At 71.3% G+C, this 55,543-nt stretch carries 57 protein-coding genes and 1 riboswitch (1 of these 58 cut by a window edge); of the genes, 26 read left to right on the top strand and 31 right to left on the bottom strand.

What is annotated here, in order from left to right; all coding sequences use genetic code 11:
• Positions 1–556: the 3' portion of an alpha/beta hydrolase gene (locus tag AW271_RS36125; protein WP_062342508.1), read on the top strand. It extends 209 nt beyond the left edge of the window; the window shows 556 of its 765 coding nt (coding positions 210–765); the start codon falls outside the window, past its left edge; it ends in the stop codon at positions 554–556.
• A 12-nt stretch (positions 557–568) separates the two neighbouring features.
• Complete coding sequence (locus AW271_RS36120; protein WP_062342506.1) at positions 569–1,030, top strand: hypothetical protein; 462 nt, start codon at positions 569–571, stop codon at positions 1,028–1,030.
• Between the two features lie 4 nt (positions 1,031–1,034).
• Here the strand turns inward: AW271_RS36120 and AW271_RS36115 are convergent, their stop codons facing one another.
• Positions 1,035–2,171 carry a hypothetical protein gene (locus AW271_RS36115; RefSeq protein ID WP_062342505.1) on the bottom strand — a complete coding sequence of 379 codons (1,137 nt, stop codon included), beginning with the start codon at positions 2,169–2,171 and terminating at the stop codon, positions 1,035–1,037.
• Between the two features lie 370 nt (positions 2,172–2,541).
• On the opposite strand from AW271_RS36115, the gene AW271_RS36110 reads away from it, so the two are divergent.
• Positions 2,542–3,054, top strand: a complete 513-nt coding sequence (locus AW271_RS36110) for a hypothetical protein (RefSeq protein WP_157554996.1) — start codon at positions 2,542–2,544, stop codon at positions 3,052–3,054.
• Positions 3,051–5,237, top strand: coding sequence for a bifunctional polysaccharide deacetylase/glycosyltransferase family 2 protein (locus tag AW271_RS36105; RefSeq protein ID WP_083977744.1), 2,187 nt, complete (start codon positions 3,051–3,053; stop codon positions 5,235–5,237). The genes AW271_RS36110 and AW271_RS36105 overlap by 4 nt, the downstream gene beginning before the upstream one ends.
• Here the strand turns inward: AW271_RS36105 and AW271_RS36100 are convergent.
• The 6 genes from AW271_RS36100 to AW271_RS36075 are packed head-to-tail and all read right to left on the bottom strand — an operon-like array spanning position 5,201 to position 9,584.
• Positions 5,201–5,776, bottom strand: coding sequence for an endonuclease/exonuclease/phosphatase family protein (locus AW271_RS36100; protein ID WP_245653366.1), 576 nt, complete (start codon positions 5,774–5,776; stop codon positions 5,201–5,203). The two genes, AW271_RS36105 and AW271_RS36100, sit on opposite strands and share 37 nt — an antisense overlap.
• A 59-nt stretch (positions 5,777–5,835) precedes the next feature.
• A complete protein-coding gene (locus AW271_RS36095; RefSeq protein WP_062342500.1) occupies positions 5,836–6,780 on the bottom strand; it encodes an ROK family glucokinase in 945 nt (314 codons plus the stop codon).
• Positions 6,781–6,799: 19 nt separating this feature from the next.
• A complete protein-coding gene (locus AW271_RS36090) occupies positions 6,800–7,225 on the bottom strand; it encodes a hypothetical protein (RefSeq protein ID WP_062342494.1) in 426 nt (141 codons plus the stop codon).
• Positions 7,222–8,370, bottom strand: a complete 1,149-nt coding sequence (locus tag AW271_RS36085; RefSeq protein WP_062342491.1) for an ArsA family ATPase — start codon at positions 8,368–8,370, stop codon at positions 7,222–7,224. Before AW271_RS36085 ends, AW271_RS36090 begins: the two co-directional genes overlap by 4 nt.
• The gene (locus AW271_RS36080) at positions 8,367–8,801 is read right to left on the bottom strand and encodes an SRPBCC family protein (RefSeq protein WP_062342489.1); all 435 of its coding nucleotides are present in this window, start codon (positions 8,799–8,801) and stop codon (positions 8,367–8,369) included. The genes AW271_RS36085 and AW271_RS36080 overlap by 4 nt, the downstream gene beginning before the upstream one ends.
• Positions 8,802–8,816: 15 nt before the next feature.
• Positions 8,817–9,584 (bottom strand): metallophosphoesterase family protein, encoded by a 768-nt coding sequence (locus tag AW271_RS36075; RefSeq protein ID WP_083977742.1) that lies wholly within the window; start codon positions 9,582–9,584, stop codon positions 8,817–8,819.
• A gap of 184 nt (positions 9,585–9,768) precedes the next feature.
• Here AW271_RS36075 and AW271_RS36070 point away from each other — a divergent pair, with 184 nt between their 5' ends.
• On the top strand, positions 9,769–11,514 hold the full coding sequence (locus AW271_RS36070) for an AMP-dependent synthetase/ligase (RefSeq protein ID WP_062342587.1): 1,746 nt from the start codon (positions 9,769–9,771) through the stop codon (positions 11,512–11,514).
• Here the strand turns inward: AW271_RS36070 and AW271_RS36065 are convergent.
• From AW271_RS36065 to AW271_RS36040, 6 genes are all read right to left on the bottom strand, one after another.
• Positions 11,505–12,623: a glycosyltransferase family 4 protein gene (locus tag AW271_RS36065; protein ID WP_062342487.1), complete on the bottom strand. Its 1,119-nt coding sequence runs from the start codon at positions 12,621–12,623 to the stop codon at positions 11,505–11,507. The two genes, AW271_RS36070 and AW271_RS36065, sit on opposite strands and share 10 nt — an antisense overlap.
• Complete coding sequence (locus AW271_RS36060) at positions 12,620–13,861, bottom strand: M48 family metallopeptidase (protein WP_062342486.1); 1,242 nt, start codon at positions 13,859–13,861, stop codon at positions 12,620–12,622. The genes AW271_RS36065 and AW271_RS36060 overlap by 4 nt, the downstream gene beginning before the upstream one ends.
• Positions 13,858–14,637 (bottom strand): gluzincin family metallopeptidase, encoded by a 780-nt coding sequence (locus AW271_RS36055; RefSeq protein ID WP_062342484.1) that lies wholly within the window; start codon positions 14,635–14,637, stop codon positions 13,858–13,860. Before AW271_RS36055 ends, AW271_RS36060 begins: the two co-directional genes overlap by 4 nt.
• Before the next feature lie 82 nt (positions 14,638–14,719).
• Positions 14,720–15,277: a C40 family peptidase gene (locus tag AW271_RS36050; RefSeq protein ID WP_083977740.1), complete on the bottom strand. Its 558-nt coding sequence runs from the start codon at positions 15,275–15,277 to the stop codon at positions 14,720–14,722.
• A 64-nt stretch (positions 15,278–15,341) separates the two neighbouring features.
• Positions 15,342–15,502, bottom strand: a riboswitch (cyclic di-AMP (ydaO/yuaA leader).
• 262 nt (positions 15,503–15,764) lie between these two features.
• Positions 15,765–16,706: a C40 family peptidase gene (locus AW271_RS36045; RefSeq protein ID WP_245653365.1), complete on the bottom strand. Its 942-nt coding sequence runs from the start codon at positions 16,704–16,706 to the stop codon at positions 15,765–15,767.
• Positions 16,707–16,843: 137 nt separating this feature from the next.
• Positions 16,844–18,160: an NYN domain-containing protein gene (locus AW271_RS36040; protein WP_062342480.1), complete on the bottom strand. Its 1,317-nt coding sequence runs from the start codon at positions 18,158–18,160 to the stop codon at positions 16,844–16,846.
• Between the two features lie 169 nt (positions 18,161–18,329).
• Between AW271_RS36040 and AW271_RS36035 the strand changes: the two genes are divergently transcribed.
• From AW271_RS36035 to AW271_RS36015, 5 genes are read left to right on the top strand one after another with little or no spacing between them, the layout of a single operon-like run.
• The gene (locus AW271_RS36035; protein ID WP_157554992.1) at positions 18,330–18,539 is read left to right on the top strand and encodes a hypothetical protein; all 210 of its coding nucleotides are present in this window, start codon (positions 18,330–18,332) and stop codon (positions 18,537–18,539) included.
• Positions 18,540–18,567: 28 nt separating this feature from the next.
• Positions 18,568–19,119: a GNAT family N-acetyltransferase gene (locus tag AW271_RS36030; RefSeq protein WP_062342476.1), complete on the top strand. Its 552-nt coding sequence runs from the start codon at positions 18,568–18,570 to the stop codon at positions 19,117–19,119.
• A gap of 28 nt (positions 19,120–19,147) precedes the next feature.
• Positions 19,148–20,878 (top strand): DEDD exonuclease domain-containing protein, encoded by a 1,731-nt coding sequence (locus tag AW271_RS36025; RefSeq protein WP_062342474.1) that lies wholly within the window; start codon positions 19,148–19,150, stop codon positions 20,876–20,878.
• Between the two features lie 27 nt (positions 20,879–20,905).
• Positions 20,906–21,193, top strand: a complete 288-nt coding sequence (locus AW271_RS36020; RefSeq protein WP_030450459.1) for an Lrp/AsnC family transcriptional regulator — start codon at positions 20,906–20,908, stop codon at positions 21,191–21,193.
• 42 nt (positions 21,194–21,235) lie between these two features.
• Entirely contained in the window at positions 21,236–21,982 is a 747-nt protein-coding gene (locus AW271_RS36015) for an SDR family NAD(P)-dependent oxidoreductase (protein ID WP_062342472.1), read from the top strand.
• 191 nt (positions 21,983–22,173) lie between these two features.
• Here the strand turns inward: AW271_RS36015 and AW271_RS36010 are convergent, their stop codons facing one another.
• The 3 genes from AW271_RS36010 to AW271_RS36000 form a co-directional block, all read right to left on the bottom strand.
• Positions 22,174–22,866 (bottom strand): sensor histidine kinase, encoded by a 693-nt coding sequence (locus tag AW271_RS36010; protein ID WP_062342470.1) that lies wholly within the window; start codon positions 22,864–22,866, stop codon positions 22,174–22,176.
• A 71-nt stretch (positions 22,867–22,937) separates the two neighbouring features.
• A complete protein-coding gene (gene trpD, locus AW271_RS36005; RefSeq protein WP_062342468.1) occupies positions 22,938–23,984 on the bottom strand; it encodes an anthranilate phosphoribosyltransferase in 1,047 nt (348 codons plus the stop codon).
• A gap of 24 nt (positions 23,985–24,008) precedes the next feature.
• Complete coding sequence (locus tag AW271_RS36000; protein ID WP_030450462.1) at positions 24,009–24,398, bottom strand: response regulator transcription factor; 390 nt, start codon at positions 24,396–24,398, stop codon at positions 24,009–24,011.
• A 126-nt stretch (positions 24,399–24,524) separates the two neighbouring features.
• On the opposite strand from AW271_RS36000, the gene ctaE reads away from it, so the two are divergent.
• The 4 genes from ctaE to qcrB are packed head-to-tail and all read left to right on the top strand — an operon-like array spanning position 24,525 to position 28,688.
• Positions 24,525–25,145: an aa3-type cytochrome oxidase subunit III gene (ctaE, locus tag AW271_RS35990; protein WP_083977738.1), complete on the top strand. Its 621-nt coding sequence runs from the start codon at positions 24,525–24,527 to the stop codon at positions 25,143–25,145.
• Positions 25,146–25,162: 17 nt separating this feature from the next.
• Positions 25,163–25,975: a cytochrome bc1 complex diheme cytochrome c subunit gene (gene qcrC, locus AW271_RS35985; RefSeq protein WP_157554990.1), complete on the top strand. Its 813-nt coding sequence runs from the start codon at positions 25,163–25,165 to the stop codon at positions 25,973–25,975.
• Entirely contained in the window at positions 25,972–27,048 is a 1,077-nt protein-coding gene (gene qcrA / locus AW271_RS35980) for a cytochrome bc1 complex Rieske iron-sulfur subunit (protein WP_062342460.1), read from the top strand. Before qcrC ends, qcrA begins: the two co-directional genes overlap by 4 nt.
• Entirely contained in the window at positions 27,045–28,688 is a 1,644-nt protein-coding gene (qcrB, locus tag AW271_RS35975) for a cytochrome bc1 complex cytochrome b subunit (protein WP_062342458.1), read from the top strand. Before qcrA ends, qcrB begins: the two co-directional genes overlap by 4 nt.
• 58 nt (positions 28,689–28,746) lie before the next feature.
• Here qcrB and AW271_RS35970 read toward each other — a convergent pair whose 3' ends face one another.
• Together AW271_RS35970 and AW271_RS35965 are read right to left on the bottom strand one after the other, a co-directional pair.
• Positions 28,747–29,490 carry a phospholipase A2 gene (locus AW271_RS35970; protein WP_083977736.1) on the bottom strand — a complete coding sequence of 248 codons (744 nt, stop codon included), beginning with the start codon at positions 29,488–29,490 and terminating at the stop codon, positions 28,747–28,749.
• A 713-nt stretch (positions 29,491–30,203) separates the two neighbouring features.
• Positions 30,204–31,457 carry an FAD-binding oxidoreductase gene (locus AW271_RS35965; protein WP_062342454.1) on the bottom strand — a complete coding sequence of 418 codons (1,254 nt, stop codon included), beginning with the start codon at positions 31,455–31,457 and terminating at the stop codon, positions 30,204–30,206.
• 81 nt (positions 31,458–31,538) lie between these two features.
• On the opposite strand from AW271_RS35965, the gene AW271_RS35960 reads away from it, so the two are divergent.
• Positions 31,539–34,790 (top strand): ATP-binding protein, encoded by a 3,252-nt coding sequence (locus tag AW271_RS35960; protein ID WP_062342451.1) that lies wholly within the window; start codon positions 31,539–31,541, stop codon positions 34,788–34,790.
• Here the strand turns inward: AW271_RS35960 and AW271_RS35955 are convergent.
• From AW271_RS35955 to ctaC, 4 genes are all read right to left on the bottom strand, one after another.
• Positions 34,787–35,851, bottom strand: coding sequence for a L,D-transpeptidase (locus AW271_RS35955; RefSeq protein WP_245653364.1), 1,065 nt, complete (start codon positions 35,849–35,851; stop codon positions 34,787–34,789). The genes AW271_RS35960 and AW271_RS35955 overlap by 4 nt on opposite strands.
• Positions 35,852–36,100: 249 nt before the next feature.
• Positions 36,101–36,496: a cytochrome c oxidase subunit 4 gene (locus AW271_RS35950; RefSeq protein WP_062342447.1), complete on the bottom strand. Its 396-nt coding sequence runs from the start codon at positions 36,494–36,496 to the stop codon at positions 36,101–36,103.
• Positions 36,493–38,166 (bottom strand): aa3-type cytochrome oxidase subunit I, encoded by a 1,674-nt coding sequence (ctaD, locus tag AW271_RS35945; protein ID WP_062342445.1) that lies wholly within the window; start codon positions 38,164–38,166, stop codon positions 36,493–36,495. The genes AW271_RS35950 and ctaD overlap by 4 nt, the downstream gene beginning before the upstream one ends.
• Positions 38,163–38,930, bottom strand: coding sequence for an aa3-type cytochrome oxidase subunit II (gene ctaC, locus AW271_RS35940; RefSeq protein ID WP_231515278.1), 768 nt, complete (start codon positions 38,928–38,930; stop codon positions 38,163–38,165). Before ctaC ends, ctaD begins: the two co-directional genes overlap by 4 nt.
• A gap of 239 nt (positions 38,931–39,169) precedes the next feature.
• Here ctaC and AW271_RS35935 point away from each other — a divergent pair, with 239 nt between their 5' ends.
• Together AW271_RS35935 and AW271_RS35930 are read left to right on the top strand one after the other, a co-directional pair.
• Positions 39,170–40,303, top strand: coding sequence for a cysteine desulfurase family protein (locus AW271_RS35935; RefSeq protein ID WP_062342443.1), 1,134 nt, complete (start codon positions 39,170–39,172; stop codon positions 40,301–40,303).
• A gap of 47 nt (positions 40,304–40,350) precedes the next feature.
• Entirely contained in the window at positions 40,351–40,590 is a 240-nt protein-coding gene (locus AW271_RS35930; protein WP_062342441.1) for a sulfurtransferase TusA family protein, read from the top strand.
• Positions 40,591–40,628: 38 nt separating this feature from the next.
• Here AW271_RS35930 and AW271_RS35925 read toward each other — a convergent pair whose 3' ends face one another.
• Together AW271_RS35925 and AW271_RS35920 are read right to left on the bottom strand one after the other, a co-directional pair.
• Complete coding sequence (locus tag AW271_RS35925) at positions 40,629–41,615, bottom strand: carbohydrate kinase family protein (protein ID WP_062342439.1); 987 nt, start codon at positions 41,613–41,615, stop codon at positions 40,629–40,631.
• Positions 41,616–41,759: 144 nt separating this feature from the next.
• Entirely contained in the window at positions 41,760–42,113 is a 354-nt protein-coding gene (locus tag AW271_RS35920) for a HesB/IscA family protein (RefSeq protein ID WP_030450477.1), read from the bottom strand.
• A 160-nt stretch (positions 42,114–42,273) separates the two neighbouring features.
• On the opposite strand from AW271_RS35920, the gene nadA reads away from it, so the two are divergent.
• Entirely contained in the window at positions 42,274–43,428 is a 1,155-nt protein-coding gene (nadA, locus tag AW271_RS35915; RefSeq protein ID WP_157554988.1) for a quinolinate synthase NadA, read from the top strand.
• Positions 43,429–43,431: 3 nt separating this feature from the next.
• Here nadA and AW271_RS35910 read toward each other — a convergent pair whose 3' ends face one another.
• The 6 genes from AW271_RS35910 to AW271_RS35885 are packed head-to-tail and all read right to left on the bottom strand — an operon-like array spanning position 43,432 to position 47,466.
• On the bottom strand, positions 43,432–44,145 hold the full coding sequence (locus tag AW271_RS35910; protein WP_062342581.1) for an SIMPL domain-containing protein: 714 nt from the start codon (positions 44,143–44,145) through the stop codon (positions 43,432–43,434).
• A 56-nt stretch (positions 44,146–44,201) separates the two neighbouring features.
• Complete coding sequence (locus AW271_RS35905) at positions 44,202–44,939, bottom strand: maleylpyruvate isomerase family mycothiol-dependent enzyme (RefSeq protein ID WP_062342437.1); 738 nt, start codon at positions 44,937–44,939, stop codon at positions 44,202–44,204.
• Between the two features lie 8 nt (positions 44,940–44,947).
• Entirely contained in the window at positions 44,948–45,496 is a 549-nt protein-coding gene (gene pspAB / locus AW271_RS35900; RefSeq protein ID WP_062342435.1) for a PspA-associated protein PspAB, read from the bottom strand.
• Positions 45,496–46,389 carry a zinc metalloprotease HtpX gene (gene htpX / locus AW271_RS35895; RefSeq protein ID WP_062342433.1) on the bottom strand — a complete coding sequence of 298 codons (894 nt, stop codon included), beginning with the start codon at positions 46,387–46,389 and terminating at the stop codon, positions 45,496–45,498. The genes pspAB and htpX overlap by 1 nt, the downstream gene beginning before the upstream one ends.
• Before the next feature lie 4 nt (positions 46,390–46,393).
• Positions 46,394–46,672 carry a PspA-associated protein PspAA gene (gene pspAA, locus AW271_RS35890; protein ID WP_062342430.1) on the bottom strand — a complete coding sequence of 93 codons (279 nt, stop codon included), beginning with the start codon at positions 46,670–46,672 and terminating at the stop codon, positions 46,394–46,396.
• Positions 46,672–47,466, bottom strand: a complete 795-nt coding sequence (locus AW271_RS35885; RefSeq protein ID WP_083949962.1) for a PspA/IM30 family protein — start codon at positions 47,464–47,466, stop codon at positions 46,672–46,674. Before AW271_RS35885 ends, pspAA begins: the two co-directional genes overlap by 1 nt.
• Before the next feature lie 211 nt (positions 47,467–47,677).
• On the opposite strand from AW271_RS35885, the gene AW271_RS35880 reads away from it, so the two are divergent.
• Positions 47,678–48,238, top strand: coding sequence for a DUF3043 domain-containing protein (locus AW271_RS35880; protein WP_245653363.1), 561 nt, complete (start codon positions 47,678–47,680; stop codon positions 48,236–48,238).
• A 30-nt stretch (positions 48,239–48,268) separates the two neighbouring features.
• Positions 48,269–49,273 carry an aldo/keto reductase family protein gene (locus AW271_RS35875; protein WP_062342424.1) on the top strand — a complete coding sequence of 335 codons (1,005 nt, stop codon included), beginning with the start codon at positions 48,269–48,271 and terminating at the stop codon, positions 49,271–49,273.
• A 34-nt stretch (positions 49,274–49,307) separates the two neighbouring features.
• On the opposite strand, the gene AW271_RS39215 is transcribed toward AW271_RS35875, so the two are convergent.
• Positions 49,308–49,517 carry a hypothetical protein gene (locus AW271_RS39215; RefSeq protein ID WP_081898196.1) on the bottom strand — a complete coding sequence of 70 codons (210 nt, stop codon included), beginning with the start codon at positions 49,515–49,517 and terminating at the stop codon, positions 49,308–49,310.
• A gap of 117 nt (positions 49,518–49,634) precedes the next feature.
• Between AW271_RS39215 and AW271_RS35870 the strand changes: the two genes are divergently transcribed.
• The 6 genes from AW271_RS35870 to AW271_RS35845 all read left to right on the top strand — a co-directional run.
• Entirely contained in the window at positions 49,635–50,291 is a 657-nt protein-coding gene (locus AW271_RS35870; RefSeq protein WP_062342422.1) for an SCO2322 family protein, read from the top strand.
• Positions 50,292–50,413: 122 nt separating this feature from the next.
• On the top strand, positions 50,414–51,385 hold the full coding sequence (locus AW271_RS35865) for a bifunctional adenosylcobinamide kinase/adenosylcobinamide-phosphate guanylyltransferase (RefSeq protein ID WP_062342420.1): 972 nt from the start codon (positions 50,414–50,416) through the stop codon (positions 51,383–51,385).
• The gene (locus AW271_RS35860; RefSeq protein WP_062342418.1) at positions 51,382–52,152 is read left to right on the top strand and encodes an adenosylcobinamide-GDP ribazoletransferase; all 771 of its coding nucleotides are present in this window, start codon (positions 51,382–51,384) and stop codon (positions 52,150–52,152) included. Before AW271_RS35865 ends, AW271_RS35860 begins: the two co-directional genes overlap by 4 nt.
• A 37-nt stretch (positions 52,153–52,189) precedes the next feature.
• Positions 52,190–53,716, top strand: a complete 1,527-nt coding sequence (locus AW271_RS35855) for a leucyl aminopeptidase (RefSeq protein WP_083977734.1) — start codon at positions 52,190–52,192, stop codon at positions 53,714–53,716.
• Between the two features lie 67 nt (positions 53,717–53,783).
• Entirely contained in the window at positions 53,784–55,163 is a 1,380-nt protein-coding gene (gene lpdA / locus AW271_RS35850) for a dihydrolipoyl dehydrogenase (protein WP_062342414.1), read from the top strand.
• A 29-nt stretch (positions 55,164–55,192) separates the two neighbouring features.
• On the top strand, positions 55,193–55,543 hold a 351-nt coding region (locus AW271_RS35845), incomplete at its 3' end, for a biotin/lipoyl-containing protein (RefSeq protein ID WP_304608198.1).

The following is a 55,543-nucleotide window of genomic DNA, read 5'->3' as shown; positions in this document are numbered from 1 at the left end:
CGCCGAAATAGACCGGGCCTTCACGGTGCTGAAGTCCAAGTGCGCGGACGTTTTCGTGATGGGCCTGTCGATGGGCGGCTGCATGGGCCTGCGACTGGCCGAGGTGCACGGCCCGGCCGTGCGGGGGCTGGTGCTGGTCAACCCGTCGGTCGTGAACGACAACCCGGCGCTCAACTTCGCGCCGGTCCTCAAGTGGGTGCTGCCCTCGGTGGCGGGGGTGGCCAACGACATCAAGAAGGCGGGGGCGACCGAGCTGGCGTACACGCGGACCCCCGTGAAGGCGGCGGCCACGCTGCCCAAGTTGTGGCGGCTCACCCAGGCCGGACTGTCGAAGATCACGCAACCGGTGCTCGTCTACCGGTCTCCGGAAGATCATGTGGTCAAAGCGGCCAGCGTGGCGTTCCTGCGCGACAGAATGGGAGAGAACCTGGAAATCCGGGAGTGCGCGAACAGCTACCACGTGGCGACGCTCGACAACGACGCCCCGCTCATCTTCTCGGGGAGCCTCGACTTCGTCCGGGCGCACGCCTCGGTACCCTTGACCAAAGACCTGTGACCTGGGATCGATGTGACGCCGCAGAGTGACGAAGACGAGGTCTGGCGTCAAATCGTCGCCTCATTCAACGAGAGCGCCGGAGACGATCCGGCCGACCGGCCATGGCCCGACCGGGAGAACGTCCCGGACGGCGAGGAGCCGGCGCCCAAGCCCACGCCCAAAGAGCTCGACGAGGTCGACGAACCCCGCGACGAGACCGACGGCGAACCGGCCGAAGACGACGACCACGACCACTACGTCCCGCCGCCTCCCCCGCCGCTGCCGAAGGCCGACCTGGTGACCCGGGTGGCCTGGACCGCGCTGTTCGGCGGGCCCGCCTACCTGCTGCTGGCCGCGATGCTGAAGCTCCCGATGGACCCGTGGATCGTCTTCACGGCGGTGGCCTCGTTCATCGGCGGCTTCGTGGCCCTGGTGGTCCGCATGGGCGACGGCCCGCCCAACGACTCGGGCTGGGACGACGGTGCGGTGATCTGAGCCGTCAGCGCACGGTCGAGGCGGCCGCCGGGCCGAAGGTCTCGACCAGGTCGCTGTAGTGGTCGTCGGCGAGCACGTGGCCGACGGCCATCGTCACGTCGTCGGCGCGCACGACCGCCTGGAGCCGCACCGACCGGTCGCCGGTCCCGGCGTCGCCGCGCAGCGGCTTCCACTTCTTGTCGGTGTAGCGGAGCAGGAAGGCCTCGCCGGGGCGTTCGGCGTCGTAGCCCGACGCCCAGTAGCCGCCCTTGCCGTCGCCGGTCACGCCGTAGAGTTCGGCGTCGCCGTCGGGCAGGTTCTCGCGGTGCCACTTCTTGCCGTCCCAGCGCAGGATCAGCGGGAGGGTGGTGCCGTCGTCGGTGAACACGCCGCCGACCGCGACCGCGCGCCTGGCGCTGGTGATGTAGACGTCGCGCAGGTAGCCGCCCTCGACGCCGGGCAGGCTCACCGGCTTCCAGGTCCCGCCCGACAGCCGCATGATCAGCGGCTCGTCGCCGTTGTTGCCGACGGCCCAGCCGTCCTTGCCGCGCAGCGCGACGCCGTGGAGCACGCCGTCGGGGCCTTCGTGCACCTTCCACGCGGGCCCGCTCGTCACCACGAGCACGCGGCCGCCGCGGCTGCCGACGACCACCGCCTTGCCGGGTTCGGCCGCCACCGCGCGCAACCAGTCGCCCGCGCGGACCTGGGGCACCACGACGCGGTCGATGCCGCCGCCCCCGCCCCGGCCGAGGTAGGGCACGCCGTCGTGGCCGTCGCCGACCACCCAGACCTCGGTGTCGGAGACCGCGCTGACCGACCGCAGCGGCCCGGCCCCGGTGGCGTCGCCCCGCGTGGGCACCTCGGTCCAGGAGGCGCCGTTCCAGCGGGTGACGATGCCGCGGTTGCGCCAGACGTCCCAGAGCCCGGTCTGCCCGACGGCCCAGACGGCCGTGCCGGACACCCCGCTGACGTCGGCGAGCGCGGCGTCCCGGCCCAGGCGCGCCGACGACGCCTGCCGCACGACCTCGTCGGGAACGGTCGCGGACCAGGCGGAGGCGGTGGACACGTGCGCGAGCGATGGTGCGAGCGGGAGCTGGCCGGCCAGCAGACCGGCGAGGAACACACACAACGGCACCGCACACCGCATCAAGCGGCGGGGCATGAACAAATCGTACGGGGACGCGCGGCCCCCGCGGGCGATAGGACGGAAATCCCCCGGTCAAGACCACCCCCGATGGCCCTCATCGGTCCATAGATCACCCACCCCAAACCCCCGAACAGTCCAGGGCCGGGAAAGGACTCGGGCAAACGGCGGACGGCGGGCCCGCGGACGCCCCGAATCGCCGGAGCCCTTTATCCGTCATTCGGCACGACGACCACGAAACCCAGTGCAGAAATACTGCCAAAGTAAGACATTTACCACCCGAACGGACCTGGTCAGAGCCTCAGACGGCATATTCGCCGCAACCTGGGCTCCTTTTATCGAATGGGATCGGTCATCCCCGCGTTATCCAGGTCACTACCATTTACTCGTGCTTCCTGATAAATATCCGACAAAAGCCGTCTTTCTTGATCACAGCGGCCGCCGCCGCCGGTTGATGACGATGGTGTCGATCGGGTCGAGCGTCCCGCTCGTGGCACTGCTCGCGATCGTGGTCGGCGGCCTGCTGTCCGACACGCGGCTCTCGGTGCACGGCTGGCCGGGCGAGCGGCGGGGAGGCTCGGCCGACCTGGCCACGTCCGGTCCCGCGATGGAGGCCCGGCCGAGCCGCCTCGCGCGCCCGTCGGCGTCGCCGACGCCCCCGGCGATCCGCCCCGCCGTCGGCGTCGCCCGCCCGGCCTCGCCACCGGCGACCCCGCGGCCCTCACCCAGCCCGGAGCCCACACCCCATCCGGAGCCCTCACCTCATCCGGAGCCATCGAGCAGCCCGGCGCCGAGCGCTTCGGCGCCCGACTTCGCGACCACCCCCGAGGCCGACGCCTCCCCCGGCGTGCCGGCCGACCAGGGCGGCGGCCTGATCGACCTCGACCTGACGATCCGATGACGCCGGCCGGGCCCGGTGGCCGGACCCGGCCGCCGCCCAGGGGCCGCTCCCCGCGCCGGCGCCCCGGGCCGCCGTCGGCGCCGACCGCCACGACCGGCGCGCCGTCCGGGCCCCGGGGGCACTGGTTCCTGTTCGCCGCCGGACTGCTGCTCGTCGCCGCGGCGCTGACGCTCAACGGACACGCCACCGACGTCGTCGGCGAGACGCGGCCGCCGCCGCCCGCCGCCGACCACTCGTCCGCAGAGTCGGCCGCCGTCCGGCGCGGCGGCCCCGTCGTCAACGTGACGGGAGGCCGGCCCACCAGCGTGCGCGTGCCGGGCCGGACCGTCGCGCTGACGTTCGACGACGGCCCCGATCCCGTCTCGACCCCGCGGGTGCTCGACGTGCTGGCCGAACACGGCGCCAAGGCCACGTTCTTCGTGGTCGGCTCGAAGGTGGCGCGCCACCCCGACCTGGCGCGGCGCATCGTCGCCGAGGGCCACGAGCTGGGCAACCACGGCTACTCCCACGCCGACCTGACCCAGGTGCCCGGCTGGCGGCTCCGGCTGGAGTCCTCGCTCACGCAGCGGGCGCTGGCGGGCGCGACGGGCCTGCACACGACCCTGGCCCGCCCGCCCCACTCCGGCCTCGCCTCGGCGACCACGGCCTCCCAGTGGGAGGCCATGAAAGGGCTGGCCGCCGAAGGTCACCTGATCGTCCTGAGCGACCTCGACGCGGAGTCGACGCCGGCGCGGGGCGCGGGCGCGGTCGTCACGATGCGCGAATCGGACGAGACCCTCGGCCGTGCCCTGGAGACGTTGACGGGGCAGGGCTACCGGGCCGTCACGGTGAGCGAGGCGATCGGCATGCCGTCGGCCCACCGGCGGGCCGGCGGGGTCGACCGGTTCTTCGGCGGCGCGCTCAACGTCGCCCAGCGGGCCTCCGAGACCTTCGTCGACGTGCTGGGCTGGGCGCTGGTCGCCGCCGGGGCGCTCACCCTGGGGCGGTTCGGCTTCTTCGTCGTGCTCGCGGCGGTGCACGCCCACCAGACGCGAGGGGGCACCCGGCGGAAACACTCCGTGCGGGTGTGGCCCGGCCCGCCGCCGGTGAGCGTGATCGTGCCGGCCTACAACGAGGCGGCGGGCATCGAGGCGACGGTGCGCTCGCTGGTGGCCACCGGCTATCCCGGCGAGGTCGAGATCATCGTCGTCGACGACGGCTCGACCGACGGCACCGCCGACCTGGCGGCGGGCTTCCCCGGCGTACGGGTGATCCGCCGCCCCAACGGCGGCAAGTCGGCCGCGCTCAACACCGGCCTCGCGCACGCCTCGCACGAACTGCTCATCATGCTCGACGGCGACACCGTCTTCGAACGCGCCACGATCGGCCGCCTCGTCCGGCGGCTGGCCGACCCGGCGGTCGGCGCGGTGAGCGGCAACACCAAGGTGGGCAACCGGCGCGGCGCGATCGGCCGCTGGCAGCACATCGAGTACGTCATCGGCTTCAACCTCGACCGCCGCGCCTTCGAACTGCTCGACTGCATGGCGACCGTGCCCGGGGCCGTGGGGGCGTTCCGCCGGTCGGCGCTGGAGGCGCTGGGCGGGGTCAGCGCCGACACCCTCGCCGAGGACACCGACCTGACGATGGCGCTGTGCCGGGCCGGCTGGCGGGTGGTCTACGAGGAGAACGCGGTGGCCTGGACCGAGGCGCCCGCCTCGCTCGGCCAGTTGTGGAAGCAGCGGTACCGCTGGTGCTACGGCACCCTGCAGGCGATGTGGAAACACCGGCACGCCGTGATCGAGCGTCACCCGTTCGGCCGCCGCTGCCTCGGCTACCTGGCGCTGTTCCACGTGCTGCTGCCCCTGCTGGCGCCCGTCGTCGACCTGCTGGCGGTCTACAGCGTCATCGTGGACGACCCCCTGCCGGTCGTGGCGGCGTGGGCGGGTTTCGTCACGGTGCAGATGGCCATCGGCTGGTACGCCCTGCTGCTCGACGGCGAACGCGCCTCGGCGTTGTGGATCCTGCCGCTCCAGCAGTTCGTCTACCGCCAGCTCATGTACCTGGTGGTCATCCAGTCACTGGTGACGGCCCTGCTGGGGGTGCGGCTGCGCTGGCACGGCGTGCGCCGCGAGGGCACCTTCAACGGCCCGGCCGACCCGCCGGCGGTTCACAACGGGCGCAGGTCGGCCACCACCGGCCGGTGATCCGAGGCCGCGTCCAGGTCGGCCTCGCCGGCGGCCGCGACCCCCCGGGCGACCACCGCCACACCCGGTCCCGTGAAGATCGCGTCGATGCGCTTGCCCGCGAACGTCGCCCCGTCGCCGCCCTCGGCGTAGCGGGACGCGAGGTGCTTCCACGCCGCCGCCCCCGGCAGTTCGTTCAGGTCGCCCGCCAGCACCGGCACCGCGTCGAAGCGGGCGGCCGCCGACTCGACGCGGCGCACGATCTCGACCGCGTGCGCCAGCCGGGCCCCCGCGTGCAGGTCGAGGTGGAAGGAGGCGGCCGCCAGGCGCAGGCCCTCGGCCTCGACCACGGCCACCGCGATCGAGCGGCGTTCGAGGCCCGGGAACCAGCGCAGCCGGCGGTGCTCGGCGTGCAGCACCCGGACGCCCGGCCGGACCAGCACCGCCACCCCCGAGAGCCGGGCGTGGCAGGCGAGGTCGAGCCCGGTCAGCCGGGCTGCGGCGCGCCCGAGGCCGCGTTCCTGTACGCACACCACGTCGGCGGCCAGCGCACGCACCACCCGCGCCAGGGCGGCGCGGGAGTCACGCAGGCCGTGCAGGTTGTAGGTGGCGACCCGGATCAGGGCAGCCGGGCCAGGTCAGCCGCGCCGACCACACCGGCGGAGGCGCCGAGTTCGGCCAGCCGCACCTCGGCGACGGGACGGTGGCCCCGGCCGGTCAGGCGTTCGGCGAACGCCTCCCGGGCCCGGTCGAGCCAGAGGTCGGCGGCGTTGGAGACGCCGCCGCCGAGGATGAAGCAGCCGGGGTCGAGGATGGACGCCAGGTCGGCCAGGCCCTGGCCGATCCAGTCGGCCATGTGGGCGAACGCTTCAAGGGCGACCGGGTCGCCGGCCCGGCCGGCGTCGGTGATCTCGCGGCCCTCGATGCTCTCGGGGGTGCCGCCGGCGAGCTTGAGCATGGTCGCGGCCCGTTCGGGCTCGGCGGCGGCCATCCGCTGCGCGTCGCGGACCAGGGCGTTGCCGCTGGCGTACTGCTCCCAGCAGCCGAGGTTGCCGCAGCCGCACCGCACGCCGCCGGGCACGGTCTGCATGTGGCCGAGCTCGCCGCCCATGCCCCAGCGGCCCCGGTAGACGGAGCCGCCGAGGATGAGGCCGCCGCCGATGCCGGTGCCGACCGTGACGGCGATGAGGTGGCTCTCGCCCCGGCCGGCCCCGAAGCGGAACTCGCCCCACGCCATCGCGTTGGCGTCGTTCTCGACCACGATGGGCAGGCCGGTCATCTCGGTGAGCTTGCGCTGGAGGGGTTCCTCGCGCCAGGCGAGGTTGGGGGCGAACCGGACGACGCTGCGGGTCTCGTCGATGAAGCCGGCGGCGCCGACGCCGACGGCCTCGACCTCGTAGGAGTCGGCCAGTTCCTTGATCGCCTCGGCCACGGTCTCGGCGACCTTGGCGGGGTTGTCGGCCGGAGTCGGTTTCAGGAGACTTTCGACGATCAGGCCGTGGGCGTCGACGACACCCGCCGCGACCTTGGTGCCGCCGATGTCGATGCCGATGGTCAGCGCCATGTCGTCTCTCCCGTCAGGCTCAGCCCAGATCTATGTGCTCTACCTTCGAACCACCCGCCGGGTCAGCCGGCCCGCGCGGAGACGACGGGCGCTGCAGGGAGTCGACCGCCTGCCGGAAGGCCGCGAGCAACTCGCTTCCCGCCGTCATCAGATGGTCACTCACGTCGCCGCCGGCGTCCCGGCGGGCCGCGATCACCCGGCAAACCGGGCAAGCCCGGCAGATGTACTCCTCGTGATCATGCCCTGAAACCGCCTCGCTCCACACATCCTGAGGGGCGGAAGTCGGGCGGGGGCGCTGGGTGGTGCCGGTCACCCCGGAGAAGGCGCCCTTCACGAAGCCCTTGCCGAGCTCCCGGCCGACTCGCTGCTGCAACGCGTCGAGCAGCTTCAACGCCTCGTCGGCGGCCGAGCCGAAGGGGTCGGGACGTTCGTTGCTTTCCGTCATATCTCGAACCGTACCCGGAGGCGGCCGTCGCGGAGCGCCGCCTGCGCGACCTCTCGGCGGGCCAGTGCGGCGGGCAGCGCGATCACCCGGCGGTAGGGGCCGGCGGTGATGATCAGTTCGTCGGCCTTGCGGCCCAGGTCGATGTCGTTCTTGCCGGCCAGCGGCAGCGCGAGCACGACCTCGTCGGCGGTGAAGCTCAGCGGCGGCTCGCCGGTGACCGGGCCGAAGGCGTCGGCGCTGCGGTAGAGCTCCTCGGCGACGGCGGCCAGCGCGTCGACGCCGACCGGTTCCTCGGGCAGGTAGGGCACCGGCAGGATCGGCAGCGGCTCGAACGACGCGCGCACCGTCTCCATCTGGCGGGCCTGCGCCTCGACCCATTTGGCCCGCCACGGGTCGGCTCCCCCGTCGGGGAAGACACGGTTGGCGATGACGGCGTCGACGCGGTATCCGTACAGGGAAAGGGAGGTGAGGGTGCGCCGGGCCTCGGCGACCACCACCGCCTCGGGGGTGAGCACCAGCCTGACCGACGCGTCGTCGCCGGTCAGCAGGGCGCGCACCTCCATCAGGCCCTTGTGCAGCCGCTCGCCCGCGTTGAGCACGCCCTCTTCGGGCGCGCTGACCTTGGCGACGGCGCGGATCACCGGGGCGACGGCGCGCATCACGCGGCGGCCGATCGGCAGCAGCCGGGTCACGTGCCAGTCGAGCGCCTCGGGCAGCGCCAGCAGGCGCAGGGTCTCGGCGGTGGGCGCGCAGTCGACCACGACGACGTCCCAGCGGCCGGTGCGGGCCTGCTCGCGCAGCTCCAGCAGCGCGATGATCTCCTCGGCGCCGGGGAGCACGGTCACCTCTTCGGAGGTGATGGCGTCGAGGCCGAGCTCGCTGAACAAACCGCGCGCGTATTCCTGCAGGTCGCCCCAGTGGCGTTCCATCGCCTTCTGGGTGTCGACCTGCTGCAGGTAGAGACCACGGGCCACCTCGGCCGGCTCGCCCGACGGGGTCGCCGCGAGCGCGTCGGCCAGCGAGTGGGCCGTGTCGGTCGAGACGACGAGGGTCTTGAGCCCGCGCCGGGCGGCCAGGGTCGCGGTGGCCGCGGCCGCCGTCGTCTTGCCGACGCCGCCCTTCCCCGTGAAGAGGAGGGTTCTCATTGCTTTTCGACGCGCTTCTTCAGCCCCTTGAGGGCCGTGTCGATGATGACCTTCTCGGCCTTGCGCTTGATCATGCCGATCATCGGGACCTTCAGATCGACCGCCAGCTCGTAGGTGACCTCGGTCGAGCCGCCCTTGTCGGCGAGGCGGTAGCTGCCGGTCAGGCCGGACACCATCTTCCCGGCCTCGGCGATCCGCCAGCTGACGACCTCGTCGGTCCAGCTGTAGGCGAGCACGTAGTCGTCGCTGATCACGCCCGCGTCGAGGACGAACCGGACGGTCGCCGGCAACCCGTCGTCGCCGGTCGTGAGGACCTGCGCGGACTTCACCTGACCGGCCCACTCGGGGTAGGAGGGGAAGTCGGCGATGACGGCCAGGATTGTCGACCGGCTCGCGCCGATCACGATGCTCGACGTGGTGCGATCAGCCATGCAGCCGACCTTAGCTCACAGGTCCAGGGTGAACGGTGTCCCGCGTCCCCGGAAATGCCCGACATTCAGGCATTCGGTACGCCCTATTCGTGTCCTGGGCGCCAGAGGTTGGTGGACGTGCCCGAAGAGGGCGTAGCGGGGCTGGTGGGTCCGGATGTAGTCGAGAGTGGCCTCGCTGCCCCTCTCGAACCGTTTGGCCACCACGTCGTAGAGCAGGTCGGGGATCGCGGGCGGGATGTGCGTGCACAACACGTCGACCGGGCCGAGGGCGGCGACTTTGGCGGCGTAGACCTCGTCGGGCACCTCGTAGGAGGTGCGGTAGCGCGTCTGCAGCCCGCCGCCGACGAAGCCGAAGGTCAGGCCGCCGATCTCGGCCGTCTCGCCGTCGAGCACGGTCTGCCCGGGGCGGACGTAGTCGGGCCAGAGCGCGGGCACGTCGACGTTGCCGTAGGTCAGGTAGGCGGGCACCGGCATGGCGGCGAACAGGTCGGCGTACTGGGCCCGGACGGCCTTCTCGATGTGCTCGCGGGGGTCGCCGCCGAGTTCGGCCCACAGGACGGCCGAGAAGGCGCGGGCCTCGTCGAAGCGTTTCTCGGTGCGCAGCCGGATGTACTCGTCGGCCCGCTGGTGGCCGAACAGGTCGGGGAAGATGCCCTGGGAGGTGTCGGCGTAGTCGATGAACAGCACCAGGTCCCCGAGGCAGATCAGGGCGTCGGCGCCCACTCCGGCCTTGGCGAGGGCGTCGGCACGGCCGTGGACGTCGCTCACGACGTTGATGCGCATGGGCGACATGATATTCCCGAGCAAGTGCTTGGTTACGAAGTGATGCCGGTGGGCGTTCACCTGGTCACGGGCTGATACCGTGCGAATGACCGGATAACGCCTGTGTGACGGCTCTATCCCAACCTCGTGTCACGCGGTAGCGTCCCGGGAAACCTGACCGAGCCGGGTCCTATGAGGAGTGACCGTGCAGGAGTACACCGTTCCCGTGCTGGTGGACGTTCCCTTGTCGGCCAACTGCACCGACGCGGTGTTCCAGCGGGCCGCCGACACCCCCAACGCCGTCGTGATGAAGGTGCAGGACGGCAGCGAGTGGAAGCCGGTGACCGCCGGCGACTTCCGGCAGAAGGTCGCCGGAGTGGCCAAGGGCCTGATCGCCACCGGCATCGAGCCGGGCGACCGCGTCGCGCTGATGAGCCGCACCCGTTACGAGTGGACGATCGCCGACTACGCCATCTGGGCGGCCGGCGGCGTGGGCGTGCCGATCTACGAGACCAGCTCCCCCGAGCAGGTGCGCTGGATCGTGTCCGACTCGGGCGCGCGGGGCGCGTTCGCCGAGACCGCCGGCCACCAGGAGACCCTCCGCGAGGCCGCCCCCGACCTCCCCCACGTCTGGACCTTCGACGAGGGCGCGATCGAGGCGCTGATCGAGGCCGGCAAGGACGTGCCCGACGACACCCTGGCCGAGCGCCGCGCCTCCCGGGGCGGCCACGACCTGGCCACCATCATCTACACCTCGGGCACCACCGGCCTGCCCAAGGGCTGCCAGATCACCCACGACAACCTGCTGTTCACCGCGCGCAACGTGGCGCAGGGGCCGCTGGAGAAGATGTTCTCCATCGACGAGCGGGCCGTGCTGCTGTTCCTGCCGCTCGCGCACAGCTTCGCCCGCATGGTCGAGATCGTGACCGTCGAGACCGGCACCGTGCTGGCCCACACGCCGAACATGAAGAACGTCGCGCCCGACCTGCAGGCGTTCAAGCCGACGTTCCTGCTGGGCGTGCCGCGCGTGTTCGAGAAGGTCTACAACGGCGCCGAGCAGAAGGCCACCGCCGACGGCAAGGGCAAGATCTTCGCCACCGCCGCCCAGGTCGCCATCGACTACAGCAAGGCCAAGAACGACGGCGGCGCCGGGCTCGGCCTGCGGCTCAAGCACGCCGTGTTCGACAAGCTCGTCTACACCAAGCTGCGCGCCGCCACCGGCAGCCGGCTGACCCACGCCGTCTCCGGCGGCTCGGCGCTGGGCGAGCGCCTCGGCCACTTCTTCCGCGGCGTCGGCATCGAGGTCCTGGAGGGCTACGGCCTGACCGAGACCTCCGCGCCGTCCACGGTCAACATCCCCGGCGCGAACAAGATCGGCACCGTCGGGCGGCCGTTCCCGGGCGTCACGATCCGGATCGCCGACGACAAGGAGATCCTGGTCAAGGGCCGCCACATCTTCAGCGGCTACTGGAACAACGAGAAGGCGACCGCCGAGGTCATCGACGCGCAGGGCTGGTTCCACACCGGCGACGTCGGCGAACTCGACGCCGACGGCTACCTGCGCATCACCGGCCGCAAGAAGGAGATCCTGGTCACCGCGGCCGGCAAGAACGTCGCCCCCGGCCCTCTTGAGGACAGCATCCGGGGTCACCGCCTGATCAGCCAGGTGCTGGTCATCGGCGACGACAAGCCGTTCGTGGCCGCGCTGGTCACCCTCGACCCCGAGGCGATGGCGGGCGTCACCCTCACCCAGGAGCAGATCCGGGCCGAGGTGCAGGGCGCGGTCGACAACGCCAACAAGATGGTGTCGAAGGCCGAGCAGATCAAGAAGTTCGTCATCCTCGACGGCGACCTGACCGAGGAGAGCGGCCACCTGACCCCGTCGCTGAAGCTCAAGCGCAACATCGTGATGCGCGACTACGCCAAGCAGGTCGACGAGCTCTACGGCTGACCGACCGGCGCCCTCAGCAGTTCGCCGAAGCGGGCGGCGACCTGGTCCCAGGTCCACTCCCGCTCGATCCACTCCCGGCCGCGCGCGCCCATGGCCCGCGCGGCCTCGGGGTTCCTCAGCAGCTCGATCAGCGCGGCGGCGATCTCCCGGGCCGAGCCGCCGTCGACCACCAGCCCGGTCTCGCGGTGCCTGACCGCGTCGGGGGCCCCGCCCGACGCCCCGGCGACCACCGGCAGCCCGCTGGCCGACGCCTCCAGGTAGACGATGCCGAGCCCCTCGACGTCGAGCCCGCCGAGGCGGCTGCGGCACGGCATGGCGAACACGTCGCCGGCGTCGTAGTAGGCGGGCAGGTCGCGGTCGGGCACCGGCCCGGTGAACCGGATGTCGGCCCGTCCCCGCGCCGCGCGCTCCAGCGCCGCCCGCCCCGGCCCGCCGCCGACCAGCAGCAGTTCCGCTTCCGGTACGGCCCTCGCCACCTCCGGCCACGCCTCGATCAGCCGGTCCTGCCCCTTCCGGGCGACCAGCCGGGACACGCAGACCACCACGGGCCGCTCGCCCAGCCCGAGCTCGGCCCGCACCCGCTCGCCGCCCGCGCCGGGCCGGAAGACGGTCGTGTCGACGCCGGGCGCCAGCCGCGCCAGTTTCCCCGGCGGGATGCGGGCCGACAGGTGGCGGCGTGTGTAGTCGCCGAGGTAGGTGACGACGTCGGCGTGCGCGCCGATCCGGCGCAGCAGGCCGCCCGCCAGCGGCAGCCGGGCCCACGACGCCTCGTGGCCGTGGGTCAGCATCACCACCCGCCCGGCCCCGGCCGCCCGCAGCGCGCCGCCGAGCAGCCCGAGGGGCGCGGCGGCCCCGAAGACCACGGTGGAGCCCGGGTGGACCAGCTCGCAGGCCCGGCGGGCCACGGCGCGCGTCGGCAGCATGAGGCTCGTGGGGTGGCGCACCACCTCGAAGCCCTGCCGGGCGTCGAACTCGGCGCAGCCCTCCCAGCGGGGGGCGTACACCACGACCGAGGAAGCGGGCAGCCGGACGGCCAGGGCGTGCACGAACGACTGGATGCCGCCGGAGCGCGGCGGGAAGTCGTTGGTGACCACCACGACCCGGCTCACGGCACCTGCTCACCGTGGAGCAGCGCCCACGACCGGGCCATGGCGATGCGCTGCGGCGAGGTCGGGTGGGAGGAGTAGAGGACGTACTCCAGGGGGCTGGGGCTCAGGTCGGAGATGTTGCGGACGGCCAGGTTGCGCTGCATGGCGGCGAACGTGACCGGGTCTTCGGTGATCTCCAGGGCGTGGGCGTCGGCGCGCGCCTCGATGTGCCGGCTGACGAGGTTCTGCGCGGGCCCCGACAGGACCGTGCCGAGGGAGACGAGCCCGACCAGCAGCGCGGCCGCCTTCGGGTCGCCCAGCGACGGCACGCCGGTCCGGCGGCGCAGCAGGTTGCCGGCGACGAACAGCGCGCACGCCCCGAACGCGGCCCCCAGCGCCCCGACGAGGGTGCCGTGGAGCACGTCGTCGGTCTTGGCGTGGCCGAGTTCGTGGGCCACGATCAGCTCGATCTCCGGCTCGGGCACCTGCAGCAGCGTGTCGTAGACGACGATGCGCCGGGTCGCGCCGAACCCCGAGACGTAGGCGTTGAGCGCGGTGGTGCGCCGGGAGGCGTCGGCGACCAGCACGTCGTCGACCGGCACCCCGTCGCGGTCGGCCATCGCCAGCAGGCTCTCGCGGAGCGGTCCCTGCCGCAGCGGCGTGAAGTCGTTGAAGACGGGCTCGACCACGATCGGGTAGACGAACGACAACGCCAGCGTCAGCGAGAACGCCCCGAGCGAGGCGGGGATCCACCAGCGGCGCGGCCACCGGCGGGCCAGCGCGATGACCACCACGACCATCACGGCCGACAGCAGCAGCTGGAGGCCGAAGTTCTTCAGCCGGTCGGCGCTCCAGGTGCCCCAGGTCTGGGTCGACAGGCCGTAGTCGCGCAGGACCGTCTCGAACCACATGCCGAGCGGCCACCGGATCGCCAGCGACACGACGTAGATCGCGGCCACGGCGGTCAGCGCCCGCACCCACCACGGCCCCCGGAGCCGCTCGATCAGCCGCGCTCCCAGCGGGGTCGCCACGAACACCGCCGCGATCAGCAGCGTGACGGCGAGCGACAGGTAGGACGGCAGGCTGGTGGCGGCGTCGAAGGCCTCGGCGCGGGCGATCTCGGCGGCCCCGAAGTCGCGGACCGGATCGGGCGTCACCTCGGGCGCGGCCTCGGCGAGCGCGCGCCACGGCGTGGTCACCGCCACCACCACGACGATCGCCACCCCGAGCCCCGCCAGCGCCGCGGCCGCGGCCTTCATCCCCGTACGTTCCACTCCGCCTCCGGAACACTTCGTATCACGTAGTCGCGCCAGGCCGCGGTCAGCTCGGCCTCGCCGACGCCCAGCGTGCGCCGCAGCGCCGTGGCCGGGTCGGCCTGGGCGGCCCGGTAGAGGGCGGTCAGCGCGGCCTCGCCGTAGCGCTCGGCGATGTAGCGGCAGGCGAGCCAGGCCTCCTGGTAGGCCTGCGGGACCCGCGCGCCCCCCGCGCGGAAGTCCTCTCGTGTCGGCAGCTCCCGTGGCGCCTGCCGGTCGGCGGCGAGCTCGGCGGCGACCACCCCGGCCGCCAGCCCGCTGTCACGGTAGCCGACGTAGTCGGCGTAGCCCTCCACGAGCCACACGGGCATGTCGGGACGGGTCGCCGCGCCGGTGGCGACGTGGGTGAGCTCGTGGGCCAGCACGACCACCCGGCCCCGGGCCGAGAGCGTCGCCCAGGCGTGCGGCTCGATCACCACGAAGCCGGGGCCGGCCAGCGCGGCCATGCCGGTCACCGGGGCCGGACGGGCGATCTCGGCCGCCCTCTCGGTCGTGGCGGGCGCCAGGACGGTCGCGGTCACCGGCTCGCCCCAGACCCGCGCCACGGCCTCGGCGGCCCGGTCGGCCTCCTGCGCCAGTTCGGGGAAGCGCCCGTCGGCGGCCAGCACCCGGACGTGCTCGCCGCGGACGGCCAGGGGCCAGCTCTGGCCGTACAGGACCTCCGGGGGGTGCCCGGCGGACAGGACGGCCAGCAGCACGCTGACCGTCACCAGGAACCGCATGTCAACGGATGGTACAAAAACACCGCGGCCCCGCCCGCCGGGAAGGAGGCGGACGGGGCCGATCGGTACTTCGCCGGGCCGACTACATCCCGGGCCGGACCGCGCCCACGAAGGTGCGCTTGCGGTAGGTGTCCAGCTTGTCGATCCGCACCCGCGAACCGGAGTTCGGGGAGTGGACCATCTTGCCGTGGCCGACGTAGATGCCCACATGGCCGCCGCCGCTGGTGAACACGAGATCGCCCGGCTTCATCGCCGTCCAGCTGATCTTCTTCTTCACCGAGCTCTTCTGGGACCAGGTGGTACGGGGCAGTTTGACGCCCGCCTTGCGCCAGGCGAACTGGACCAGGCCGGAGCAGTCGAACGCGCCGGGACCGGTGGCGCCCCACCGGTAGGGGTCACCGATCTGCTTCTTCGCGATGGCGACCGCCTTGCTCGCCAGGACCCGCTGACGCTGGGCCTTGCTGAGCTTCTTGACGCGCTTGGCGGACCTGCTCTTGGTCTGGCTCTTCGCGGCCGAGGGAGCGGCGGGCGCCGCCTCTCCCGAAGCCGGGATCGCCGTGGTGTTCGTGACGGTGACCGTCACCTCATCGGCCCGCGCGGGAGGCGCCGCGACCGCTCCGACCGAGGCCGTGAGCGTCACGCCGCCAAGGGAGAGGCGGGCGATGCGGGACAGGCATGCGGGGGTGGTGGACAGGATTGCTCCTTGGGTCTTCCTCTGATGCCTACCGGGTTAGCTGACGGATTCGGGCAGGGAAGTAGCCCTACGGCGCGGAATTCTCACCGATTCACCCCTGGCTCCGCGGGGGAACCTTTTGGGTCCCCGGTTCCATGCCTCCTGGCTGCATGGATTCGGCTGCGTCGCGTGACGTGCGACACATGGATCTTTATTAAGACATCGGCGCCTACGCACCGGAGTGTCCGCGGACGGCATGGCTTGCTCGTCGCGAAGCCAGAAGTTACCGACTCCGCCATAAGTCGGCAAAGTTTTGGCGAAAGATAAAGATCAGATAAACTCCGGCGCTATTCGAAAACGCCTGCATATCACGGGATTTCGGAGGGTGATGTGACTCTGGTCACACCCCTTGGCACAGAACCCGAAAAAAGCCCCAGACGACACTTTGCGTCGCTCAGGGACGGACGGCCTTGTCGGGGTTGTACTGCGCGAGAGGGGTGATCTTCACCACGTCGCCGGTCTGCGGCGAGTGCACCACCGAGCCCTGCCCGGTGTAGAGGCCGACGTGTCCGAAACCGCTGTGCCAGACCAGATCTCCGGCCTGCAGGTCGCTGATCGGCACCTGCCGGTTCTTGCCCCAGGCCCACTGCTCGTAGCTGGTGCGCGGCAGGCTCACCCCGCCGGCCCGCCAGGCGGCCTGGACCAGCCCGGAGCAGTCCCAGGCGCCGGGGCCGGTGCCGCCGTACTGGTAGGGCTTGCCGATCTGGGCGAAGGCGAAGTCGAGGGCGGCGCGGGCGTTGCCGGAGGCCGGGCCGTTGTAGACCTGGCCGGTGCTCTCGGGGTTGCCCGGGTTGAAGGCGCCCAGCTCGCGGAGCAGCTTCATCTGCTCGTCGACCATCTTGTCGGTCTTCTTCTTCTTGGCCGCCAGGTCGGTGCGGACCTCGGTGGCCTCCTCGAAGGCGGCCTTGCGCTGGTCGCGCTGCTGCTTCAGGCCCGCGATGGCGTCCTCGAACTCGGTCAGCCTGAGCTGGCGGCTGGTGGCCAGCTGGTTGATGATCGCCATGCCGCTGAGGGCGTTCTGGGGGGCCGCGGTGCCGAACATGCCCGTCAGGCTGCGGATGTCGCCCGTCTGGTAGCTGGAGACCGCCAGGCCCACCACACCGGCCCGGAGGGTCTCGACCTTCACGTTCTGCTTCTTGAAGCTGGCGTTGACCAGGTCGTACTGCTTCTTCGACTTCTTGTACCTCTCGTTGGCCTGGTTGTAGTCCTCGACCAACTGGTCGGCCTGCTTGTTCAGCTTCGCCAGCTTGGCCTTCGCCTGGGGGATGGTCGGCTTTGGATCGGCCGCCGCCCCCGCGATCGGAAGAAGCAGAACGAACGCCGCAAAACCAGCCACGGCCGGTACCCGCCCACGCACGCCCGAAACCCCCTCCATACCGGACAGACCTGGGTCGGGACTTTACTCAGCCGATCATGTACCCTCAACCGATTCGCCGGTATTCGCGCAGGTCATCACGTATGGCGACGACGTGATCACGCACGGCCAAGGCGACGGAGGAGCAATACGGAAGGAACCGGACGCGCGCCCATCTTCCGGACAGAGACCGCGACCTCCCGATCGGACGACACCACCGCGATGGCGCGCCCCGGCGGCTCGATCTGGACCATCTGCCGGATGAGGTCGTCGGCTATCTGACCGGGCGCGCTGAACGCCACCCGCACCCCCCGGGGAGCCGACACCTGGACCGGGCCGTCGAGCTCGGCGCCGTCGAACACGCAGGTGATCTCCACCCGCACCTGGACGGCCAGCCCGCCCAGCCCGGTCAGCAGGCGTTGCCGCTGGTCGGCGAGGGTGAGGGTGCCGTAACCCGACTTGGTCACGTTGTAGCCGTCGATGATCAGGTGCAGGTTCGGTATCGCCAGGAGCTGGTCGAGCAGCTGCGGGTCGTCGTCGGCCAGCGCGCGGGCCGGCACGTCGCGGACCGACGGGGCGGTGCCGCTGACGGTCGCCACGTAGTCGGCCGGCCTGCTGATCGTGGTCGGCAGGGCCAGCTCCTTGCGCAGGCCCTTGGCGGCGTCTTCGAGGGCGTCCATGAGCACCCGGATGCGGGCGTCCTCGACCGAGCGGCCCTCGCGGGCGGCGCGGCGGCTGGCCTCCAGGTGCCGCTCGGCCTCGGCCAGGCGCTCCTTGAGGCGGCGCACCTCGGTCTCGGCGGCGGCCCCGGCCCCGGCGACCCGGGCGCGGGCGTCGGCGGTGGCCGCCTCGAGCTCGCCGGCCCGCTGCTCGGCGGCCTTGGCCCGCTCGCGGGCGTCGTGGAGCTTGCGGCGCAGGTCGGTGTTCTCGGCGCGGGCGGCCTTGAGCTGCTCGCGGACCCGGTCGACCTCTTCCTTCGCGGCGGTGCGCTGCTGGGCGAGCTGCTCCTTGAGCCGCCCCTCGGCCTGCTCGCGCTGGGTGTCGAGGGCGGCGGCCTGATCGAGGTCTTCGCGCGCCAGTTCGACCATCCCGGCCCACCCGGGCGGCCGGGTCAGATAGGCTGCCGCCGCGACCAGCACGGGCTCGGCGGCGGGCGGAATCGTCTCCTCGGCGAGCGAGGCGACCAGCTCGGGCCACGCCTGGGTGAGCGCCTCGGCGACGAGTTCGCGGAACTTCTTGTCGTTCTCGAGCTGGGCCGCTATCGGCGCCGACCCCAGCCGGGCCCGCTTGCGCGGCTCGAACCTGGCCACGGCGCGCAGTGGCGCCGGCACGCCGGCGGCGGGCATCGTGCCCAGCACCTGGGCCGCCAGTTCGACGACGTGTGTTCGCACCTGCTCGGGCAGGGGACGAGACAGGCCCTCTCCGGCTGAACTCATCCCTGCTGCTCTCTTCCTGTCCTGGTCGTTCATTCAAGGGTACGGCTCTGCGAGTCCACTACATCACGTTCAGCGACGTGAACGGGGAGCAAGTAGGACACGAACCACTTGTCTCATAAATCGCTCACGTTACGTCAAGATCTCTTCACGTGATGTCACAATGGCCGACGTGACGATAGCGAGTGACCATCTGCGGCGGCTCGCGGCCGAGATGGAAGAGGTGCTCGACCCCGTGTGGGCGCTGCGGACCTTCCCCAAGTGGACCGGCCCGGCCGCCCAGCGTTTCGACGGCGAGCTGATCCGCCACCGCGCCCTGCTGGCCGCCCTGACGGCCGAGGCCGCCCTGCTGGCCGCCCACCGGGAAAAAGAACTCGCCTGAGTCGTTTGTCCGGCTTTAGTCTGCGCGGATGTTCCGACCCGTGCTGCCGATCGAGACCCCCCGCCTGGTCCTGCGGTTGTTCACCCCCGACGACCTGACCGATCTCCACTCCTTCTATTCGCGCCCCGACGTCGCCCGTTTCCTCTACTGGGAGCCGCGCGATCTCGTACAGGTGCGCACAGTGCTGACCGACAAGGCGGCCACCGCCGAGCTCACCGACGAGGGGCAGGTGCTCTGCCTGGCGGTCACCCTCCGCGAGACCGGCGCCCTGATCGGCGAGGTCCTGCTGTTCTGGCGCAGCCGCGAACACCGCCAGGGCGAGATCGGGTACGTCTTCCACCCCGACCACCACGGCCACGGATACGCCACCGAGGCGACGGCCGAGGCGCTCCGGCTGGGCTTCGAGGGTCTGGGCCTGCACCGGATCGTGGCCCGCTGCGACGGCCGCAACACCGCCTCGACCAAGGTGATGGAGCGGCTCGGCATGCGCAGGGAGGCCCACCTGGTGGAGAACGAGATGGTCAAGGGCGAGTGGACCGACGAGATCGTCTACGCGATGCTGCGGCGGGAATGGCGCTGACGCGGGTGAACTGTCGGTCGGGGTCTCTATGGTCGTCAGCGTGGAACAGGGCACGCTGGACGATCTCGGAACACCCCTCGTCGACGTCACGTTCGTGGTGTTCGACCTGGAGACGACCGGCACCTCCCCCGCCGAGTGCGCCATCACCGAGATCGGCGCGGTCAAGGTGCGCGGCGGCGAGGTGCTCGGCGAGTTCGCCACGCTCGTCGACCCGGGCGGCCCGATCCCCCCGTTCGTCTCGGTGCTCACCGGCATCACCGACGCCATGGTGGTGGCGGCGCCGAAGATGACCGAGGTGCTGCCGAGCTTCCTCGAGTTCGTCAAGGGCGCCGCCCTGGTGGCCCACAACGCCCCCTTCGACATGGGCTTCATCAAGGCCGAGTGCGCCCGCCAGGGCTACCCGCCGCCGGTCAACGCGGTCGTCGACACCGCCGACCTGGCCCGGCGGGTGCTCACCCGCGACGAGACCCCCAACTGCAAGCTGGGCACCCTGGCCCGGTTCTTCCGCAGCCCCACCGAGCCCTGCCACCGGGCCCTGGCCGACGCCCGCGCCACGGTCGACGTGCTCCACGGCCTGATCGGCCGGGTGGGCAACCTCGGCGTCCACTCGCTGGAGGAGCTCAAGGGCTTCGTCCGCATGCCCACCCCCGAGCAGCGGAGCAAGCGCCACCTGGCCGACGGCGTGCCCGACAAGCCGGGGGTGTACGTCTTCGAGGACGCCCGCGGCGAAGCGCTCTACGTCGGCAAGAGCAGCAGTCTGCGCACCCGCGTGCGCAGCTACTTCACCGCCAGCGAGACCCGGCCGAGGGTGCGCGAGATGATCGGCATCGCCGAGCGGGTCCGCCACATCGTGTGCGCCACCCCGCTGGAGGCCGAGATCCGCGAGTTACGCATGATCGGCGAGACCAAGCCCCGCTACAACCGGCGGTCCCGGTTCCCCGAACGGGTGGTCTGGCTGAAGCTGACCGACGAGCCGTTCCCCCGCTTGAGCATCGTGCGCGACCTGAAAGACGACGGCGCGACCTACCTGGGCCCGTTCGGCAGCAGCCGCACCGCCGACGACGCCCGCACCGCCATCCACGAGGCCCTCCCGCTGCGCCAGTGCACCGAACGCCTGTCGCTCACGGTCCGGCGCAGCGCGTGCGCGCTGGCCGAGATCGGCAGGTGCGGCGCCCCCTGCGAGGGCCGCGAGAGCCACGACGACTACGCCCGCCACGTCGCGGCGGCCCGCCACGCCATGCTGCTCGACGGCAGCTCGGTCTTCTCCGCCGTCGAGGCCCGCATGGACCGCCTGTCGGCCGAGCAGCGCTACGAGGAGGCCGCCGTCGACCGCGACCGGCTGGCCGCCTACGTCCGCGCCGCCGCCCGCATGCAGCGGCTCACCGGCCTGACCGCCATCACCCAGATGGTCGCCGCCAGCCCCGGCAGAGACGGCGCCTGGGACATCCACGTCATCCGCCACGGCCGGCTGACCGCCGCCGGGGTGATGCCGCGCGGCGCCCACCCGGTCCCCTACGTCGAGGCCCTGGTCGCGACCGCCGAGACCGTCCACCCCGGCCCCGGCCCGACCCCCGCCGCCAGCGCCGAGGAGACCGAGACCATCCTGCGCTGGCTCGAGTCGCCGGGGGTCCGGCTGGTGCGGGTCGAGGGCGGCTGGAGCCTGCCCGCCCAGGGGGCCGCCCGGCTCAAGCAGCGCATCGACCGGGCGTACGACCAGGGAGGTTCCCGCTCAGTGAGGGAGGGCAGACCGCTGCGATAGGTTGGGGCCCTCGGAAAGGAGCACGCTTTGGTCACCGCGATCGTGCACATCAAGGCCGACGTCAGCCGGATCCCCGAGGTCGCCCAGGCGATCGCCGGGCTGGCCGGCGTCAGCGAGGTCTACTCGATCACCGGCGAGTTCGACCTGATGGCCATGGTCCGGGTCGCGCGCTACGAGGAGATCGCCGAGGTCGTGCCGGGGCGGCTCAACAAGATCGAGGGCGTGCTGGCGACCGACACCCACATCGCCTTCCGCACCTACAGCCGCCACGACCTGGAGGCGGCCTTCTCCATCGGCCTGCCCGACGCCGACTAGATTCCTGACCGTCCCCCCGACGCCTTGAACCTCGGAGGGACCATGGACTTCACCGGCCGGACCGTCATCGTCACCGGCGCGGGCTCGGGCATCGGCCGCGCCGCCGCGCGGCTGTTCGCCGGGGCGGGCGCGCTCGTCCTGGGCGTCGGCCGCCGCAGGGAGGCCCTCGCCGAGACGGCGGGCCGCGACGACGCGATCAGCGTCCACGTCGCCGACCTGCGCGACCCCGGAGCGCCCGAGGAGACCGTCGCGGCGGCCGTGGCCCGGTGGGGGCGGCTCGACGTGCTGGTGAACAACGCCGGGGCCGCCAAGATCATGCCGCTGGCCGAGACGACCGCCGACGCCGTCGCCGACCTGTTCGCCCTCAACGTCACCGCGCCGAGCCTGCTCGCCCGGCACGCGCTGCCCCACCTGCGCGCCTCGGCTGGGTGCGTCGTGAACGTCTCCAGCACCTACGGCCACCGCCCCCTGCCCGGAGGAGCCCACTACGCCGCGTCCAAAGCGGCCGTCGAACAGCTCACCCGGAGCTGGGCGCTGGAACTGGCCGCCGACGGCGTCCGCGTGAACGCCGTCGCACCCGGCCCCACGGAGAGCGAGGCCCTGACCGCCGCCGGGCTGCCCGCCGCGACCGTCGAACAGATCAAGTCCGCCGAAACCGACCGCATCCCCATGGGCCGCCGCGGCGACCCGCACGAGGTCGCGACGTGGATCCTCCGGCTGGCCGACCCATCGGCGACGTGGCTGACGGGTCAGATCCTGACGGTGGACGGCGGCCTGGAACTCACCTGACGCCGAGACCGGGCGGTGCGATGCGGGTTAGGGTCCTCGCTCGCCCACGCCCCGGACGCGGGGGCGGACATTGGCCGGGGCTTTCGCTCGCCTGACGCCTTGGACCGCACGGCCGGATGCTCGTCAGGGCCCTCGATCACCGAGCCCCCACGGTGACCACGCCGAGCCGGCGCCTGCCGGAGCCTCGGGCGTCAGCCCGTCCGTTCTCCGCTCAGGGCCCGGGTTCGGCCGCCCGTGAGGAGGCGGGCGCGGACCTCGAAGCCGCCGTCCACCGGGCCCGCCGTCACCGAGCCGCCGAACAGGGCCGCGCGTTCCCAGATGCCCAGCAGACGTTCGCGGGGGCCGCCGTCGTCGCGGACGGCCACCTCGATCAGGCCGCTCTGCCAGCGCAGGGTCACCCGGGCCTTCCGGGCCGAGCCGTGCTCCAGGGCGTTGACCAGCGCCTCCTCCACGATCCGGTAGGCCGACAACTCCAGCACGGGGCCGGGACGCCGCCGGCCCTCCTCGGCGAAGGCGACCGCCAGCCCGGCCGACCGGAACCGGTCGAACAGGGCGGGCAGCGCGGCCAGGGTCGGCTGGGGGCCGGTGGTGGCCGCACCGCCCGACCGCAGCAGGCCCGCCACGCGTTGCAGGTCGGTCAGGGCCTGGCGGCCGGCCTCCTCGGCGTCGCGGAGGGTCTGCCGGGCCCGTTCGGGGTCGCGGTCCATGATGACCCGGCCCGCGCCCACCCCCAGGGTGAGCACGCTCAGGTCGTGGGCCACCACGTCGTGGAGCTCCTCGGCGATCCTGAGCCGTTCCCTGGTCACGGCGTCAGCGGGGTCCGGCGACCGGCGTCGGGTCACGCGGGCCGTCACTTGGGCCAGGCGGGCGATGAGGCGCGTCATGCCCGAAAGATAAGCCGCCGCCCGGCCCGCGGGCGTCCTCCCAGGAGGTGAACGCGGATCAGCCCAGAGGCTTACCCGCGCAGCCCCTGGGAGACCTCGATCCAGCGGTCGAGCAGGGTCGCGGCGGCGCCCGAGTCGATCACCTGGCCGACCGTGACGTAGGCGGCGGCGATGCGCGCGGCCAGGTCGTCGACGGTCGGGCCCTCGTGGGCGACCAGCGCCGCGGCGGCGTTCAGCAGGACCGCGTCGCGGATCGGGCCGCTCTTGCCCCGGACCAGGTCCTGGACCGCGCCCGCGTTGAACACCACGTCGCCGCCCTTCAGGTCGCCGGGCTGGGAGCGGGCGATGCCGATGTCGGCCGGGTCGAAGGTGGTCTTGACGGCCTGGCCGTCGCGGACGACGTACACGACAGAAGGGGCCGCGGTGGACAACTCGTCGAGGCCGTCGTCGCCGCGGAAGACCAGGGCCGACACCCCGCGCTCGGCGAACACGCCCGCCACGACCGGCAGCATGCGCTCGTCGAACACCCCGATGGCCTGCGACGACGGGCGGGCCGGGTTGGTCAGCGGGCCGAGGAAGTTGAACACCGTCGGCACGCCGATCTCCTTGCGGGTCGGCCCGGCGAACCGCATCGACGGGTGGTAGACCGGCGCGAAGCAGAACGCGATGCCGGCCTCCTCGGCCACCCGGGCGGTCGCCGCGGGCGCCAGATCGATCACGACGCCGAGGTGTTCGAGCACGTCGGCGGCGCCGCACTTGGAGGAGGCGGCCCGGTTGCCGTGCTTGACGACCCGGGCGCCCGCCGCGGCCACCACGATGGCGGCCATCGTCGAGACGTTCACCGTGTGGGCCCGGTCGCCGCCGGTGCCGACGACGTCGACCGCCGGGCCCTCGATCGCGAGCGGGGTGGCGATGGACAACATGTGCCGGGCCAGGCCGGACACCTCGGCGACGGTCTCCCCCTTGGCGCGCAGCGCGACGACGAACGCCGCGATCTGCGACGGGGTGGCCGCGCCCGACATGATCTCGCCCATCGCCCACGAGGTCTCGTCGGCGGTCAGGTGCTCACCCGCGAGCAGCGCGTTGAGCAGCGAGGGCCAGGTGGTACGGGCGTCCATGGCGGTCCTTCGGGATCGTGGATGTCAGGAGACGGCGGGCAGCCGCCCGCGCATCAGCCCGGCGATCGTCTCGGCGACGACCATCGGGTCGAGCGGCTGGGAGATCACGGCGTCGGCGCGCGACCAGTTGGCCAGCCAGCGGTCGTCACGACGGGCGATGATCAGGCAGATGGGCGGGCAGTCGTGCACCTCGTCCTTGGCCTGCTTGGCGATGCCCATGCCCCCGGCCGGCGCGGCCTCGGAGTCGAGGATCGCGATGTCGATCTCCCCCGAGTCGAGCTTGCGGACCACGGCGGCCTGGGTCGCGCACTCGACGATCTCCACCAGCGGCAGGTCGGCGGCGGGACGGCGGCCCAGGGCCAGCCGCACCTTCTCACGGGTGGCCGCGTCGTCGCTGTAGACGAGAACCTTCATGTCGCTTACTCCAGTCACCGGGTAGGGTCCACCAGGGATGCTATCGGCCCTGGGCAGCCGTCGACATCCCGCCTCCTACCCCCTATCGGGGGGCCGTGAAGCGACCCGGCCCTGCGAGCCGCAATAATGACGTGCGTGGCGACAGCATCCGCAATTACTACGACGACGACAGCCCACTCGTCGCGCCGGCCCAACCTGGTCAGCGTAGGGACGATCATCTGGCTGTCCTCTGAGCTCATGTTCTTCGCGGCGCTGTTCGCGATGTACTTCACCATCCGCTCGGTGAGCGTCGGCCAGGACCCAGCAAGCTGGCCCGGCGCCCACCTGAACGTCCCGTTCGCGACGGTCAACACGATCATCCTGGTGCTGTCCTCGGTGACATGCCAGTTCGGCGTGTGGGCCGCGGAAAAGGGCCAGGTCAAGAAGCTCCGGTTCTGGTATTTCGTCAGTTTCCTCATGGGCGCGGTCTTCGTCGCCGGGCAGCTGATCGAATACGCCGAGCTGGTGCACGAGGGCACGACCCTCTCCTCCGACGCCTACGGCTCGGTGTTCTACCTGACCACGGGCTTCCACGGTCTGCACGTGACGGGTGGTCTGATCGCGTTCCTGTTCCTCCTGGGACGCACGTACGCCGCGAAGCGCTTCACGCATGAGCAGGCCACCAGCGCGATCGTCGTGTCCTACTACTGGCACTTCGTCGACGTCGTCTGGATCGGCCTTTTCGCGACCATCTACATCATCAAATGATCGGAACGGGGATTTCGGTGAACTCCATCACCGCGCGACGGCGGCGGCATCCCCTCGCGCGCCTCGCGGTCGTGGCGCTCGCGCTGGGCCTGCTGGGCGGCGGATACGCCGCCGCGGCGCCCAGTGACAGCACCGCCGACGCGGCGGTCGCGTCGGGCAAGGCCGACGACGTGGCCGAGGGCAGGAGCCTGTTCGTGGCTCACTGCGCCAGCTGCCACGGCATCAGCGCCGAGGGCACCTCCATGGGCCCGACCCTTGTGGGCGTGGGCGCCGCCGCGGTCGACTTCCAGGTCAGCTCGGGCCGCATGCCCGCCGCCGACCCGAGCGCGCAGGCTCCGCGCAAGCCCCTCGGCGAGTGGGTCACTCCCGAAGCGGTCCGGCAGCTGGCCGCCTACGTGCAGACCCTCGGTGGCGGTCCCACGATCCCCACCAAGGAGATGGTCTCCGGCGGCGACGCGGCCAAGGGTGGTGAGCTGTTCCGCGCCAACTGCATCCAGTGCCACAACTTCGTCGGCGCCGGCGGCGCGCTCACCTACGGCAAGTACGCCCCCGACCTCAACGAGTCGACGCCCGAGCAGATCTACGAGGCGATGGCCACGGGTCCGCAGGCGATGCCGGTCTTCAACGACTCCGTCGTCAAGCCGGAGAACAAGGCCGACATCATCGCCTACATCACCCAGGTGCGCGGCCAGGTCGACCCGGGCGGTTTCGGGCTCGGCCGCATCGGCCCGGTCACCGAAGGTCTCGTCGTGTGGGTCGCCGGCCTCAGCTTCATGTCCCTCGCCGCCATTTGGATCACCGCCAAGAAGCGTAAGAGAACATCAAAATGACAGATAACGAGCTTCCCGGCCCCGATGACGAGGCGCGCGTGCCGCGTCGCGTCATCGGCACCCCGGCTCAGGGAACCGCCGTACTCGGCACCCGCCCGGTCGAGACCGAGGTGGAGACGCCCGGCGTGACGCTCCCCGACCCCGCCGACGCCCGCAAGGCCGAGCGCACGGTCACCCTGCTGTTCTTCGTCGCCTTCGTGGCCGGCATCGCCTTCATCGCCTCGTACGTCGTCTTCCAGGTCGGCAGCCTCGACAAGACGGCCGTGTCGAACGCGGCGCTCGGCGGCACCCTCACGGTGGCGCTGCTGGCGCTGGCCTCGGGGGTCGTCGTCTGGGTCCGGCGGATCATGCCGAAGTACAACCTGGTCCAGGAGCGCCACGAGATGCGCTCCGACGACGACACCCGCGGCTACGTCGACGAGACGTTCCGCGCGGGCGCCGGTGAGAGCGGCTTCGTCAAGCACAAGATGATGCGCCGCACGCTGCTGCTGGCGGCGGCGCCGCTCGGCCTGGCCCCGCTCGTGCTGCTGAAGGACCTGGGCCCGCTGCCCGGCACCTCGCTGCGCCACACGGTGTGGAAGAAGGGCATGAAGCTGGTGGTCGAAGGCACCGGCCAGCCGATCCTGGCGGCCGACTTCGACTCGCCGGGCGGCATCCTGTCGGTCGTGCCCGAAGGTTACGAGCACGACCTCAACGCCCTCGCCAAGGCCACCCTGATCCTGATCAAGTTCCGTCCTGAAGACCTCAAGTCGGGCACGATCAAGAACTGGACCTACGACGGCATCGTCGCCTACTCGAAGATCTGCACCCACGTGGGTTGTCCCGCGGCGCTCTACGAGCAGACGACCCACCACATCCTGTGCCCCTGCCACCAGTCGACGTTCGACGCGACCGACGGCGCGAAGGTCATCTTCGGCCCGGCCGCGCGGCCGCTGCCGCAGCTGCCGATCGGCGTCGACGGCCAGGGCTACCTCATCGCCCAGGCCGACTTCGACGTCCCCGTCGGTCCCAGCTTCTGGGAGCGCGGCGACGCCGAGGCCGACGCCCGGGAAGCCAGGGGGAACCAGTCGTGAACGAGACTCCGAAAGCCATCGCAGGCCCGGCGACCTACCTCGACGACCGTCTCGGCGCGGGCAGCTTCCTGAAGCGCAACCTGCGCAAGGTCTTCCCCGACCACTGGTCGTTCCTGCTGGGCGAGATCGCCCTCTACTCCTTCATCATCCTGCTGCTGACCGGCACGTTCCTGACGTTCTGGTTCAAGCCGAGCATGGGTCACGTCGAATACCAGGGCGTGTACGAGCCCCTCAAGGGCGTCATGATGTCGGAGGCCTACGCCTCGACGCTGCACATCAGCTTCGAGGTCCGGGGTGGTCTGCTGATCCGGCAGATGCACCACTGGGCGGCCCTGCTGTTCGTGGCCGGCATGATGGTCCACGCGCTGCGCGTGTTCTTCACCGGCGCCTACCGCAAGCCGCGTGAGCTCAACTGGATCATCGGCGTGCTGCTGCTGACGCTGGCGCTGGCCGAGGGCCTCACCGGCTACTCGCTCCCCGACGACCTGCTCTCCGGCGCGGGTCTGCGGATCACCGAGGGCGTGGCGATCTCGCTGCCGATCGTCGGCACGTACATCACGTTCTTCCTGTTCGGCGGGGAGTATCCGGGCGTCGACGTCATCTCGCGCTTCTACACCCTGCACATCCTGCTGATCCCCGGCATCCTGCTGGCCCTCATCTCGGCCCACATGGTGCTGATGTGGGTGCAGAAGCACACCCAGATGCCCGGCCCGGGCCGCACCGAGCACAACGTGGTGGGCGCGCCGTTCTACCCGGCCTTCATGGCCAAGGCGGGCGCCTACTTCCTGTTCACGTTCGCGTGCATCGCCGGTCTCGGCACGTTCGCCCAGATCAACCCGATCTGGTTGTTCGGACCGTACACGCCGGCCGACATCTCGGCGGGTTCACAGCCTGACTTCTACATGGGCTTCCTCGAAGGCGCGCTGCGGCTGATGCCCGCCTGGGAGATCAACTTCCTCGATCACACGGTGCCCCTGAGCGTGCTGATCCCGGCGTTGGTCCCAATGGGCATCATCATGACGGGCCTGGCGCTCTACCCGTTCGCCGAACAGTGGATCACCGGCGACCGTCGTGAGCACCACCTGGCCGACCGTCCCCGCAACGCCCCGGTCCGCACCTCGATCGGCATGGCGGCGGTGACGTTCTACGGCATCCTGTGGCTGCTGGGCGCCAACGACGAGATCTCGACCCACTTCCACATCGGTCTCTACGAGACGACGATCATCGGCCGGTTCGCCATCTTCATCGGCCCGGCGATCGCCTACTGGATCACCTACCGGATCTGCATCGGCCTCCAGCGTCGTGACCAGGACATCCTGTCCCACGGCGTAGAGTCGGGCGTGATCAAGCGACTGCCGCACGGCGAGTACATCGAGGTCCACACTCCCCCGGCGGAGGACATCGCCGAGCACATGCGCGGCAAGAAGCAGATCCCGATCGTCCCGGGCGACGACGACAAGGACGGCATCCCGCCGAAGGGCGTGCGCGGTCCGATCGGCAAGCTCCGGGCGGCGGCCAGCAAGTTCTACGGCACCGACCACGTCCCGCTCGACGGCCACGGCCATCACGACGGGCACGGCGACGGCCACGACGAGCACGCGGCGGTGGGCGCCGGCGACAAGCCGCGCGAACTGCACTGACGCTCTCACTGAAGAGACCCGGAGCCTTCGCTCCGGGTCTTTTCCCTTTCCTGGACGATCACACGGCGACCCACCGCGTGCAGGCGACGGGACCACCACGAGCCTGCCCGCAGGCCCGCAGACTCTGGTAGCGATCCCACATGGGCGGCGTGACCGCACTCGTCAGGAAGGGCCGCACCTTGGTCACCCCGAGCTGGATCCAGGTGACGCCCTGATTCCAGGAACGGTCCACCCAGACCGCGTCCCCCGGCCCCCCGCCACTGATCCGCCCCACGGCGAACGGCTCCCCTTCTCCGGCGTAGAGCCGCACGACCCTTCCCGCCGGGGCGACCGCGGAGGCGACCGGATGAACCCGCCCCACCCCGCGCACGAGCGCGTGCAGCGCCTGCCCCTCGCCTCGGCAGGCCACGCCCCGGAAGGTCTCCCAGCCCCGATAGCGCCCGCAGAGCGTGTTCACATCGGCCAGGAGCTGGCCGTCGATGCGCTCCCGCCCCTCGGGGGTGAGGCGGTCCTGCGCCCGGTAGTTCCGGTAACCGAAGTCATGCCGCCGGCAGGCATCGGCGAAGCCGAACCCGCCGTCACCCCCGGCGAACGAGCAGTCGTCGACACTCCAGACGAGCCCTTCGCCCTTCTCCTCGGCCCGCTCGACGAAGTCGTCAAGCGAGACCTCGAACAGCAGCTGGTCGGTCTTCTCCAGCGGATCGTCATCCGCGCGGGCGATCCCCGGCCCGCTTGAGAGAAGCACCGCGACGACCGAGATCCTCACGGCGGCCCGCATCAGATGACGGGTCGAACGCGCCATGTCTCTCCTCTTCCGACAGGTCGACCAGACCGCATTGATGGATCGTTCCAAATTCAGCACGAGCCCAGCCGAATGCAACGAGCCACGCCCCCGCGCAATGGCCACATGGCGCCCCACAGCCCCGCCATCGGGAATTCCCGCACCTCACGGCCGCCACCTGAAATCCCTGTATCTCAAGCCCACCATCTGGATTCCTGCATCTGGAGCACCCTCACTTCGGCATCTGACTGCTGGGCCGCTCATGCCCAGGCACCTGACATGCAGGGCGCGACGCCCGCCTATCCACGGATGGGCCTCTGCGGCAGGGAGACACCGTTGCACGGGCACCTGCCGCATGGCGACCGCCACATAAGCATTTGCGGCATGGCGACACCTGTCGATCTGGTGCCGGCACATGGCGTCCACACGCTTGAAGCCTTCGCGCCCGCGACCCGGGCGCGAAAGGGCGCTCGCGGCGGACTCGTGAAGAGTCTGCCGCGTAGCGCCCCTTTTTCGCCGGCCGTAATCGCGTCGGCGATCGACTTTCGCAATGCGATGGAAATGAGCCGTTTTCCGAATCCCATTCCACATCCGGAAATCGCCCACCAGGAGCTCCAGATGGCCGCATCCACCCCCCGTGACATGGCCCGGAGTCTACGCCGGAATTCACGTCATTTGAGGTGACAATCCAGCCATGAATTGCTATTCCATGACTTCGTCCATGACCCTGGAGTTCACCGGGGTGCGACGTGACCGATTCGGAAAAGGTTTCCGGGGTCAACCCGGTTCCTGATCTCGGCCAGCCGACGCCGGGTCGCCTCCGGCCAAGCCTGATCCGTCGTCGTCAGGTCGGAGCCGTGCATGTTGATCAGGGACCCGCCCGTCGACCACGGCGCCAGCGCCCCCACGACCGCACCGGGGTCGCTCCCGGGCAGGCCGATCGCCAGCACGTTGAAGGCCCCGTCGCGCCCGCCGACCGCGTTGGGCTCCTTCGGCTCGCGGGCCAGGGCCCCGCCCAGGTGCCGGATCTCCACCACCGGGATCGGCAGCTCGACCGTGGGCCCGGCGACGGTCAGCAGCGTCTCCACGGCCTCGGGGGTCAGCGCGCGCAGCAGGGTGCTGCGCTCGACGGCCGGCATGGGGTCGGTCGGGTCGTTGTGGACGCGGTCGAGCTGCGTGTACGGCAACTCTCCCACCCCGCCGAGCACCGGCTCGGCCACCCCGAGCATCGGCGCCAGGAGGGCCTCCTGGGGCTCCGCGGAGGCCACCCGCAGGTGGGCGACGAACTGGCCGCGCAGCGGGGGCGGCAGCTGCGGGAGCGGCGGCAGGCGGAGGAAGGCGAGCGAGGTGGTCAGCGTCTCGGGCAGGCCGGGCGCCCAGCGCTGGTAGGCGCGCAGCACGGCGGGGGCGTCGGCGGCGGCGTAGTAGAGGCCGCCGCCCCACACGGTGGCCAGCGGGAACAGGTCGACCGTGATCGAGGTGACCACGCCGAAGCCGCTCTTGCCGCCGCGCAGCGCCCAGAACAGGTCGGGCTCGCCGCCCGGGTCGGCGACCCTGACCGCGCCGTCGGGGGTCACCACGGTCAGCGACCGCACGTGGTCGGCCGCGAAGCCGTAGGTGCGGGCCAGCGGGCCGATGCCGCCGCCCAGGGTGAACCCGACGGCGCCGACCCCGGAGGCCGAGCCGGACAGGGGCGCGAGCCCGAAGGGGGCCGCCGCGCGCACGACCTCGGCCCACGTGCAGCCGGCGCCGATGGTCGCGGTGCGCGCCTCGGGGTCGATCGACAGGGAGCGCATCCGGGAGGTGAGGATCAGGACCGCACCGTCGGCGGCCTGGACGGCCCCGTGCCCGGTCGCCTGGACGGCCACCGGCAGGCCGCAGGCGGCCGCGTGGGCGAGGGCCTCGGCGACGTCGGAGGGGGTCTCGGCCTCGGCGACGAGGGCGGGGTGGTGGCGGACCGCGAGGTTGAATCCGGAGATTTCGTTCATGGGAGAGGTTGTCCCATGGTGTCCTCGTATGCGGCTGAGGCGGCATCCTAGTGTGGTCCTAGTCATCAGGGAGGAACGGCGATGCGGCACGACTTCCGGGTCCTCGGGCCCGTGGAGGTCCTCAGCGAGGGGCGGGCCGTCGACCTCGGCCCGCGCAAGCAGCGGGCGGTCATGGCGTTGCTGCTGACGCACGCCCCGAGGGTCGTGGCGCTCGACCAGATCATCGACGCCCTCTGGCAGGACGAGCCGCCCTCCAGCGCGACCGGAACGCTCCAGGCGTACATCTTCCAGCTCCGCAAGGCCCTGGAGCCCGAGCGCAGCCCGCGTACCCCGGCGCGCATCCTGCGCACCCGCGAACCCGGCTACCTGCTCGACATCGACCCCGGCCAGATCGACTCCCACCGGTTCCTGCGGGCGATGGAGCAGGCCGAGGCCGCGCCGCCCGACCAGGTCGAGAAGATCCTCACCCCCGCACTGGAGTTGTGGCGCGGGGAGCCGTACACGGGGCTGCAGGACGAGGAGTACCTGCGGCCGACCATCGCCCACCTCAACGAGGCCCGGCTGACGGCGCTGACCACCCGGGCCGAGGCGCGGCTGGCCCTCGGTCGCGCCGCCGAGGTGGTGCTGGAGGTCGAGCGGCTGCTGGAGGCGGCGCCGTACCGGGAAGGGCTCTGGTCGCTGCTCATCCGGGCGCTCTACACCGACCGGCGGCAGGCCGACGCGCTGGGCGCCTACCAGCGCTGCCGGACGCTGCTCGACGAGGAGCTCGGGCTGCTGCCCGGCCCGGAGCTGCGGGCGCTGGAGCAGGCCGTGCTGCGGCAGGAGGAGCTGCCGCCCTCCCGGGTCGCCGTGGTGGCCGCGCCCGCGCCCGCGCAGGTGGAGCTGCCCCGGTTCGTCGGCCGGGCGGCCCAGCAGCGGCGGGTGCGCGACCGCGTCGCCGACGCCGCCAAGGGCTCGGGCGGGGTGCTGCTGATCGGCGGGGAGGCGGGCATCGGGAAGACCACCCTGGCCGAGGCCGCCGCCGAACTGGCGGAGCGGCAGGGCTTCACCACCGCCTGGAGCCGCTGCGCCGAGGACGCCCCCGCCTTCTGGCCGTGGATCCAGGCCCTGCGGCTGCTCGACCCGCCCACGGCCGAACGCCTGGCCGCCCCCGGCGAGGCCGCCGACCCCGACGCCGCCCGGTTCCTGCTGCACGACACGGTCGCCCGCGCCCTCGAACGGCGCGCCGCCCAGAGCCCGGTCATGATCGTGCTGGAGGACGCCCACTGGGCCGATGCGGCCACCCTGAAGCTCCTCACATTCCTCGGCGCCGACCTGCACCGGGTCCCGCTCCTGGTGGTCGTGACGGTACGCCACCACGACGCCCCCCAGCCCGTCGACGTGTTCGCCGAGCTCGCCCGCCAGCGCGGCACCGAACGCCTCACGGTCGGCCCGCTGACCACCTCCGACGTCGCCGACTACCTCGACGGCCGCGACCCCGGCCTGCGCGAGCACGTGGCCGTGCTGCACGACCGGACCGGCGGCAACCCCTTCTACCTGGGCGAACTGCTCCGCCTGGCGGCCTCGACCCGCTCGGCCGACATCGCGGCCCTGCCGGTGCCCGACGGGGTGCGCGACGTCATCGCCCAGCGTGTCTCCCGGCTGCCGGAGGAGACCCAGTCGCTGCTGCGGACCGCGTCGGTGGCCGGCCGGGACGTCGACTCCGACGTGCTGGCCGGCGCCGCCGGCATCGACCCGGCGCGGCTGCTCCTGCTGCTCGAACCGGCCGTCGCGACCGGCCTGCTCGTCGAGCTCGACGGCGGCTGGGACTACCGGTTCTCCCACGCCCTGGTCCAGGAGTCCCTGTACGGCGAACTCACCCGCCTCCAGCGCGCCCAGCTGCACGGGAGGATCGGGGAAGCGGCCGAGTCGTTCGGCGGCGGCGACCTCGACCGCGTCCCGGTGCTGGCCCACCACTTCGCCCAGGCCGCCCGCGTCGGCCACGCCGAGAAGGCCGTCGGCTACGCCGTGAAGGCCGCCGAACAGGCCGCCGCGTCACTCGCCTACGACGAGGCGGTGCGCTACTGGGAGCTCGCCCTGGCCTCCCACGGCCCTGCGGGCACCTCCCGCCGCTGCCGCCTGCTGATCGAGCTCGGCCGGGCCCGGCGCGTCACCGGCGACGTGCTGGGCGCCCGCGCGCCCCTCGACGAGGCCGTCGACCTGGCCACCCGCCTGGGCGAGCACGACATGGCGATCGAGGCCACCAGCGTCTTCGGCGGCGTCACGTTGTGGAACTGGTGGTCCTACGGCGTCGTCAACCCGCGCATGGTGAACGTGCTGCGCGACCAGCTGGCCCGGCTGCCCGACGACGACCTGGCCCGCCGCGCCGCCCTGCTCGGCACCCTCGCCGTGGAGCTCTACTACGGCCCGCGCGAGGAGGCCCTGGAGTGCGCCGCCGAGGCCGTCGCCCTGGCGAGGCGGACCGGCGACCCGCAGCTGCTGGCCCGGACCCTGAACAACTACGTCATCGCCGCCTGGTCGCCCGAACACGACGCCGAGCGGTTCGCCGCGGCCGCCGAGATCCTCACCCTGCCCGGCCTGCCCAAGCTCACCGAGGTCATCTCCCGCCTGCACCGCATGCAGGGCCTCATGCAGGACGGCGCGATCGCCGAGTACGACGCCGAGCTGGCCCGCTGCCTGCGGCTGACCGAGGAGCTGCGCATCCCCGAGATCACCGCCCAGGTCAACTACGCCGCCTCGGGCCGCGCGATCCTGCACGGCGACTGGGCCGAGGCCCGGCGCTACAGCGCGCTGGCCGGGGAGTGGTACCGCCGCACCAGCCTGTGGGGGCCCGACTTCGTCGACCTGCAGAGCGAGTTCTACATCGACTGGGCGCGCGGCGGCGTGCCGGCCTCGCTGGTCGCCACCCTGGCCGAGCGGGCCGACGACCCGTCGGACCGGCTGCTGCGCCCCACGGCGATCCTGGCCCTGTGGGAGTCGGGCGAGCAGACGCGGGCCAAGGAGCTGCTCGACCGCTGGGGCGTGAGCCTGGAGCGCAACTGGGCCTGGCAGTTCTCCGCCTGGCAGTGGGCCCTCGTGGCCGCGCGGCTGGGCCGCCCGGCCCCCGAGGAGATGCTGGCGGCCCTGCTGCCGGTCGCCGACCAGATCGCCACCCTGGGCACCGGCTGCGTCTCGTGGGGCTCCATCCACGAGGCCGTCTCGGAGTTGTACGAGGCCGTCGGCGACCGCGACCGCGCCCGCGAGCACGCGCGGCAGGCGGCCCGGGTGCACCGCAGGCTGGCCGTGCCCCATCTGGAGCGCCGCAGCGCGGCGCTCCTGGAGCGGCTCGGTTAGGCCATCGGGTCGGTCGTGGCGTCGCGCAGGCGGCTCCACTTGAGCCAGTCCTTCCACTTCGGCTGCCAGTGGCCCCAGCCGTTGGTGGTCTCCAGCTGGCGCGGCGAGCCCGTGAGGATGATCGGGTCGCCGATCAGGGTCTCGTCCTTGTACCACTGGGCGTTCGACGGGCTGATGTTCACGCAGCCGTGGCTGACGTTGGAGTTGCCCTGCGAGCCGACCGACCAGGGCGCGCCGTGCACGTACTCGCCGCTGTTGGAGATGCGGACGGTGTCGTAGACGGTCTGCTGGTAGTAGCCCGCCTGGCCGGGGCCCGCGTCGGGCGAGGTCATGACCGTCACGTCCTCGCGCGACATGGCCAGGTGGATGCCGCTGGTCGTGTGGTACTTCCAGACGCCGCCCTTGCCGGCGCTGAACGGGATGGTCCGGATCACCTTGCCGTCGCGGATCACGTCCATCGTGTGCTTGCTGATGTCTCCCTTGGTGATCTGGGAGCGGCCGATGGTGAAGTCGCGCACGACGTCCTTGCCACCGTAGAGGCCGGTGTCGCCGCGGACGCCGGCCATCCGGGCGGTGACCCGGACCTTGGTCCGGGGCGGCCAGAACTTCTTCGGCCGGTAGGCGATCGTCTTGTCGTCGAACCAGTGCCAGGCGCCCTCGACCGGTTTGGACGCCTGCACGAGCAGGTTGCGCTCGATCGACACCCGGTCCTTCACCGGCGCGTTGAAGCTGATCATGATCGGCATGCCGACGCCGACCGTCAGGCCGGTGTAGTCCTTGTTCGGCAGCAGCGTGTCGATCTCGAACGTCTTGGCGGCCTTGAGAGTGGAGAACGAACTGCTCCCCCGCGCCGACCCGGCGGTGGCCGCGACCGTGTAGTGGGTGCCCGGCATCATCGGCCGCACGCTGCGCCACATCGTGCGGTCGGCGCTGAAGACGCCCTCGACCGGTTTGCCGCCCTCGGCGGTGACGGCGACCGACCCCAGCGGGGCGCCGGCCGCGTAGATCTTGATGGGGAGCTCCGGCGGCAGGTTCGCGGCCCCGTTGGACGGAAAGATCATGACCGATTCGGCCGCCTTCTGCGCAGTCGTGTCCTCCCCTGCTGTGGCGGTAGTGGCACAACCGGTCACCATCAGTAGGGCCAACGCCCCCGCACCACGACTTCGCACGCGGATCTCCCCCCGGGTCACCTTGATCACTATCTCTGAGTTATTACCCGATTACGGGGAGTTCGGTCGCGCGACACTCCTTTCGAAGGCAAAGAAAAAGTCCCGGCCCGCCCAAGGCGAACCGGGACCACGCTGCTGGAACTAGTGCGAGAAGTGCCCGCGGTAGTACTGGAAGACGAAGCCGATCGTGCTCATGATCACCGCGAAGACGCCGATGATGAAGAGCCACCAGCCGATGACGAAGCCGAAGAACGTCAGCGCGGCCGACAGGCACACGAACAGCGGCCACCACGAGTGGGGGCTGAAGAAGCCCAGCTCGCCCGCGCCGTCACTGATCTCGGCCTCCTTGTCGTCCTCCGGCTGCTCGCCGATGCGACGGGCCGTGAACAGCAGGTAGTAGCCGATCATGAAGGCGAGGCCCACCGAGATCGCCATCGCGGTGGTGCCGGTCACCTCCTTGGACCAGAACCAGTAGACGATGTCGGCAGCGGCGAAGAACGCGCCGGTGAGGATGAACATCCATCCCTGGACCTTCACGACTTGACCTCCTCGATCTCCGGCTGGGCCTGACCAGGCGTGATGTGCGGGTACTTGAGGTCGAACGCCGGGCGCTCCGACCGGATGCGGGGCAGCCGGTGGAAGTTGTGCCGCGGCGGCGGGCAGGAGGTCGCCCACTCGAGCGAACCGGCGTAGCCCCACGGGTCGTCGACCGTGACCTTGGGCGCGTTGCGCCAGGTCGTCCAGACGTTCCAGAGGAACGGCAGGGTGGACGCGCCCAACAGGAAGGCGCCGACCGAGCTGATCATGTTCAGGTCGGTGAAGCCGTCGACCGCCGCGTAGTCGGCGTAGCGGCGCGGGAAGCCGATGACGCCGAGCCAGTGCTGCACCAGGAACGTCAGGTGGAAGCCGAAGAACAGGGTCCAGAAGTGGACCTTGCCGATCTTGTCGTTCAGCATCTTCCCGGTGAACTTCGGCCACCAGAAGTAGAAGCCGGCGAACATCGCGAACACGACCGTGCCGAACACCACGTAGTGGAAGTGGGCCACCACGAAGTAGGAGTCGGAGATCGAGAAGTCGAGCGGCGGCGAGGCCAGGATGACGCCGGTCAGACCGCCGAAGAGGAAGGTGACCAGGAAGCCCACCGCGAAGAGCATCGGCGTCTCGAAACTGAGATGCCCTCGCCACATCGTGCCGATCCAGTTGAAGAACTTCACGCCGGTCGGCACCGCGATGAGGAACGTCATGAAGCTGAAGAACGGCAGCAGCACCTGTCCGGTGACGAACATGTGGTGCGCCCACACCGTCACCGACAGGCCGGCGATGGCGATGGTCGCGCCGACCAGGCCGATGTAGCCGAAGATCGGCTTGCGGCTGAAGACCGGCAGGACCTCGGTGATGATGCCGAAGAACGGCAGGGCGATGATGTAGACCTCGGGATGGCCGAAGAACCAGAAGAGGTGCTGCCACAACATCGCGCCGCCGTTGGCGGCGTCGAAGACGTGGGCGCCGAGCTTCCGGTCGGCCTCCAGCACCAGCAGCGCCGCCGCGAGCACCGGGAAGGCCAGCAGCACCAGGATGCTGGTGAGCAGGATGTTCCAGGTGAAGATCGGCATGCGGAACATCGTCATGCCGGGCGCGCGCATGCAGATGATCGTGGTGATGAAGTTGACCGCGCCGAGGATGGTGCCCAGGCCCGACAGGGCCAGACCCATGATCCACAGGTCGCCGCCGATGCCCGGCGAGGTGACCGCGTTCGACAGCGGCGCGTAGGCGGTCCAGCCGAAGGCGGCCGCGCCGCCCGGGGTGAAGAAGCCGCCGACGGCGATGATGCTGCCGAACAGGTAGAGCCAGTAGCTGACCATGTTCAGACGGGGGAACGCCACGTCGGGGGCGCCGATCTGGAGCGGCATCAGCTCGTTGGCGAAGCCCGCGAACAGCGGGGTCGCGAACATCAGCAGCATGATCGTGCCGTGCATGGTGAACAGCTGGTTGAACTGCTCGTTCGAGACCACCTGCAGGCCCGGCTGGGCCAGCTCGGCGCGCATGACCAGGGCCATGACGCCGCCGATGAGGAAGAACACGAACGAGGTCATCAGGTAGAGATGACCGATGATCTTGTGGTCGGTCGTCGTCAGCCACTTCACGACGACGGAACCCTTGCGGTAGGGCCGGGCGGAAATGCCCGCGCCTTCGGCATGCGCGGTCACTGTGCGCCTCCCGCGGCGGACTGGGTGGTCATGTACTGGTCGAACTCCGCCTGCGGGACCAGCTTGACCGAGAACAACATCTTGCTGTGGTCGACGCCGCACAGCTCGGCGCACCGTCCGAAGAACACCCCGGTCTTGTCGAGGGTGTCGAGCTCGAACTTGTTGTGCACGCCCGGGATGACGTCCTGCTTGAAGAGGAACGCCGGCACCCAGAACGAGTGGATGACGTCGGGCGACTCAAGGGCGAACTCGACCTTGGTGCCGACCGGCAGCACCAGCTGCGGGCCCTGCGGGTTGGTCGTGCTCTGCTTCGACAGGTCGACCGGGACGCCGGCCACCGTCGCCGTCTTGCCCTGCGCCTCGGTCGTGAAGCGCCAGCTCCACTGGTAGCCCTCGACCTTGACCTTCACCGGGGCGGTGCCGGAGACCTTGATGATCTCGGCCTCGTCGCGCGCGGTGAAGTAGAAGAAGACCGCCACCATGACCAGCGGAACGAGCGTGTAGAGCATCTCGATCGGCAGGTTGTACCGCACCTGGGGCGGCAGCTGCTGGTCGGAGTTCTTCCGCCGGCGGTGGAACAGCACCGACCACACGATCAGGCCGAAGACGACGACGAACGTCGCGAAGGCGGCCACCCACGAGCCCAGCCACAGGTCGAGCATCAGGTTGCCCTGCCGCGTCTGCGGCTCGGGCTGGGCCAGCCGGGACCACTGGTCTGCTGCCTCGGAACTACACGCCGACGCGGACGCGACCAGAACCGCCACACCGGCGAGACTGGGCAGCCGGCGGCGGGCCAACGATCGCCGTGTCGTACGGCGGGTCGGACTCACGGATCGCCTACCCCACACTTGAAGCCCACGGGGCACACCCCTGGGCGGTTTTCGAGGATTCCACACAGCCGGGGGAATCTTCTCCCCCGCTTTACTTGATTCACTTCAATGCCGAGACACTTTAGCGCGGACCGGCACCGGTCCTCGTTCCAGCCCCCGTTAATGTCCTCACTGTGGCGTACCTCGACGCGGCATCGACCGAGCCCCTCCACCCCGCGGCCCGCGAAGCCCTGCTGGCGGCCCTCGACGTGGGGTGGGCCGACCCCGCCCGGCTCTACGGTTCGGCGCGCCGGGCGCGGCTGCTGCTCGACCAGGCGCGGGCCGAGATCGCCGAGGTGCTGGGCGCGCGGCCCGACGAGTTGTCGTTCACCACGTCGGGCACGCAGGCCGTCCACCTGGGCGTCCTCGGCGCGCTGCAGGGACGGCGGCGGGCCGGGCGGCACCTCGTGGTGAGCGCCGTGGAGCACTCCAGCGTGCTGCACGCCGCGGGCGTGCACGAGGGCGCCGGAGGCAGCGTGCAGACGATCGGGGTCGCCCTCTCCGGGCGGGTCGACCTGCCCTCCTTCGCCGAGGCGGTGGCCGCCGAAGGAGTCGCCGTGGCGGCGCTCCAGACGGCCAACCACGAGGTGGGCACCCTCCAGCCGGTGGCCGAGGCGGCCGAGGCGTGCCGGGCGGCCGGGGTGCCGCTGGTGGTCGACGCGGCCCAGTCGGCCGGGCGGCTGCCGATCCCGCCGGGCTGGTCGGTGCTGGCGGCCAGCGCCCACAAGTGGGGCGGGCCGGCCGGGGTCGGGGTGCTGGCGGTGCGCAAGGGCACCCGCTGGCGCTCGCCCTACCCGGAGGACGAGCGGGAGCTGCGCCGGGTGCCGGGCTACGAGAACGTGCCCGCCGTCGTGGCCGCCGCGGCGGCGCTGCGCGCCCGCGCGGCCGAGTCGGCGGCCGAGAACGCCCGCCTGTCGGCGCTGGTCGACCGGATCCGCGCCGAGGTGCCGCGCGTCGTGCCCGACGTCGAGGTGATCGGCGATCCGGTGGACCGCCTCCCCCATCTGGTGACCTTCTCGTGCCTGTACGTCGACGGCGAGGCGCTCCTGACCGAATTGGACAAGGCCGGTTTCGCCGTCTCGTCAGGAAGTTCGTGCACGGCGAGTACGCTTCGTCCATCACACGTGCTGGAGGCGATGGGCGTGCTTACGCATGGAAACGTCCGGGTATCGCTGCCCCGTGGGATTCCCGAAGACGATGTCGACCGGTTCCTCATGGTTCTCCCCGACATCGTGCGTCGCGTCCGCCAGCGTCTGGGGGTGCAGTGATCTGGCGTAAGAAGTCGCCCGAGCCGCCTGCCGAAGCGCCCGCGCCGGTGGTGCCGTCGGCCGCGCTGACCATCGACGCCCTGGGCCGCAAGTGCCCGATTCCGATCATCATGCTGGCCGAGCGCGTCGGCGAGGTGCCCGTGGGGGCGGTGATCTCGGTGCTGGCCGACGACCCGGCCGCCTTCACCGACATCCCGGCCTGGTGCCGCCTGAAGTCGCACCAGCACGTCGAGAGCTACGAGCTGCCCCGGGGCGGCTGGGCCATCCACGTCCGCCGGCAGTACTGAAAAAGGCCGCCCCTCGGGGCGGCCTTTTCGTGTGGGACCTACGGGCGCAGGCAGCGCAGGTGGGCGCCGATCTCCTCGGCGGCGTCCTTGCCGTAGCAGGCGCCGAACCGCTCGAGGAAGTCGGCCTGGCCGAGCTCGTACTCCTGGCCGCCGACGCGCTCCAGCACGTGGGTGGCGGTGAGGTTGCCGATCTGGGCGCAGCGCTCCAGGCTCAGGCCCCAGGTCAGGCCGGCCAGGAAGCCCGAGCGGAACGCGTCGCCGACGCCGGTCGGGTCGGCCTTGCCGCGCTCGGGGGCCGGGGAGACGTGGACCGACGGCTCGCCCTTGCGGTCGATGCGGGAGCCCTTGGGGCCGAGCGTGGTGACCCGGACGCCGACGCGGTCGAGGACCTCTTCGTCGGACCAGCCGGTCTTCTGCTCGATGAGCCCCTTCTCGTAGTCGTTGGAGAAGAGGTAGGCCGCGCCGTCGATCAGCTCGCGGATCTGCTCGCCGGGCATGCGGGCGAGCTGCTGGGAGATGTCGGCGGCGAAGGGGATGCCGCGCGACCGGCACTCGGCGGTGTGGCGCAGCATGGCGTCGGGGTCGTTGGGGCCGACCAGCACGAGGTCGAGGCCGCCGACGCGGCTGGCGATCGGGCCGAGCTCGATGTTGCGGGCCTCGGCCATGGCGCCGGTGTAGAACGACGCGATCTGGTTGTGGTCCTGGTCGGTGGTGCACAGGAACCGGGCGGTGTGGTGGAGCTCGGAGATGTGGACGGAGTCGCAGTCGACGCCGTGGCGCTCCAGCCACGACCGGTAGTCGGCGAAGTCGTCGCCGACCGCGCCCACGAGGATCGGCCGCAGCCCCAGACCGCCCATGCCGAACGCGATGTTGCCCGCGCAGCCGCCCCGCCGGATCTCCAGTTCGTCGACGAGGAACGACAACGACACGCGGTCGAGCTGCTCGGCGATGAGCTGGTCGCCGAAGCGGCCGGGGAACGTCATCAGATGGTCGGTCGCGATGGAGCCGGTGACGGCGATGCGCACGGGGTGATCTCCTCGTTGTCAGCAGCGCGTGGACGCCCGCCGGATCGCGAGCCCCGCAAGAATACGCGATATTCCGGCCGACCCGGGACATGACGAGACACCCGCGCGCCCGAGCAGGTGCGCGGGTGTCTGGCCTGGCGCTCCTTAGTTGAAGGAGTCGCCGCAGGCGCAGGAACCCGTGGCGTTCGGGTTGTCGATCGTGAAGCCGGACTTCTCGATCGTGTCGACGAAGTCGACCGTCGCACCGATCAGGTAAGGGGCGCTCATCCGGTCGGTCACGACCGAGACGCCGCCGAAGTCGGAGACAACGTCGCCGTCCATCGAGCGGTCGTCGAAGTAGAGCTGGTAACGGAGGCCGGAACAGCCCCCCGGCTGCACGGCGACGCGGAGGTGGAGGCCCTCCTCGCCCTGCTGCTCCAGCAGGCTGCTGACCTTGGCGGCGGCCGCGTCAGTCAGGATCAGGCCCTGCTTCGTGGTCTCGCTGCTCTCAACCGACATCTTGGTGACTCCCAGCGTCTGTATCTGACGTCCTTCTAGAACGTTAGCAACACGTTGGCCCTGTCCCTACATTCCCGGTCCGGACACCCCAGGGGAATACCTCCCAAAGCGGATGTGTAATTATTAGTCGTCAGTTCGACGATAAGTCCCCGAAGGGGGTGTGGTCGTGACGACCACGAGTCTTCCGCTCTTCGTCCTCGGGCAGGGCGTCGACCCGCACAGTGAACGCGGTGTCGACTGCCCCGGTGAGCTGCCCCCCGCGTCCGACCCGGAGCTGGTGGCGCGGGCCCGCAAGGCCAAGGAGGCGCTCGGCGACCGGCTGTTCGTGCTGGGCCACCACTACCAGCGTGACGAGGTCATCCAGTTCGCCGACGTGACGGGCGACTCCTTCAAGCTGGCCCGCGAGGCGGCGGCCCGGCCCGAGGCCGAGTTCATCGTGTTCTGCGGCGTGCACTTCATGGCCGAGTCGGCCGACATCCTGACCTCCGGCAGCCAGAAGGTGATCCTGCCCGACCTGGCGGCCGGCTGCTCCATGGCCGACATGGCCACCTTCGACCAGGTCGAGGAGGCCTGGGAGGTGCTGGAGGACGCCGGGATCGCCGGGGTCACGGTGCCGGTGACGTACATGAACAGCAGCGCCGACATCAAGGCGTTCTGCGGGCGGCACGGCGGCGCGGTGTGCACCTCGTCCAATGCCAAGAGGGCCCTCGACTGGGCCTTCGAGCAGGGCGAGAAGGTGCTGTTCCTGCCCGATCAGCACCTGGGCCGCAACACCGCCGTGCTGGAGATGGGCCTGTCGCTGGACGACTGCGTCGTCTACAACCCGCACCGGCCCAACGGCGGCCTGACCGACGAGCAGCTCAGGAACGCCAAGATGATCCTCTGGAAGGGTCACTGCTCGGTGCACGGCCGCTTCACCGCCGAGAACGTCGACGACGTGCGGGCCCGGGTGCCCGGCGTGAACGTGCTGGTGCACCCCGAGTGCCGCCACGAGGTGGTCACCAAGGCCGACTACGTGGGCTCGACCGAGTACATCATCAAGCAGCTGGAGGCGGCCCCGGCCGGCTCGACCTGGGCCGTGGGCACCGAGCTCAACCTGGTGCGCCGGCTGGGCACGATGTTCCCCGACAAGACGGTCATGTTCCTGGAGAAGACCGTCTGCTACTGCTCGACGATGAACCGCATCGACCTGCCCCACCTGGTGCGCTCGCTGGAGTCCCTGGCGGCGGGACAGGTCGTGAACCAGATCACGGTCGACCCCGAGACCACCCACTGGGCCAAGGTCGCGCTCGACCGCATGCTGGCGCTGCCGTAGCGGCTAGCGGAGCTGGAAGACCACCGTGACGTTGACGCCCACCGACTGGCGGCCCGGCGAGATCGACTTGTCGGCCGCCATCAGGTGGACGCCCTCGAACGGGATCGGCGCCCGGCCCTCGCCGTCTTCGTGGACGCTCACCACCCGGCCGAGCCGGCGGCCGGCCAGCCTGGCGTACTGCCGGGCCTTGGCCGCGGCGTCCTTGTAGGCGGCCTCGCGCGCGGCGGCCAGCGCCCTCGCGGGGTCGCCGATCTCGAAGGAGATGCCGCTCAGGCGGGCCTCCTCCCCGGCGGAGGCCACCGCGTCGACGACCCGGTCGGCGCGGTCGAGGTTGCGGACGAGCACCTCGACGCCCTGGCCGGCGCGGTAGCCGGCGACCTTCGGGTAGTCGTCGTACTCGGGGCCGAGGGAGATCTCGCTGGTGCGCAGGTCGTCTTCGTCGACGCCGGCGCCGAGCAGGGCGGCGCGGAGCTTCGCGGCGGCCTTGCGGGCGTCGCCGAACGCGGCCCCGGCGCTCGCGCGACGGACCTCGACGCCGGCCTGGAGACGCATGCGGTCGGGGGCCGCCGAGACGGCGCCGTTGCCGATGACGGTGATCTTCGCGTCGTCTGCCACGAACCCGGCATACCCGGCCGGCGTGGAGGCGAACGCCGCCGGGGTGGTCAGCAGTCCGGCGGCGAGGAAGGCGGCCGCGGTCGCGTACCTGAAGGTGATCATGGGCGCGATCTCATCACCGGCCCGGCCCGCGCGGCGGCCGCGCCACGCGTCCTTGGTCACATCGTGGAGTTGTCGGCCCACCGTTTGAGCAGGGCGGCGTCGCCCTCGACGGAGTAGTCGCCGTAGCCGCGCCGGCCCCACATCAGCAGCAGGATGTCGGCCGCCGTCGAGGTGCGCACGGTGACCTCGCCGGGCATGGCGGACGGCTCGTGGGTGTAGCCGTCGGGGTAGAGGGTGACCAGGAACCCCGCTCCGGTGTCGGACTGCCACGACAACCGCTCGCCGTCGCCGGTCAGGTCGCGGGGCTTCCAGTCGGCGTAGGGGAGGTTGTCGAGCAGCTCGCTCACCCCGTCGGCGGCCACGGCCTCGTCGATCCGCGGCGGGTGGCCCAGGGCGATGGCGGCGTCGGCGCCGTGGACGGCGTTCTCGCAGAGCTGGCGGCGGGCCCACCAGACCACGGGGCGGGGACCGGCCCACGTCCAGACGACCGTCGAGGGGTCGTGGGCCAGCAGGGCCGTTCTCAGGGGTTCGGCCCCGGCCGCGAACCAGTCGGCGTAGCCGGCGTCGTCGGCGGGCAGGCCCAGGTCGATCGAGGCCCGGTCGACCTGGTCGCGGCGGGCCTCCCCCGCCACGACGGCGGCCCTGCGGTGCGTGCCGCCGGTGTGCTCCACCAGGTCGCGCAGGGTCCAGCCGGGGCAGGTCGGCACGGGCCTGGCCAGGTCGTGACCTCTGATGGCGTCGGCCATGGCGGTGATCTGCGCGGCGACCGCGTCGGCGTACTCGTGCTGGTCCACTGGCCTCCCTACAAGCCGGGCGCTCCCCACACCGCGAACCAGCGGGACAGGTCGGCCTCGATGGGCAGGTCGCCCGCGAGCGTGCCGCGCGCCTGCAGTTCCAGGGCGTTGTCGCGCCGCTGGCCCGGCAGTGGGGCGAACGGGTAGAACGTGCCCTGCTTGTAGAGATATACCAGGGCGAGCCGCCGCCCGGCGGGGTCGGCGAAGACGACGGTCGTGCACAGCAGCGCGGAGCCGAACCCGGCGGCCTCCAGGCTGGAGTGGGCCCCGTGGAGGTTGGTCACCAGCGCCGACACGTCGTCGTCGCGCACGGTCAGCCAGGTGAAGCCGTAGTCGTCCTGGCTGATCTCGGGGCTGCCGACCAGGGCCCGCACGTCGTCCTGGAGACGCGCGAACGCGGCCCCCTCTGCGGCGCGGAAGCAGACCGAGCCCACCCCGGCGGGCCCGAACGCGGTCGCGACCTGCAGCGTCACCGCGGCCGACGGCAACGCGAACAGCGCGTCGAGATCGGGCCTGGCCTGCTTCGACCGGCCGAGCAGCGCGTCGAACCAGCCCATCAGGCCTCCCTGCCGAGCTCGCCGGAGATCCGGGCGAGCTGTTCGAGCCGCTTCTCCAGCGGCGGGTGGGTGGCGAACAGCGACGCCACGCTCGCCCGGTTCAGCGCGGGCGCGAAGTAGAACGCGTTGAACGACTGCGCCTCGCGCAGGTCGCGCGTCGGGATGCGGGCGATCTCGCCGGACACCTTGGTCAGGGCGCTGGCCAGCGCCGACGGCCGCTGGGTGAGATAGGCGCCGGCCCGGTCGGCGGCCAGTTCGCGGTAGCGCGACAACAGCCGGGTCAGCACGAAGCTGACGCAGTAGACGATCGTGGAGACCAGCACGATGATCAGCCCGATCGGCAGGCCGCCCTGGTTGTCGCGGTTGCGGCCGAGGCCGGTGTAGAGCGCGAACCGGGTCATCAGCCCGGCCACCACACCGAGGAACGAGGCGATCGTCATCACCGCGACGTCGCGGTGGGCCACGTGGGACATCTCGTGGGCCAGGACGCCCTCGAGTTCGGGCGGATCGAGCCGCCGGAGCAGGCCGGTCGTCACGCAGACGACGGAGTTCTTCTGGTTGCGCCCGGTGGCGAACGCGTTGGGCACGTCGCTGTCGGCGACGGCCACGCGCGGCTTGGGCATGTCGGCCAGGGCGCTCAGGCGGTCGATCACGGCGTGGAGCTGCGGGGCCTCCTGCGGTGACACCTCCCTGCCGCCCATCGCGTACAACGCGATCTTGTCGGAGAAGAAGTACTGCACCAGCAGGAAGCCCGCGGCGATGACCAGGACGACGACCGCCCGCGCCCCGACGGCGATGAGCGCCGCCACGAACACGACGTAGAGCAGGCCGAGCAGGAACATGGTCAGCACCATGCGGCGGGTCAGCCCAGAATCGGGCCTGAACCGGGACATGACGCTAACCCGGGATGAGCCCCTGGTCGCCCAGCATCTCCCGGACCTCGTCGATCGAGGCGTCCGCGGGGGGCAGAATCAGCTCAGACGGTTCAAGGGCATCGTCCGCGAGGGGCTTCCCGACATGGCGGACCTTGTCGAGCAGCGCGTGCAGCGCGGAACGGAACGTGGTCTCGTCGTCGGCCTCGATGGCCGACTCGAGTTCGGTGTCGAGGGCGTTGAGCACGCCGAGATCGCCGTCGGCGATCTGGACCTGCCCCTCCCCCATGATTCGCACGATCACTACTGTGCCTCCCCCGGCTGACGGTACTGCTGGGTGTGCTGGGGCTGCGGCTGGGCCGCGGGCTGCCCCTGCTCGATGGCGCTCTTCGGCGCCGGGCCCTGGCCCAGCTCGGCCTTCATGCGGGCCAGCTCCAGCTCCACGTCGCCCCCGGCGCCCATGCGGTCGAGCTCGGACTGGATGTCGTCGCGCTGCCCGGTGTAGTCGTCGAGCGCGCCGCTGGCCAGCAGCTCGTCGATGGCGCCCGCGCGGGCCTGCATCTGGGCCGTCTTGTCCTCGGCCCGCTGGATCGCCAGGCCGACGTCGCCCATCTCCTCGGAGATGCCGGAGAAGGCCTCGTTGATCCGGGTCTGCGCCTCGGCGGCGGTGTAGGTGGCCTTGATCGTCTCCTTCCGGGTGCGGAAGGCGTCGACCTTGGACTGGAGACGCTGGCTGGCGAGCGTCAGCTTCTCCTCTTCACCCTGCAGGTTGTTGTACTGGATGCGCAGGTCGGCCACCTGGGCCTGAATGGCGGTGCGGCGCGAAAGGGCGTCGCGGGCCAGGTCTTCGCGACCGGCGGCCAGGGCGCTCTTCGCCTGCGACTCACGCTTGGCGGCCTCGGCCTCGGCCTGGTTGATCTGCAATTCGACCCGCTTGCGGCTGGTCGCCACATCCGCCACGCCGCGCCGCACCTTCTGGAGCAACTCGAGCTGGCGCTGATATGAGTAGTCCAGGGTCTCCCGCGGATCCTCCATTTTGTCCAGGGCCTTGTTGGCCTTGGACCTGAAGATCATGGAAAGTCTCTTCATCACGCTCATGCGCGTCGGCCGTCCCCTTCTTAGGTTGTGCGTGGGTAACCCCAGCCGTTTCAAGCCCCGCAAAGGCGGCCAAGGCCGCCTGGGTTCACCCTACGCATAACGCACGGGGGCGTCACTAAGTTGCACTCCCGGTACGCTGGACAACGTGTTCCGACGTCGTACCCAGACCACCACGGACGCTACCCCCGTCCCTGATGTTGATCCTAAGCCTGTGACGACCCCGGCGAAGGGCCGTCCGACGCCGAAGCGCGCGGAGGCCCAGGGGCGCCGGCGGTCTCCTGTCACGGCTCCGAAGAACCGCAAAGAGGCCTATCGCCAGGCCCGCGAGCGTGACCGGCTGCTCCGCGACAAGGCCCGCGAGGGCATGATGCGCGGCGAAGACCGGTATCTCCCGGCCCGTGACCGCGGTCCGGTGCGGAAGTTCGCCCGCGACTTCGTCGACGCCCGGCGGCTCCCGGGGCAGTACTTCCTGCCGGCGGTGCTGGTCATCATGCTGCTGTCGATGATCCCGTTCCCGCTGGAGATCCGGCGCTGGGTGCTGACCGTCTACACGATGTCGCTGCCGGTGGTGCTGGTGCTCGTGGTCGGCAGTTCCTTCTACGTCGCGGGCAAGGTCAAGAAGCTCGCCGCCGCGAAGTTCCCCGACGAGGACCTGAAGGGCGTCGGCTTCTACGCGGCCATGCGGTCGTCGCAGATCCGGCGGCTGCGCTTCCCGAAGCCGACCGTTCAGCCTGGTGGCGCACCGGTTCCCGACAGCTCCCCCAAGAAATAGAACTTCGTTCTGGTTGTCTAGAGTTGGCCCATGGAATTCCGCCATTTGGGCCGAAGTGGCCTCGTCATCAGCGAGATCAGCTATGGCAACTGGATCACCCACGGCTCCCAGGTCGAAGAGGAGGCCGCCCGCGCTTGCGTGAAGGCCGCCCTCGACGAGGGCATCACGACCTACGACACCGCCGACGTCTACGCGGGCACCCGCGCGGAGGAGGTGCTGGGCCGCGCCCTCCAGGGCGTCCGCCGCGAGTCGCTGGAGATCTTCACGAAGGTCTACTGGCCGACCGGGCAGGGCCGCAACGACCGGGGCCTGTCGCGTAAGCACATCATGGAGTCGATCAACGGCTCCCTGCGCCGCCTGCAGACCGACTACGTCGACCTCTACCAGGCCCACCGCTACGACTTCGAGACCCCGCTCGAGGAGACGCTGCGGGCCTTCGACGACATCGTGCGGCAGGGCAAGGCCCTCTACATCGGCGTCAGCGAGTGGACCGCCGATCAGATCGCCGCCGCGCTGAAGCTGGCCGACGAGATGGGCTTCGACCGCATCGTCTCCAACCAGCCGCAGTACTCCGCGTTGTGGCGGGTCATCGAGGGCGAGGTCGTGCCGCTGTCGGAGAAGGAGGGCATCGGCCAGATCGTGTTCTCGCCGATCGCCCAGGGCGTGCTGACCGGCAAGTACCTGCCCGGCCAGCCGCCGCCCGAGGGCTCGCGCGCCCTCGACCCCAGCGGTGGCAACTTCATCCAGCGCATGCTCGACGACGACCTGCTGACCCGCGTCCAGGAGCTCAAGCCGGTCGCCGCCGACCTCGGGCTCTCGATGGCCCAGTTCGCGGTGGCGTGGGTGCTGCAGAACGGCAACGTGTCGTCGGCGATCATCGGCGCCTCGCGGCCCGAGCAGGTGCGCGACAACGTCAAGGCGGCCGGGGTCAAGCTCGACGCCGACGTCATGAAGAAGGTCGACGACATCCTCGGCCCGGTCGTGGTGAGCGACCCCTCCCTCACGAGTACCAACGCCCCCAAGAAACGCCCCTGAAAACAAAAGGCCCGCCATCATCGGCGGGCCTTTTTCATTCCTGTGGACGCAATGACATTCCCTGGTATTCAACCCGGTCGCCGTCGAGCAACGTCACCTGTTCGACTCCGGATTCCAGCAGGTCACGCCAGCTTTCTCCGAGCCACGACTCCGCGTCGGCCTGACTGGGAAATACCTCGCGCGACAAATCGGCGGCGGATACCTCACCACCATTAGCGTTTTCATAACGCCAGCGCCATGTCATGCCTATGCTCCTGTTCGCGGCCGGTCGTTCCCTCAAGGGGAAATCCGAAGGGTGCCTGGGAACCCTATCTCCCCGAGATCTCCCCGAGCGTCGTCACCCGAGCACGGAGGCCATTCCATGCTGCCCTCACATCATCACAAAACGCTGATCCGCGTCGTCCTCGGCGCGCTGGTCCTGGCCGCGGTCTCGGCGTTCGCGCCCCAGCCGGGCCCCGACACCCCCCGCCAGTGGACCTTCTGGCAGAGCGACGGCCTGGCCTGGCTCGCGCCGGAGGCCGGCGCCGTGCCGGCCGACGGCTCGGTCATCGGCTGGCGCTTCGGCGTCTCCCCCGACGGCGCCGGCACCGACTCGCCCCGTGAGGTCCCCGCCTTCGCCGACGTCTGCGGCACGCAGGCCGCGGGCTCGGGGCAGAAGCGCGTCGTGCTGGCGGTCGACTTCGGCGACGGCGAGGTCGACGCCTACCCCGGCGACACCCCGCCCCCGAGCACCGTCACCTGCGTCGTGGCCCCGGCGTCGGCGACGTCCCTCCAGCTGCTGTCGTCGGAGACGACCCGGCCGAGGGTCGACGACACCGGCAACGTCCTGGCCGTCAGCGGCTACCCGGCCAAGAACACCACGACCGGCGAGGAGCTGCCGATCAGCCGGGCCGCCGGGGCCCCCGCAGCCCCCGCGCCGGAGGAGGACGGCGCGCCGGTCCTGCTCATCGCGGGCGGCGCGGTCGCGGTCGCGGCGGGGGCAGGCGTCTTCTTCCTGCTGCGCCGCCGGTCGGCCTGAAACCTGTTCCCCCAGCGCCGAACCCGCGCACGGCGACCGCCGCCCGGCCCTTTAGGGTTTCGGGCGGCGGTCTCCTTGTCTGGACGGATTCCGCCGGCCCGGGGGAACGAGGGGAGACGGGGTTGAAGGTCGAGCTGAGCGGGACCGGCGGGCCCGGGGGGTGGCCGTCCGACGGGTGCGCCTCGTGCCGGTCGGTGCGGCGGGAACGGCGGCCGCTGTCGGTGGTCGTCGACGACAACGCGCCCCTCGACGGCTACGAGCTCACCCGGACCGACGACGGGGACATCGTCGTCGGGCCCGACGGGGGCAGTCTGCTGTTCGCCAACGGGCCCGGCGGCACCGGTCCAGGGCCGGCGTTCGACCTGGTGCTGATCGACCTGCTCGACGACCCGTTCCGGCTCGGGGCGCTGCGCGCGCGGGGGCTGGTGAACCGGGCGACGCGGGTGGTGGCCGTGGGGCTCGACCACCGGGTCAGGTCGGAGGCCGAGCTCGACCGGCGGCTGGCGTACTGGGGCGCGGTCCAGGTGCCCGACGGTGCGGTGCTGGAGACCGCCGACCGGGCGGCCCACGACCCGGCGGGCCCCCACCGGGCGATCCTGCTGGGCGGGACCCGCTCGGGGAAGTCGGAGGAGGCGGAGACGCGGCTCGCCGGCGAGCCTGACGTCCTCTACGTCGCCACCGGCGACGCCCACGGCGACGCCGCCTGGGCCGGCCGGATCGCCGCCCACCGTGACCGGCGCCCGGCCCACTGGCGGACCCGGGAGACGCGCGACCTGGAAGACGTGCTGGCGGCCGAGACCGGCGCGGTGCTGATCGACGGGCTGGGCACCTGGCTGGCGGGCGTCTTCGACGACCTCGCCGCCTGGGACGACCCGGGCCGGATCCGCGGCGCCTGCGACGGGCTGGTCGCGGCCTGGCGGGCCACCCGGGCCCGGGTGGTCCTGGTCAGCGACGAGGTGGGCCTGGGGGTGATCCCCGAACACGCCTCGGGACGGGTCTTCCGCGATGCCCTCGGCGAGCTGAACCGCCGCCTGGCCGACGAGTCGGAGGAGGCCGCCCTGGTCGTCGCGGGCCGCGTCACCCCGCTGCCATGACCCTCCGGAACTGGATCGGCGCCTGGTGGCTGGCCGTCTCCCTGCTGAGCGTGCTGCCGGTGCCCCGGCACGCGCCGGTCGACGCGCGGGTCGCCGGGCGGGCGATGGTGCTCGCGCCGCTCGTCGGCGTGCTGCTCGGGGTGGTCGCCGCGCTCGTCTTCCAGGGGGCCTGGTGGCTGGGGCTCGGCGGCACGACGTCGGGGCTGCTCGCGATCGGCACGCTCGCGGCGCTGACGCGGGCGCTGCACCTCGACGGGCTCGCCGACCTGGCCGACGGCCTCGGCAGCCGGAAGGCCGCGCCCGAGGCGCTGGCGATCATGAAGCGGTCCGACGTCGGGCCCTTCGGGGTGGTCACGCTGATCTTCTGCGTGGGGCTCCAGGTCAGCGCGCTGGGTCAGGTGGGGCCCCACGTTCTGTGGGCGCTGCCCGTGGCCGTGGCGACCGGAAGGCTGGCCGTCACCTGGGCGTGCACCCCCCGATTCCGGGCAGCGAGGGAGGAGGGGCTGGGCAGCCTCGTCGCGGGAACAGTGCGGGTGCCCGGGGCGTTGGCGTCTACTGGCACCTTGGCGATCGTCGCTATGATCGCGTTTCGCGACGTTCCGGTGCTGGTCAGCGCGGTGCCAATCGGGCTGGCCGCCGCCTGGGTCATCCTCGCCACCGCCGTCAGGCGGCTCGGGGGGATCACGGGGGATGTGCTCGGGGCGCTCGCCGAGGTCGCGACCGCGGCGTGCTTGCTCGCCAGTGCGGTGACGTTCACCGACCCGTAAACATCCCCCAACCTATTGGTAGGACGAACCCGAGTTTATGAGTACGGAGAAAGCACAGCTAGCATCGGCTCACGTGACCACAGTGCGCGTCAATGCATCTGACACGGTCTCCATAGAGACCGATGCCCTCGTTATCGGCATCCACGCCACCCCGCAGGGCCCACAGGCCGCGGCCGGGGCCGCCGGGGTCGACCAGGCCCTGGGCGGACGGCTCGCCGCCACGCTGACCGCGATGGGTTTCGCGGGCAAGCCCGAGGAGATCGCCAAGTTCCCCACGTTCGGCGCGATCCCGGCGCCGCTCGTCGTGGCGGTGGGGCTCGGTGCCCCGCCCGCCGACGGCGAGTCCCTGGAACTGGAGACCCTCCGCCGCGCCGCGGGCGCCGCCGCCCGCGCGCTGGCCGGCACGGCGTCGGCCGCGGTCGCGCTGCCCGCCGCCACGACCGAAGAGGTCGAGGCGGTGGCCATCGGCAGCCTCCTGGGGGCCTACGTCTTCAGCCGCTACCAGACCAACGGGCAGCAGAGGGCGCCGCTGGCCGAGGTGGAGCTGGTCACCTCCGCCCCCGAGGCCGAGAGCGCGGTCCGACGCGCCGCCACGCTGGCCGACTCGGTCACGCTGGTCCGCGACCTGGTGAACACCCCGCCGTCCGACCTGTGGCCGGCCCGGTTCGCCGAGATCGCCGAGGAGATCGGCGGCAAGAACGGGCTGAGCGTCGAGGTGCTCGACGAGATCGCGCTGAAGGAGAACGGCTACGGCGGCATCGTCGGCGTGGGCCAGGGCTCGTCCCGGCCGCCGCGGCTGGTCCGGGTCGCCTACTCCCACCCGCAGGCCGCCAAGACGCTCGCGTTCGTCGGCAAGGGAATCACGTTCGACTCCGGCGGGTTGTCACTCAAGCCGTCCGCGTCGATGGACTGGATGAAGTCCGACATGGGCGGCGCGGCCGCCGTGCTCGGAGCCCTGCTGGCGGTCTCCCGCCTCGGGCTCCACGTCAACGCCGTCGGCTACCTGTGCCTGGCCGAGAACATGCCCTCGGGCACCGCCCAGCGGCCCTCCGACGTGCTGCACACCTACAGCGGCAAGACCGTCGAGGTCCTCGACACCGACGCGGAAGGACGCCTCGTGCTCATCGACGGCATCGCCCGCGCCGCCGAGGACTCGCCCGACCTGATCGTCGACGTCGCCACGCTGACCGGCGCGCAGATCGTCGCCCTCGGGTGGCGGACCGCCGGGGTCATGACCAACGACGACGACCTGCGCGGCGCCGTGGTCGAGATGGCCGGGGCGCAGGGCGAGAGCGTGTGGGGCATGCCCCTGCCCGCCGAGCTGCGCAAGGGGCTCGACTCGCAGGTGGCCGACATCGCCAACCTCCACCCCGAGCGGTGGGGCGGCATGCTGGCGGCGGGCGTGTTCCTGCGCGAGTTCGTCCCCGAAGGGGTTGACTGGGCCCACATCGACATGGCGGGACCGGCCTTCAACAAGGGCGAGCCCTACGGCTACACCCCCAAGGGCGGCACCGGAGCCATCACCCGCACGCTCGTCGCCATCGCCGAGCGCTATGCGGGCTGAGCGCACGATCATCCAAGACAAGTGAAAAGATGCCGTACCACGGCAGTATTCATTAGGGAGCTTTCCAGTGGCTGAAGGCAGCGGCCCCTTCGACATCGTTGTCCTAGGCGGCGGTAGCGGCGGCTACGCCTGCGCCCTGCGGGCGGCCGAGCTCGGCAAGAGCGTCGTTCTCATCGAGAAGGCCAAGGTGGGCGGCACGTGCCTCCATCAGGGGTGCATCCCCACCAAGGCGCTGCTGCACGCCGCGGAGCTGGCCGACCAGGCGCGCGAGGGCGAGTCGTTCGGCGTCAAGACCCGTTTCGACGGGATCGACGTGCCGGGCGTGCTCGCCTACAAGGACAAGGTGATCAGCGGGCTCTGGAAGGGCCTGCAGGGCCTCATCAAGAGCAAGAAGATCACCGTGGTCGAGGGCGAGGGCCGACTCACCGGTCCCAACCAGGTCACCGTCAACGGCGAGGTCTACACCGGGCGCAACGTGGTGCTCGGCACCGGCTCGGTGCCGAAGTCGCTGCCCGGCCTCGACATCGACGGCCAGCGGGTCATCACCAGCGACCACGCCCTGGTCCTCGACCGGGTTCCGTCGTCGGTGATCATCCTGGGCGGCGGCGTCATCGGCGTCGAGTTCGCCAGCGTGTGGCGCTCCTTCGGCGCCGAGGTGACCATCGTCGAGGCGCTGCCCCACCTGCTCCCGCTTGAAGACGAGTCCAACTCCAAGCTCCTGGAGCGGGCCTTCCGCCGGCGCGGCATCAAGTACGAACTCGGTCAGCGCTTCGAGAGCGTCAAGACCACCGACACCGGGGTCGTCGTCACCCTGGAGGGCGGCAAGACCCTCGACGCCGAGCTCATGCTGGTGGCCGTCGGGCGCGGCCCGGTCTCCTCCGGCCTCGGCTACGAGGAGCAGGGGATCTCGATGGACCGGGGCTACGTCCTGGTCAACGAGTTCTGCCAGACCAGCGTCCCGGGCGTCTACGCCGTGGGCGACCTCATCCCCACGCTGCAGCTGGCCCACGTCGGCTTCGCCGAGGGCATCATGGTCGCCGAGCACATCGCGGGCCTGCCGGTCGTGCCGATCGACTACGACGGCGTGCCGCGCATCACCTACTCCGAGCCCGAGGTGGCCTCGGTCGGCATCAGCGCCGCGACCGCGCGCGAGCGCGGCCACGACGTGGTCGAGCTGAGCTACAACCTCGCGGGCAACGGCCGCAGCAAGATCCTGCAGACCCAGGGCGAGGTCAAGGTCGTCGCCGAGCGCGACGGGCGCGTGCTGGGCGTGCACATGGTCGGCGCGCGGGTCGGCGAGCTCATCGCCGAGGCCCAGCTGATCTACAACTGGGAGGCCACGGCGACCGACGTGGCCCAGCTCATCCACCCTCACCCGACGCAGTCCGAGGCCCTCGGCGAGGCCATGCTGGCCCTGGCCGGCAAACCCCTCCACGTCCACAACTAAGAGCCCTCTAAGGAAGACGAAGACTCACCATGCCTGTCTCCGTAACCATGCCCCAGCTCGGCGAGAGCGTGACCGAGGGCACCGTCACCCGCTGGTTGAAGTCGGAGGGCGACCACGTCGAGGCCGACGAGCCGCTGCTTGAGGTGTCGACCGACAAGGTCGACACCGAGATCCCCTCGCCCTCGGCCGGGTACCTGACGAAGATCCTGGTCTCCGAGGACGAAACCGTCGAGGTCGGCGCCGAGCTCGCCGTCATCGACTCCAACGCCGCCAACGGCGGCGCGCCGGCCGCGCAGGAGGAGCCGCCCGCCGCGGCCCCCGCGCCGGAACCGGAGCCCGAGCCGGAGCCCGAGCCGGTGCAGGCCGCCGCGCCCCAGCCC

It is taken from the genome of Herbidospora sakaeratensis, from assembly GCF_001570525.1.
In the GTDB taxonomy this organism is placed as follows: domain Bacteria; phylum Actinomycetota; class Actinomycetes; order Streptosporangiales; family Streptosporangiaceae; genus Herbidospora; species Herbidospora sakaeratensis.
The sequence above is the reverse complement of the archived record's forward strand: the minus strand, read 5'-3'. Positions and strand labels throughout refer to the sequence as shown.

What these genes read in the sequence shown, in the direction of transcription:
- AW271_RS36115 (WP_062342505.1), bottom strand. Translation starts at nt 2,171, where the DNA reads ATGCCCCGCCGCTTGATGCGGTGTGCGGTGCCGTTGTGTGTGTTCCTC.
- AW271_RS36105 (WP_083977744.1), top strand. Translation starts at nt 3,051, where the DNA reads ATGACGCCGGCCGGGCCCGGTGGCCGGACCCGGCCGCCGCCCAGGGGC.
- AW271_RS36095 (WP_062342500.1), bottom strand. Translation starts at nt 6,780, where the DNA reads ATGGCGCTGACCATCGGCATCGACATCGGCGGCACCAAGGTCGCGGCG.
- AW271_RS36090 (WP_062342494.1), bottom strand. Translation starts at nt 7,225, where the DNA reads ATGACGGAAAGCAACGAACGTCCCGACCCCTTCGGCTCGGCCGCCGAC.
- AW271_RS36085 (WP_062342491.1), bottom strand. Translation starts at nt 8,370, where the DNA reads ATGAGAACCCTCCTCTTCACGGGGAAGGGCGGCGTCGGCAAGACGACG.
- AW271_RS36080 (WP_062342489.1), bottom strand. Translation starts at nt 8,801, where the DNA reads ATGGCTGATCGCACCACGTCGAGCATCGTGATCGGCGCGAGCCGGTCG.
- AW271_RS36075 (WP_083977742.1), bottom strand. Translation starts at nt 9,584, where the DNA reads ATGCGCATCAACGTCGTGAGCGACGTCCACGGCCGTGCCGACGCCCTC.
- AW271_RS36060 (WP_062342486.1), bottom strand. Translation starts at nt 13,861, where the DNA reads ATGAAGGCCGCGGCCGCGGCGCTGGCGGGGCTCGGGGTGGCGATCGTC.
- AW271_RS36055 (WP_062342484.1), bottom strand. Translation starts at nt 14,637, where the DNA reads ATGCGGTTCCTGGTGACGGTCAGCGTGCTGCTGGCCGTCCTGTCCGCC.
- AW271_RS36040 (WP_062342480.1), bottom strand. Translation starts at nt 18,160, where the DNA reads ATGAGTTCAGCCGGAGAGGGCCTGTCTCGTCCCCTGCCCGAGCAGGTG.
- AW271_RS36030 (WP_062342476.1), top strand. Translation starts at nt 18,568, where the DNA reads ATGTTCCGACCCGTGCTGCCGATCGAGACCCCCCGCCTGGTCCTGCGG.
- AW271_RS36025 (WP_062342474.1), top strand. Translation starts at nt 19,148, where the DNA reads ATGGTCGTCAGCGTGGAACAGGGCACGCTGGACGATCTCGGAACACCC.
- AW271_RS36015 (WP_062342472.1), top strand. Translation starts at nt 21,236, where the DNA reads ATGGACTTCACCGGCCGGACCGTCATCGTCACCGGCGCGGGCTCGGGC.
- AW271_RS36010 (WP_062342470.1), bottom strand. Translation starts at nt 22,866, where the DNA reads ATGACGCGCCTCATCGCCCGCCTGGCCCAAGTGACGGCCCGCGTGACC.
- trpD (WP_062342468.1), bottom strand. Translation starts at nt 23,984, where the DNA reads ATGGACGCCCGTACCACCTGGCCCTCGCTGCTCAACGCGCTGCTCGCG.
- AW271_RS36000 (WP_030450462.1), bottom strand. Translation starts at nt 24,398, where the DNA reads ATGAAGGTTCTCGTCTACAGCGACGACGCGGCCACCCGTGAGAAGGTG.
- ctaE (WP_083977738.1), top strand. Translation starts at nt 24,525, where the DNA reads ATGACGTGCGTGGCGACAGCATCCGCAATTACTACGACGACGACAGCC.
- qcrA (WP_062342460.1), top strand. Translation starts at nt 25,972, where the DNA reads ATGACAGATAACGAGCTTCCCGGCCCCGATGACGAGGCGCGCGTGCCG.
- AW271_RS35970 (WP_083977736.1), bottom strand. Translation starts at nt 29,490, where the DNA reads ATGGCGCGTTCGACCCGTCATCTGATGCGGGCCGCCGTGAGGATCTCG.
- AW271_RS35965 (WP_062342454.1), bottom strand. Translation starts at nt 31,457, where the DNA reads ATGAACGAAATCTCCGGATTCAACCTCGCGGTCCGCCACCACCCCGCC.
- AW271_RS35960 (WP_062342451.1), top strand. Translation starts at nt 31,539, where the DNA reads ATGCGGCACGACTTCCGGGTCCTCGGGCCCGTGGAGGTCCTCAGCGAG.
- AW271_RS35955 (WP_245653364.1), bottom strand. Translation starts at nt 35,851, where the DNA reads ATGATCTTTCCGTCCAACGGGGCCGCGAACCTGCCGCCGGAGCTCCCC.
- AW271_RS35920 (WP_030450477.1), bottom strand. Translation starts at nt 42,113, where the DNA reads ATGTCGGTTGAGAGCAGCGAGACCACGAAGCAGGGCCTGATCCTGACT.
- AW271_RS35910 (WP_062342581.1), bottom strand. Translation starts at nt 44,145, where the DNA reads ATGATCACCTTCAGGTACGCGACCGCGGCCGCCTTCCTCGCCGCCGGA.
- pspAB (WP_062342435.1), bottom strand. Translation starts at nt 45,496, where the DNA reads ATGGGCTGGTTCGACGCGCTGCTCGGCCGGTCGAAGCAGGCCAGGCCC.
- htpX (WP_062342433.1), bottom strand. Translation starts at nt 46,389, where the DNA reads ATGTCCCGGTTCAGGCCCGATTCTGGGCTGACCCGCCGCATGGTGCTG.
- AW271_RS35885 (WP_083949962.1), bottom strand. Translation starts at nt 47,466, where the DNA reads ATGAGCGTGATGAAGAGACTTTCCATGATCTTCAGGTCCAAGGCCAAC.
- AW271_RS35875 (WP_062342424.1), top strand. Translation starts at nt 48,269, where the DNA reads ATGGAATTCCGCCATTTGGGCCGAAGTGGCCTCGTCATCAGCGAGATC.
- AW271_RS39215 (WP_081898196.1), bottom strand. Translation starts at nt 49,517, where the DNA reads ATGACATGGCGCTGGCGTTATGAAAACGCTAATGGTGGTGAGGTATCC.
- AW271_RS35870 (WP_062342422.1), top strand. Translation starts at nt 49,635, where the DNA reads ATGCTGCCCTCACATCATCACAAAACGCTGATCCGCGTCGTCCTCGGC.
- AW271_RS35860 (WP_062342418.1), top strand. Translation starts at nt 51,382, where the DNA reads ATGACCCTCCGGAACTGGATCGGCGCCTGGTGGCTGGCCGTCTCCCTG.
- AW271_RS35855 (WP_083977734.1), top strand. Translation starts at nt 52,190, where the DNA reads ATGAGTACGGAGAAAGCACAGCTAGCATCGGCTCACGTGACCACAGTG.